The organism is Agrococcus sp. KRD186 (genome assembly GCF_017168255.1).
Lineage (GTDB): Bacteria > Actinomycetota > Actinomycetes > Actinomycetales > Microbacteriaceae > Agrococcus.
This window is the reverse complement of sequence record NZ_JABFAP010000001.1, coordinates 1830366-1885410: the sequence shown is the minus strand read 5'-3', so window position 1 is coordinate 1885410 and position 55045 is coordinate 1830366. Positions and strand designations below refer to the sequence as shown.

57 protein-coding genes, 3 tRNA genes and 1 pseudogene are annotated in these 55045 nt (G+C 71.1%); 43 read left to right on the top strand and 18 right to left on the bottom strand.

Annotated features, from left to right (window positions below):
* Nucleotides 1–59: 59 nt before the first annotated feature.
* Nucleotides 60–698, bottom strand: coding sequence for a uracil phosphoribosyltransferase (gene upp / locus J1M46_RS09075; protein ID WP_206447507.1), 639 nt, complete (start codon nucleotides 696–698; stop codon nucleotides 60–62).
* Nucleotides 699–745: 47 nt separating this feature from the next.
* Here upp and tadA point away from each other — a divergent pair, with 47 nt between their 5' ends.
* On the top strand, nucleotides 746–1207 hold the full coding sequence (gene tadA / locus J1M46_RS09070) for a tRNA adenosine(34) deaminase TadA (protein WP_206447506.1): 462 nt from the start codon (nucleotides 746–748) through the stop codon (nucleotides 1205–1207).
* 32 nt (nucleotides 1208–1239) lie between these two features.
* On the opposite strand, the gene J1M46_RS09065 is transcribed toward tadA, so the two are convergent.
* Genes J1M46_RS09065 through J1M46_RS09055 form a run of 3 tightly spaced genes read right to left on the bottom strand, consistent with a single transcriptional unit; the run spans nucleotide 1240 to nucleotide 2926 of the window.
* Nucleotides 1240–1509, bottom strand: coding sequence for a hypothetical protein (locus J1M46_RS09065; protein WP_206447505.1), 270 nt, complete (start codon nucleotides 1507–1509; stop codon nucleotides 1240–1242).
* Between the two features lie 8 nt (nucleotides 1510–1517).
* Nucleotides 1518–1931 (bottom strand): hypothetical protein, encoded by a 414-nt coding sequence (locus tag J1M46_RS09060; protein WP_206447504.1) that lies wholly within the window; start codon nucleotides 1929–1931, stop codon nucleotides 1518–1520.
* Between the two features lie 32 nt (nucleotides 1932–1963).
* On the bottom strand, nucleotides 1964–2926 hold the full coding sequence (locus J1M46_RS09055; RefSeq protein ID WP_206447503.1) for a cation diffusion facilitator family transporter: 963 nt from the start codon (nucleotides 2924–2926) through the stop codon (nucleotides 1964–1966).
* A gap of 59 nt (nucleotides 2927–2985) precedes the next feature.
* On the opposite strand from J1M46_RS09055, the gene proC reads away from it, so the two are divergent.
* Complete coding sequence (gene proC, locus J1M46_RS09050; RefSeq protein WP_206447502.1) at nucleotides 2986–3810, top strand: pyrroline-5-carboxylate reductase; 825 nt, start codon at nucleotides 2986–2988, stop codon at nucleotides 3808–3810.
* Nucleotides 3811–3859: 49 nt separating this feature from the next.
* Here proC and J1M46_RS09045 read toward each other — a convergent pair whose 3' ends face one another.
* The 3 genes from J1M46_RS09045 to J1M46_RS09035 are packed head-to-tail and all read right to left on the bottom strand — an operon-like array spanning nucleotide 3860 to nucleotide 6283.
* On the bottom strand, nucleotides 3860–4255 hold the full coding sequence (locus J1M46_RS09045; RefSeq protein ID WP_342384333.1) for a YchJ family protein: 396 nt from the start codon (nucleotides 4253–4255) through the stop codon (nucleotides 3860–3862).
* Nucleotides 4252–4923, bottom strand: a complete 672-nt coding sequence (locus J1M46_RS09040) for a potassium channel family protein (RefSeq protein ID WP_206447501.1) — start codon at nucleotides 4921–4923, stop codon at nucleotides 4252–4254. The genes J1M46_RS09045 and J1M46_RS09040 overlap by 4 nt, the downstream gene beginning before the upstream one ends.
* Nucleotides 4916–6283 (bottom strand): TrkH family potassium uptake protein, encoded by a 1368-nt coding sequence (locus J1M46_RS09035; protein ID WP_241249545.1) that lies wholly within the window; start codon nucleotides 6281–6283, stop codon nucleotides 4916–4918. Before J1M46_RS09035 ends, J1M46_RS09040 begins: the two co-directional genes overlap by 8 nt.
* Nucleotides 6284–6471: 188 nt before the next feature.
* Between J1M46_RS09035 and J1M46_RS15800 the strand changes: the two genes are divergently transcribed.
* The 4 genes from J1M46_RS15800 (at nucleotide 6472) to J1M46_RS09015 (ending at nucleotide 8702) form a co-directional block, all read left to right on the top strand.
* Nucleotides 6472–7161: a metalloregulator ArsR/SmtB family transcription factor gene (locus J1M46_RS15800; protein ID WP_206447499.1), complete on the top strand. Its 690-nt coding sequence runs from the start codon at nucleotides 6472–6474 to the stop codon at nucleotides 7159–7161.
* Between the two features lie 146 nt (nucleotides 7162–7307).
* On the top strand, nucleotides 7308–7406 hold the full coding sequence (locus J1M46_RS09025) for a 30S ribosomal protein bS22 (protein WP_092916513.1): 99 nt from the start codon (nucleotides 7308–7310) through the stop codon (nucleotides 7404–7406).
* Nucleotides 7407–7562: 156 nt separating this feature from the next.
* Entirely contained in the window at nucleotides 7563–8444 is an 882-nt protein-coding gene (locus tag J1M46_RS09020; RefSeq protein WP_206447498.1) for a GNAT family N-acetyltransferase, read from the top strand.
* Between the two features lie 9 nt (nucleotides 8445–8453).
* Nucleotides 8454–8702, top strand: coding sequence for a glutaredoxin family protein (locus J1M46_RS09015; RefSeq protein ID WP_206447497.1), 249 nt, complete (start codon nucleotides 8454–8456; stop codon nucleotides 8700–8702).
* 10 nt (nucleotides 8703–8712) lie between these two features.
* Here the strand turns inward: J1M46_RS09015 and aspS are convergent, their stop codons facing one another.
* A complete protein-coding gene (aspS, locus tag J1M46_RS09010; protein ID WP_206448662.1) occupies nucleotides 8713–9999 on the bottom strand; it encodes an aspartate--tRNA(Asn) ligase in 1287 nt (428 codons plus the stop codon).
* Between the two features lie 31 nt (nucleotides 10000–10030).
* Entirely contained in the window at nucleotides 10031–10297 is a 267-nt protein-coding gene (locus J1M46_RS09005; protein WP_206447496.1) for a hypothetical protein, read from the bottom strand.
* A 54-nt stretch (nucleotides 10298–10351) separates the two neighbouring features.
* Between J1M46_RS09005 and J1M46_RS09000 the strand changes: the two genes are divergently transcribed.
* The 5 genes from J1M46_RS09000 to ccsB all read left to right on the top strand — a co-directional run bounded on the left by J1M46_RS09000 (nucleotide 10352) and on the right by ccsB (nucleotide 15054).
* Nucleotides 10352–11005: a histidine phosphatase family protein gene (locus J1M46_RS09000; RefSeq protein WP_206447495.1), complete on the top strand. Its 654-nt coding sequence runs from the start codon at nucleotides 10352–10354 to the stop codon at nucleotides 11003–11005.
* Nucleotides 11006–11016: 11 nt separating this feature from the next.
* A complete protein-coding gene (locus tag J1M46_RS08995; RefSeq protein ID WP_241249072.1) occupies nucleotides 11017–11595 on the top strand; it encodes a TlpA family protein disulfide reductase in 579 nt (192 codons plus the stop codon).
* A gap of 68 nt (nucleotides 11596–11663) precedes the next feature.
* Nucleotides 11664–12401: a cytochrome c biogenesis CcdA family protein gene (locus J1M46_RS08990; protein ID WP_206448661.1), complete on the top strand. Its 738-nt coding sequence runs from the start codon at nucleotides 11664–11666 to the stop codon at nucleotides 12399–12401.
* Nucleotides 12402–12492: 91 nt separating this feature from the next.
* Nucleotides 12493–14106, top strand: coding sequence for a cytochrome c biogenesis protein ResB (gene resB / locus J1M46_RS08985; protein WP_206448660.1), 1614 nt, complete (start codon nucleotides 12493–12495; stop codon nucleotides 14104–14106).
* A gap of 60 nt (nucleotides 14107–14166) precedes the next feature.
* Nucleotides 14167–15054 carry a c-type cytochrome biogenesis protein CcsB gene (gene ccsB, locus J1M46_RS08980; RefSeq protein WP_206448659.1) on the top strand — a complete coding sequence of 296 codons (888 nt, stop codon included), beginning with the start codon at nucleotides 14167–14169 and terminating at the stop codon, nucleotides 15052–15054.
* A gap of 178 nt (nucleotides 15055–15232) precedes the next feature.
* Here ccsB and J1M46_RS08975 read toward each other — a convergent pair whose 3' ends face one another.
* Entirely contained in the window at nucleotides 15233–16111 is an 879-nt protein-coding gene (locus J1M46_RS08975) for an endonuclease domain-containing protein (RefSeq protein WP_206447493.1), read from the bottom strand.
* Between the two features lie 117 nt (nucleotides 16112–16228).
* Nucleotides 16229–17200 (bottom strand): o-succinylbenzoate synthase, encoded by a 972-nt coding sequence (locus J1M46_RS08970; RefSeq protein ID WP_342384331.1) that lies wholly within the window; start codon nucleotides 17198–17200, stop codon nucleotides 16229–16231.
* A 34-nt stretch (nucleotides 17201–17234) separates the two neighbouring features.
* Between J1M46_RS08970 and J1M46_RS08965 the strand changes: the two genes are divergently transcribed.
* The 9 genes from J1M46_RS08965 to J1M46_RS08925 all read left to right on the top strand — a co-directional run bounded on the left by J1M46_RS08965 (nucleotide 17235) and on the right by J1M46_RS08925 (nucleotide 26366).
* Nucleotides 17235–17567 carry a hypothetical protein gene (locus J1M46_RS08965; protein ID WP_206448764.1) on the top strand — a complete coding sequence of 111 codons (333 nt, stop codon included), beginning with the start codon at nucleotides 17235–17237 and terminating at the stop codon, nucleotides 17565–17567.
* A gap of 56 nt (nucleotides 17568–17623) precedes the next feature.
* Complete coding sequence (locus tag J1M46_RS08960; RefSeq protein ID WP_206447491.1) at nucleotides 17624–18010, top strand: hypothetical protein; 387 nt, start codon at nucleotides 17624–17626, stop codon at nucleotides 18008–18010.
* Nucleotides 18011–18200: 190 nt separating this feature from the next.
* Nucleotides 18201–19289, top strand: coding sequence for a hypothetical protein (locus tag J1M46_RS08955; RefSeq protein WP_206447490.1), 1089 nt, complete (start codon nucleotides 18201–18203; stop codon nucleotides 19287–19289).
* Nucleotides 19290–19401: 112 nt separating this feature from the next.
* Complete coding sequence (locus J1M46_RS08950; protein WP_206447489.1) at nucleotides 19402–20445, top strand: hypothetical protein; 1044 nt, start codon at nucleotides 19402–19404, stop codon at nucleotides 20443–20445.
* A gap of 43 nt (nucleotides 20446–20488) precedes the next feature.
* Complete coding sequence (locus tag J1M46_RS08945; protein WP_206447488.1) at nucleotides 20489–21388, top strand: 1,4-dihydroxy-2-naphthoyl-CoA synthase; 900 nt, start codon at nucleotides 20489–20491, stop codon at nucleotides 21386–21388.
* A gap of 67 nt (nucleotides 21389–21455) precedes the next feature.
* Entirely contained in the window at nucleotides 21456–22457 is a 1002-nt protein-coding gene (locus J1M46_RS15795) for an AMP-binding protein (RefSeq protein ID WP_206447487.1), read from the top strand.
* Nucleotides 22458–23297: 840 nt separating this feature from the next.
* On the top strand, nucleotides 23298–23585 hold the full coding sequence (locus J1M46_RS08935) for a hypothetical protein (protein WP_206447486.1): 288 nt from the start codon (nucleotides 23298–23300) through the stop codon (nucleotides 23583–23585).
* Between the two features lie 9 nt (nucleotides 23586–23594).
* Complete coding sequence (locus tag J1M46_RS08930) at nucleotides 23595–25103, top strand: IS1634 family transposase (protein ID WP_206447485.1); 1509 nt, start codon at nucleotides 23595–23597, stop codon at nucleotides 25101–25103.
* Between the two features lie 297 nt (nucleotides 25104–25400).
* On the top strand, nucleotides 25401–26366 hold the full coding sequence (locus J1M46_RS08925; protein WP_206447484.1) for a 1,4-dihydroxy-2-naphthoate polyprenyltransferase: 966 nt from the start codon (nucleotides 25401–25403) through the stop codon (nucleotides 26364–26366).
* 117 nt (nucleotides 26367–26483) lie between these two features.
* On the opposite strand, the gene J1M46_RS08920 is transcribed toward J1M46_RS08925, so the two are convergent.
* Nucleotides 26484–26918, bottom strand: a complete 435-nt coding sequence (locus J1M46_RS08920; RefSeq protein WP_206447483.1) for a DUF4229 domain-containing protein — start codon at nucleotides 26916–26918, stop codon at nucleotides 26484–26486.
* Between the two features lie 48 nt (nucleotides 26919–26966).
* Between J1M46_RS08920 and J1M46_RS08915 the strand changes: the two genes are divergently transcribed.
* From J1M46_RS08915 to J1M46_RS08895, 5 genes and pseudogenes are all read left to right on the top strand, one after another.
* The gene (locus J1M46_RS08915; protein ID WP_206447482.1) at nucleotides 26967–27470 is read left to right on the top strand and encodes a PLDc N-terminal domain-containing protein; all 504 of its coding nucleotides are present in this window, start codon (nucleotides 26967–26969) and stop codon (nucleotides 27468–27470) included.
* Nucleotides 27463–29193 carry a 2-succinyl-5-enolpyruvyl-6-hydroxy-3-cyclohexene-1-carboxylic-acid synthase gene (menD, locus tag J1M46_RS08910; RefSeq protein ID WP_342384330.1) on the top strand — a complete coding sequence of 577 codons (1731 nt, stop codon included), beginning with the start codon at nucleotides 27463–27465 and terminating at the stop codon, nucleotides 29191–29193. The genes J1M46_RS08915 and menD overlap by 8 nt, the downstream gene beginning before the upstream one ends.
* The gene (locus tag J1M46_RS08905) at nucleotides 29177–30073 is read left to right on the top strand and encodes an SDR family oxidoreductase (protein WP_206447481.1); all 897 of its coding nucleotides are present in this window, start codon (nucleotides 29177–29179) and stop codon (nucleotides 30071–30073) included. The genes menD and J1M46_RS08905 overlap by 17 nt, the downstream gene beginning before the upstream one ends.
* The gene (locus tag J1M46_RS08900; protein WP_206447480.1) at nucleotides 30073–31245 is read left to right on the top strand and encodes an AI-2E family transporter; all 1173 of its coding nucleotides are present in this window, start codon (nucleotides 30073–30075) and stop codon (nucleotides 31243–31245) included. The genes J1M46_RS08905 and J1M46_RS08900 overlap by 1 nt, the downstream gene beginning before the upstream one ends.
* A gap of 80 nt (nucleotides 31246–31325) precedes the next feature.
* A pseudogene (locus J1M46_RS08895) lies at nucleotides 31326–32156 on the top strand (PPK2 family polyphosphate kinase); the annotation flags it as partial.
* Nucleotides 32157–32338: 182 nt separating this feature from the next.
* On the opposite strand, the gene J1M46_RS08890 reads toward J1M46_RS08895, so the two are convergent.
* Nucleotides 32339–33598 (bottom strand): isochorismate synthase, encoded by a 1260-nt coding sequence (locus J1M46_RS08890; RefSeq protein ID WP_206447478.1) that lies wholly within the window; start codon nucleotides 33596–33598, stop codon nucleotides 32339–32341.
* A 53-nt stretch (nucleotides 33599–33651) separates the two neighbouring features.
* Here J1M46_RS08890 and J1M46_RS08885 point away from each other — a divergent pair, with 53 nt between their 5' ends.
* The 5 genes from J1M46_RS08885 to J1M46_RS08865 all read left to right on the top strand — a co-directional run bounded on the left by J1M46_RS08885 (nucleotide 33652) and on the right by J1M46_RS08865 (nucleotide 37938).
* The gene (locus J1M46_RS08885) at nucleotides 33652–34404 is read left to right on the top strand and encodes a class I SAM-dependent methyltransferase (RefSeq protein WP_342384329.1); all 753 of its coding nucleotides are present in this window, start codon (nucleotides 33652–33654) and stop codon (nucleotides 34402–34404) included.
* Nucleotides 34404–35414, top strand: a complete 1011-nt coding sequence (locus J1M46_RS08880; protein ID WP_206447477.1) for a polyprenyl synthetase family protein — start codon at nucleotides 34404–34406, stop codon at nucleotides 35412–35414. The genes J1M46_RS08885 and J1M46_RS08880 overlap by 1 nt, the downstream gene beginning before the upstream one ends.
* Before the next feature lie 55 nt (nucleotides 35415–35469).
* Nucleotides 35470–36822 carry an FAD-dependent oxidoreductase gene (locus tag J1M46_RS08875; protein ID WP_206447476.1) on the top strand — a complete coding sequence of 451 codons (1353 nt, stop codon included), beginning with the start codon at nucleotides 35470–35472 and terminating at the stop codon, nucleotides 36820–36822.
* Nucleotide 36823: 1 nt separating this feature from the next.
* A complete protein-coding gene (locus tag J1M46_RS08870; protein WP_206447475.1) occupies nucleotides 36824–37594 on the top strand; it encodes a sulfite exporter TauE/SafE family protein in 771 nt (256 codons plus the stop codon).
* An 83-nt stretch (nucleotides 37595–37677) separates the two neighbouring features.
* Nucleotides 37678–37938 (top strand): lipopolysaccharide assembly protein LapA domain-containing protein, encoded by a 261-nt coding sequence (locus J1M46_RS08865; protein WP_206447474.1) that lies wholly within the window; start codon nucleotides 37678–37680, stop codon nucleotides 37936–37938.
* A 6-nt stretch (nucleotides 37939–37944) separates the two neighbouring features.
* Here the strand turns inward: J1M46_RS08865 and J1M46_RS08860 are convergent, their stop codons facing one another.
* From J1M46_RS08860 to J1M46_RS08850, 3 genes are all read right to left on the bottom strand, one after another.
* The gene (locus J1M46_RS08860; protein ID WP_206447473.1) at nucleotides 37945–39396 is read right to left on the bottom strand and encodes a phospholipase D-like domain-containing protein; all 1452 of its coding nucleotides are present in this window, start codon (nucleotides 39394–39396) and stop codon (nucleotides 37945–37947) included.
* Between the two features lie 24 nt (nucleotides 39397–39420).
* The gene (locus tag J1M46_RS08855; protein WP_206447472.1) at nucleotides 39421–39909 is read right to left on the bottom strand and encodes a YajQ family cyclic di-GMP-binding protein; all 489 of its coding nucleotides are present in this window, start codon (nucleotides 39907–39909) and stop codon (nucleotides 39421–39423) included.
* A 164-nt stretch (nucleotides 39910–40073) separates the two neighbouring features.
* Nucleotides 40074–40155, bottom strand: a tRNA-Tyr gene (locus J1M46_RS08850).
* 91 nt (nucleotides 40156–40246) lie between these two features.
* Here J1M46_RS08850 and J1M46_RS08845 point away from each other — a divergent pair.
* Nucleotides 40247–41050: an inositol monophosphatase family protein gene (locus J1M46_RS08845; protein WP_206447471.1), complete on the top strand. Its 804-nt coding sequence runs from the start codon at nucleotides 40247–40249 to the stop codon at nucleotides 41048–41050.
* Between the two features lie 327 nt (nucleotides 41051–41377).
* Entirely contained in the window at nucleotides 41378–42499 is a 1122-nt protein-coding gene (locus J1M46_RS15790) for a peptidoglycan DD-metalloendopeptidase family protein (protein ID WP_206447470.1), read from the top strand.
* Between the two features lie 72 nt (nucleotides 42500–42571).
* On the opposite strand, the gene J1M46_RS08835 is transcribed toward J1M46_RS15790, so the two are convergent.
* Nucleotides 42572–44224 (bottom strand): glycoside hydrolase family 13 protein, encoded by a 1653-nt coding sequence (locus J1M46_RS08835; protein ID WP_206447469.1) that lies wholly within the window; start codon nucleotides 44222–44224, stop codon nucleotides 42572–42574.
* A 217-nt stretch (nucleotides 44225–44441) separates the two neighbouring features.
* Between J1M46_RS08835 and J1M46_RS08830 the strand changes: the two genes are divergently transcribed.
* From J1M46_RS08830 to J1M46_RS08805, 6 genes are all read left to right on the top strand, one after another.
* Nucleotides 44442–45704 (top strand): sugar ABC transporter substrate-binding protein, encoded by a 1263-nt coding sequence (locus J1M46_RS08830; protein ID WP_206447468.1) that lies wholly within the window; start codon nucleotides 44442–44444, stop codon nucleotides 45702–45704.
* A 171-nt stretch (nucleotides 45705–45875) separates the two neighbouring features.
* A complete protein-coding gene (locus J1M46_RS08825; protein WP_206447467.1) occupies nucleotides 45876–47402 on the top strand; it encodes an ABC transporter permease subunit in 1527 nt (508 codons plus the stop codon).
* A gap of 71 nt (nucleotides 47403–47473) precedes the next feature.
* Complete coding sequence (locus J1M46_RS08820; protein WP_241249534.1) at nucleotides 47474–48328, top strand: sugar ABC transporter permease; 855 nt, start codon at nucleotides 47474–47476, stop codon at nucleotides 48326–48328.
* A gap of 73 nt (nucleotides 48329–48401) precedes the next feature.
* Nucleotides 48402–49934 (top strand): sodium-dependent transporter, encoded by a 1533-nt coding sequence (locus tag J1M46_RS08815; RefSeq protein WP_206447465.1) that lies wholly within the window; start codon nucleotides 48402–48404, stop codon nucleotides 49932–49934.
* Nucleotides 49931–50059, top strand: a complete 129-nt coding sequence (locus J1M46_RS08810; RefSeq protein WP_206447464.1) for a methionine/alanine import family NSS transporter small subunit — start codon at nucleotides 49931–49933, stop codon at nucleotides 50057–50059. Before J1M46_RS08815 ends, J1M46_RS08810 begins: the two co-directional genes overlap by 4 nt.
* A gap of 23 nt (nucleotides 50060–50082) precedes the next feature.
* Nucleotides 50083–52053: an alpha-amylase family glycosyl hydrolase gene (locus J1M46_RS08805; protein WP_206447463.1), complete on the top strand. Its 1971-nt coding sequence runs from the start codon at nucleotides 50083–50085 to the stop codon at nucleotides 52051–52053.
* Between the two features lie 91 nt (nucleotides 52054–52144).
* On the opposite strand, the gene J1M46_RS08800 is transcribed toward J1M46_RS08805, so the two are convergent.
* On the bottom strand, nucleotides 52145–53140 hold the full coding sequence (locus J1M46_RS08800) for an epimerase (RefSeq protein WP_206447462.1): 996 nt from the start codon (nucleotides 53138–53140) through the stop codon (nucleotides 52145–52147).
* Between the two features lie 67 nt (nucleotides 53141–53207).
* Here J1M46_RS08800 and J1M46_RS08795 point away from each other — a divergent pair.
* From J1M46_RS08795 to J1M46_RS08775, 5 genes are all read left to right on the top strand, one after another.
* Nucleotides 53208–53279, top strand: a tRNA-Thr gene (locus J1M46_RS08795).
* 39 nt (nucleotides 53280–53318) lie between these two features.
* A tRNA-Met gene (locus J1M46_RS08790) sits at nucleotides 53319–53392 on the top strand.
* Between the two features lie 170 nt (nucleotides 53393–53562).
* Nucleotides 53563–54012: an FAS1-like dehydratase domain-containing protein gene (locus tag J1M46_RS08785; RefSeq protein ID WP_206447461.1), complete on the top strand. Its 450-nt coding sequence runs from the start codon at nucleotides 53563–53565 to the stop codon at nucleotides 54010–54012.
* Complete coding sequence (locus J1M46_RS08780) at nucleotides 54009–54458, top strand: MaoC/PaaZ C-terminal domain-containing protein (protein ID WP_206447460.1); 450 nt, start codon at nucleotides 54009–54011, stop codon at nucleotides 54456–54458. Before J1M46_RS08785 ends, J1M46_RS08780 begins: the two co-directional genes overlap by 4 nt.
* An 11-nt stretch (nucleotides 54459–54469) precedes the next feature.
* Nucleotides 54470–55045: FAD-binding protein (locus tag J1M46_RS08775; protein WP_241249069.1), on the top strand; the 576-nt coding region annotated here is incomplete at its 3' end.

The following is a 55045-nucleotide window of genomic DNA, read 5'->3' as shown; positions in this document are numbered from 1 at the left end:
GGCGCCGCCGGCCGCACCCGGGCATCCGCCCGCCGGCCGGCTCCGGGCATCCGCCCCCGTCAGTCGCCGACGGTGCCGTAGAGGCGATCGCCGGCGTCGCCGAGGCCCGGCACGATGAAGCCGCGCTCGTCGAGGCCGTCGTCGAGGGCGCCCAGCACGATCGTGACGTCGCGGCCCTCCATGTCGCGCTCGACGCGCGCGAGGCCCTCGGGGGTGCCGAGCAGGCAGATGGCGGTGACGTCGACGGCGCCGCGGTCGAACAGGAACTGCATCGCGCCCGAGAGCGAGCCGCCGGTGGCGAGCATCGGGTCGAGCACGAAGCACTGGCGGTCGGAGAGGTCGTCCGGCAGCCGCTCGGCGTAGGTGGTCGGCTCGAGCGTGACCTCGTTGCGCGCCATGCCCAGGAAGCCCACCTCCGCCGTCGGCACGAGCGCCGTCATGCCCTCGAGCATCCCGAGGCCCGCGCGCAGGATCGGCACCACGAGCGGCCGCGGCTCGGCGATCGCGACGCCCGTCGTGGCCGTCACCGGCGTCTGGATCTGCTTCGGCGTCACCCGCACGTTGCGCGTGCCCTCGTAGGCGAGCAGCGTCATCAGCTCGCCCACCAGGGAACGGAAGGTGGGAGAGGGCGTGCGCTCGTCGCGCAGCACCGTGAGCTTGTGCGTGATGAGCGGGTGGTCGGCCACGTGGACTCGCATAGTCTTCAGGGTAGTGGGCGCGCGGGGCGCCGATGCGAGGAGAGCGGATGCGGCTGGCAGCGCAGGACGAGGCGCTCATGCGGCTGGCGCTCGAGCAGGCGGCGGCGGCCGAGACCACCGCCGACGTGCCCGTCGGCGCCGTGGTGGTGGACGCATCCGGCACCGTCATCGGCACCGGCCGCAACGAGCGCGAGGCCCGGCACGACCCCACCGCGCACGCCGAGGTGGTCGCGCTGCGGGCGGCGGCGGCGCAGCTGGGCTCGTGGCGGCTCGACGGATGCGCGCTGGTCGTCACGCTCGAGCCGTGCGTCATGTGCGCGGGGGCGATCCTCGCGAGCCGAATCGACCGCGTGGTGTTCGGCGCCTGGGACGAGAAGGCCGGCGCCGCCGGCAGCGTCGTGGACGTGCTGCGCGAGCGGCGGCTGCCGCACCGGGTCGAGGTGGTCGCTGGCGTGCTCGCCGGGGACGCCGAGGCGCAGCTGCGGGGCTTCTTCGCCCATCGCCGCTGAAACTCAACGTGTCAGGTGGTCACTCGGCGCACTCAGTGCGGCGAAGCACCACCTGACACGTTGAGATCCGGGCGGCGCTGCTTCGGCTCGAGCTGGTCGATGCGCTCGCCCGCCTCGGCCTCGCTCTGCGCGGCCAGCTGCTGCTCGTAGACGGCCGGGCGGTAGATCTCGTCCAGGATGCCGGGCCCGGACCGGCGCGCCTTCTGGTTCGAGCGGCTGTGCCAGATGCGGGGGCCGAGCAGCACGATCGCGACCGTGGTGCCGAGCACCGCGATCCACGCCGCCAGGTCAAGCCACGGCATCCGTCAGCTCACCAGAAGACCGCGATCAGCAGGTTGACCAGCGCCAGGCCGCCGGCCGCGTGGAAGAACGGCAGCAGCTTGCGCTCGACGGCGACGTCGGCGACGATCTGCGCGCCGCCGGCTGTGAGGCTCGCCCGCTCCTTGCGGATGGCCTTCTGGCGCAGGAAGCCGATCAGCGCGGCGACGAAGACGACCACCGCGATGAGGCCCTTGATGCCGAGCTTCATGTGGTTCGGCTCGCCGTCGCCGGCCATCGCCAGGCCGTAGAGCGCGATGCCCGACAGCAGCTGGAGGGAGGCGCCCACCAGCATGATCGTGAAGTTGTGCGCGGCCTTCGCGCGCATCTGCAGGAAGAGCGTGCCGACCAGCAGCGAGGCGCCGATCAGGTGCGTCGCGAGGAGGAGTGATTGCAGGAAGTCCATGCAGACAGCCTACACAGCGCGGGCTAGGCGGGTCAGTTGCCCGACTGGATGACGATGTGATCGGTCGAGGGCGCGATCTCGGGCTGCTCGACGTAGAGGTCGGGCTCGATGTAGATGACGCGCGCGTGCTCGACCTCGCTGCGCAGCTGCGACTCGAGGTCGTTGATCGTGCGGGCGACGTGCTCGATGTCGGACTGCGGCGGGAAGGCGACCTTCGCGGCGATCATCAGCTCGTCGGGGCCCAGGTAGAGCGTCTTCATGTGGATGAGCGACTCCACGCCAGGGTTGGCGTTGAGCACGCGCTGGATCTTCGCGTGATCCTCGCGGGTCGCGCCCTCGCCGATCAGCAGCGACTTCATCTCGATCGCCAGGAGGACCGCGACGGCGATCAGCAGCACGCCGATCGCGAGGGTGCCGATCGCATCGAACAGCGAGTTGCCCGTCAGCGCGGTGAGGCCGACGGCGACGAACGCGAACACCAGGCCCAGCAGCGCGGCGACGTCCTCGAGCAGCACAACCGGGAGCTCTGGGCTCTTGGCCTTGCGGATGAAGTCCCGCCAACTCGCCGTGCCGCGCACCAGGTTGGCCTCCCTGACGGCGGTGCGCAGCGAGAAGCTCTCGAGCACGAGAGCGATCGTGAGCACCAGCAGCGGCAGCCACCACATCTCGAGCTCGTGCGGCTCCTGGATCTTGCTGATGCCCTCGGAGATCGAGAACAGGCCGCCGATCGAGAAGAGGACGAGCGCGACGATGAACGCCCACACGTAGCGCTCGCGGCCGTAGCCGAAGGGATGGTCGATGTCGGCCTTCTTCTTGGCGAGCCTACCGCCGAGCAGCAGCAGCAGCTGGTTGCCGGCGTCGGCGACGGAGTGGATGGCCTCGGCCAGCATCGATGCGGAGCCCGAGAAGAACCAGGCGATGAACTTCGTGATGGCGATGCCGGTGTTGGCCAGGAATGCCGCGACGACTGCCTTCGTACCGTGGGAAGCGCTCACGGCGGCGAGTCTACGCGGGCAGCCCCGCCGTGTCCTCCGGCCGTCGGTACCCTGGCGGCATGACCGATCTCCTCCCTCCCATCGCGATGCTCGGCGTCGGCTCCATGGGCGGCGCGATCCTGCGGGGCCTGGTGCAGCAGGGCGCCGAGCGCATCGCCGTCACCAACCGCACGGCCGAGAAGGCGGCGGCGATCCAGCTCGAGGGCGTCGAGTCGATCGCGCTCGCCGACGAGCCGGAGGGCAACGCGCGCGCGGTCGCCGGCGCGAAGCTCGTGGTGCTGGGCGTCAAGCCCGCGGGCATCGTCGAGCTCGCGGGCGAGATCGCACCGCATCTGGCGGCGGATGCGGTGGTCGTCTCGATCGCGGCGGGCACCACCACCGCGTCCATCGAGGCCGCACTGCCGGCATCCGTCTCGGTCGTGCGGGCGATGCCCAACACGCCCTCGACCGTCGGCCTCGGGGTGACCGGCGTCGCCGGCGGCAGCCGCGCGAGCGATGACGACGTGGCGCTGGTGGCGCGCATGTTCGAGGCGGTGGGCGAGGTGCTCGTGCTCGACGAGTCGCAGATCGACGCGCTCTCGACCATCTCGGGCTCGGGCCCCGCGTACGTCTTCCTGCTCATCGAGGAGCTGACGAAGACGGCAGAGCGGATGGGTTTCACGGCCGAGCAGGCGGCCACGATGGTGCAGGGCACGTTCCGCGGCGCGACCGAGCTGCTCGCCGCCGACGGCAGCGAGCCGGCCGAGCTGCGGCGGCGGGTGACGAGCCCCAAGGGCACCACCGAGCAGGCGATCGGCGTGCTGCAGGACGCGGATCTCGGCGCCGTCTTCGATCGCGCGACGGCGGCCGCGCTGGCACGCGCGCAGGAGCTCGCGGCGGGCTGACGGGCTGCGCTGCCCGGCTCACGGCTGCGCCGTCGCGCCGGCAACGAACTCAGATGCGGTCGCCGCCGACGTACCGCCAGCCGGCATCGCGGCGGAAAGTGCTCAGCTCGCGCATCGAGCCGCGCGTGCCCTCGGCCAACCAGTGCGCCTCGAACGCCACCGTGCCTTCGCGGTCGAACGGTCCGCCACCGATGGTGTCGAGCACGTCGAGGCGCAGCCAGCGGATGCCCGGGTCGAGCTCGAGGGATCTCGGCCGAGTGGAGGCGTGCCAGGAGGCCAGCAGCCAGTCGATGTCCTCGAGGGCGAACGCGGTGTAGCGGGAGCGCATGAGCGCCTCGGCGGTCGCCGTCTCGCGCTCGCCGCGCTGGATGGGCGCGCAGCACTCGCCGAACGGCAGGCCGGTGCCGCAGGGGCAGCGCGCGGCGTCGTCGATCGCGTGGGTCACGAACCGAGGCCGGCGAACCGCTCGATGTCGGCTTGGTTGCCGGAGACGATGATCAGGTCGTGGTTGGAGACGATCGTCTCGGGCGTCGCGTAGGTGAACTCGCCGCCGGGGCTCTTCACGCCCACCACCGTCAGGTGGTACTTCGAGCGCACCTGCGACTCGGCCAGCGTGATGCCACGGATGCGCTTGGGCGGGTACATCTTCACGATCGCGAACTGGTCGTCGAACTGGATGTAGTCGAGCATGCGGCCCGAGACCAGGTGGGCGACGCGCTCGCCGGCCTCGGCCTCGGGGTAGATGACGTGGTTCGCGCCGATGCGGCTGAGGATCTTGCCGTGCGACTGGCTGATCGCCTTCGCCCAGATCTGCGGGATGCCGAGGTCGACGAGGTTGGCGACGATCAGCACCGAGGCCTCGATGGAGGAGCCGACGGCGCAGACGGCGATCGAGAACTCCTGCGCGCCGAGCTGCTTGAGGGCGTCGATCGAGCGGGCGTCGGCCTGCACCGTGTGGGTGAGGCGCTCCGACCACTTCTGCACCAGGTTGATGTCGTCGTCGATCGCGAGCACCTCGCGGTCGAGGCGCGAGAGCTGCCCGGCGGTGCCGGCGCCGAAGCGGCCCAGGCCGATCACCAGCACCGGGGCGTCGTGGGGAATCCTGTCAACCAACGATCGGCCTCTCCTCAGGACGCGTGAACAGCTGCGTCCGCTGGCTCGCTGCCAGCGCCGCGGCGAGCGTCACACTACCAATGCGCCCGGCGAACATCGTGAGCGCCAGGATGACCTTCGCCGAATCCTCCAGCCCCTCGTGGGTGAAGCCGGTCGAGAGGCCGACGGTGCCGAACGCGCTGATCACGTCGAACAGCACGAACGACATCGGCGCCCCCGTGATCTCGAGCAGCACGACGGTGACCGTCGCGATGATGGTCGCGCTCCAGAGCGTCACGGAGACCGCCAGGCGCAGCACGTCGGAGGGGATGCGGCGGTCGAAGGCCTCCATCGACTTGCGGCCGCGCGCTTCGGCGACGGCGGCCAGGAAGAGGATGGCGAGCGTCGTCACCTTGATGCCGCCGGCGGTCGAGGCCGAGCCGCCGCCGACGAACATGAGCATGTCGGTCACCAGCAGGCTCGAGTTGTGCAGCAGGCCCAGGTCGTCGATCGCGAAGCCGCCCGAGCGAGCCATCGACGACAGGAAGAAGGCGTGCAGCACCTGCTGCCCGAAGTCCCTGGTGCCCCAGGAGTCGGCGTTGCCCCACTCGAGCACGAGGTAGACGAGGCCGCCGGCGAGGAACAGCATGATCGAGACCGAGATAGTCAGCTTCACGTGCAGCGACCACTGGCGCGGCTTGCCGAGGTGCTTCAGCAGCACGAAGTAGACGGGGAAGCCGAGCGATCCGATGAAGACCCCGAGCATCAGCACGATCAGGAACCACGGGTCGGTCGCGTAGGGCGCCAGGCCCTCCACGGTGGGCACGAAGCCGGAGTTCGTGAATGCCATGATCGACCAGTAGGTCGACTCGTACAGGGCGGCGAGGGGATCCTTGCCGGCCAGCAGCAGGCGCGGGAACAGCAGCACGATGAGGGCGGCCTCGAACACCAGCACCGAGATCGCCACGATGCGCAGCAGCCCGCCGACCTCCCCAAGGCGGATGGCCTGGCCCTCCTTGACGACGCCCTTGCGCACCCGCGACGGGTTCGTGTCGCTCGCGACCATCAGCCGCTGGCGCAGCCCGAGCCGGCGCGCCACGGTCATGCCCAGCAGCGACGCGAGCGTCAGCACGCCGATGCCGCCGACCTCGACGCCGATCATCACGACCGCGTTGCCGAACGGGCTCCAGTGCGTCGCCATGTCGACCACCGTGAGCCCCGTGACGCACACCACGCTGACCGCTTGGAAGAACGCGTCGATGGGCGGCGTCGCCTGCCCGTCGGCCGCCGCCCAGGGGGTGGCGAGCAGCACCGCGAACAGCAGGTTGAGGCCGGCGAAGACGAAGATCGCGAAGCGCGCGGGGTACGAACCGGCGAACATCTCGAGGCGGTCGCGCAGACGCCCCAGGAACGACCCCTCGTCAGAGGTCCGCTGCTCAGCCACGTGCAGTGCCCTCCCGCGGGATCGGAGCGCCGACGGCGCCAAACGCGCCCAGCGTAGTCCTTCGAGCCGGGCATGCATGGCGGATGCGGTTTGTCGCGACCGCGCGGCGCTGGCATGCTTTCGGCATGGCCGACATCTTCAGCGTGATCGCGGACAGTACGCGACGGGACATCCTGAGCGTGCTCCTGGAGCGCCGCTCGATGACCGGAGAGGCCAGCGTCAGCCAGATCGTCGAGACCCTCGGGGTGCCGCAGCCGACGGTCTCCAAGCATCTGCGCACGCTCCGCGACGCCGGGCTGGTGACCGTCCGCGAGGACGGGCAACACCGCTTCTACTCGATCGTGCTGGCGCCGTTCGACGAGGTCGACGACTGGCTGATGCCGTTCATCTTCGCCGAGAGCGACCAGGAGGAGGCGAGCCTGGGGGCCGCCGCGTTCGCCGCCTGGGCCGGCGTCAACGTGCAGGCGCCGCTGCGCGCCGCAGCCGACCAGGCGCGCCAGGCCGCCGAGCAGGCCCGCGTGGCCGCGGAGCAGGCGCTCGCGCGCGTGGGCGAGCGGGTCGAGCACCCCGCTCCGGTGGGCGCTTCGCTCGGCCGCCGGGCCGCAGAGAGCGTGCACGACCTGCAGGAGCGCATGCAGGAGGCGCGGGACCGTATCCACGACGTGCAGGACCGCCTCTACGAGATGCAGTCTCGAGCGTCGCAGCGCCTCGACGACGTCCGCAGCCGTCGTCGCACCGGTGACGACGCACCGCTCGGCGAGCTCCGTGATGACGAGCGCCCCGCTCGCGAGGGCGACGACGCGAAGCTCGACTGACCGTCGGCAGCCGCCCGATATGCGGCGCACGGCCGTATTCCGGTAGGATGACCCGAGCGTTTTCCCTGCGCTGTGTCGAGTCGCTTTCCGGCGACGGCGACCGCGCAGCGTCGACGAGCAATCTCTATCGGAAGTGAGGAACCTCCATGGGTTCTGTGGTCAAGAAGCGTCGCAAGCGCATGTCGAAGAAGAAGCACCGCAAGCTGCTTCGCAAGACGCGCCACCAGCGCCGCAACCGCAAGTAGCGCGGTGGAGCTGGGGGCGGGGGTCCGTTCGGGCCCACGCCGCGACCCCAGCGCCGAGGTCCGTATCGGGACTCGGACGCGTGCTCTGCCGAGGCCGGGCCCTGCATCAGCGGGTGCCCGGTCTTTGCTGTGCCCGCACGATGGTCGATTCGGCACATGACGATCGACCTGGCGACCCCCGACCTCGAGCAGCTGCACGAGGCGCTGCGGCAGCTGGCGTCCTGGCAGCGCACCGGTGAACCGCTGCAGCTGCACCCAGGCGACCTCGGCTGGCACTGCCGGCTCGGAGCATCGACGACAGCGGATGCGGTGCGTACGTGGCGCGCGGGCGGCCGGCTGGCAGCCGTCGGGCTGCTCGACGACGACGTGCTGCGCCTGACCACCGCACCGCAGCTGCGGCACGACCGTGCGCTCGCCGAAGCCATGGCTGCCGACCTGGTCCGGCCCGAGCGCGGCGTGCTGCCCGCTGGCGAGACGAGCGTCGAGCTGCCCGCGGGCGCCGAGCTCGACGCCGTGCTGGCCGAGGCCGGCTGGGTCGTCGGCGAGGCGTGGACTCCGCTCGAGCGCGACCTCGCCGGCCCTGTCGAGATCCCGGGCGGCGCGCACCCGTTGCGCGTCGTCGAGGTCGACGGCAGTGACGCGTCGCTCGTCGAGGCGTGGTCGGCCGTGCAGCGCTCGGCCTTCGACACCGCGCGCGCCAGAGCCGAGCGGTGGTTCGCGATGGCGGAGGGGCCATGGGCGCCGCACGCGCGCACCCTGCTCGGCCTCGACGGCGACGAGGCCGCCGCCGGCATCATCGCGTGGTCGGCGGGCGAGGGCCGGCCGGGGCTCATCGAGCCGATGGGCGTGCACGCCGACCATCGCGGTCGGGGCCACGCTCGCGCCATCACGCTGGCCGCGGCGGCCGCCCTGCGCGAGCTGGGCGCATCGAGCGCGCAGGTGTGCACCGAGCGGTCGCGCGTCGGGGCGATCGCCACCTACCGCTCCGCGGGCTTCCTGCCGCAGACCGAGCGCTTCGACCGGGGGCGCGAGGCCTAGGCTGGCGGCATGCTCGAGATCACGCTCATCGGCAAGCCCGGCTGCCACCTCTGCGACGAGGCGCGGCCCATCGTCGAGCGCGTCGTCGCCGGCTTCGAGGGCGTGACGATGACCGAGGTGTCCATCCTCGACGATGCCGCGCTCGAGGAGCGCTGGGCCGACGACATCCCGGTCGTGCTGATCGACGGCCGACCGCACTCCTCGTGGCGGGTCGACCCCGAGAAGCTGACCGACCGCATCCGCTCGCGCCTCAACTGAGGCGGATGCCTTACGGCGTGAGGCGGTTCGGGCCGCGGAAGAGGAACGTCGTCTCGCGGATCGAGCCGAGGCCCAGCATGAGCATCACGACACGCGCGAGGCCCATGCCGAAGCCGCCGTGCGGGGGCACGCCGTAGCGGAAGAAGTCGAGGTACTCCTCGAGCTCCGCTGCATCCATGCCCTTCTCGGCGATCTGCGCCTCGAGCACCTCGACGCGGTGCTCGCGCTGCGCGCCGGTGGAGATCTCGACGCCGTTGTAGATCAGGTCGTACGAGTTCGTCACCTCCGGCCGGCCCTCGGGGCGCAGGTGGTAGAACGGCCGCACGCCGGCGGGGTACTCGGTCACGAACACGAAGTCATGGCCCAGCTCGTCCTTGACGTGCTGCGAGATCTGCCGCTCGGCCTCGGGGTCGAGGTCGCCGTCGGTGCGCTCGATCGTGTGACCGCGTGCCTCGACGATCGCCTTGACCTCGGCGTGGGTGATGCGCGGGAACGGCGTCGTCGGCACCTGCAGGTCGATGTCGAAGTGTTCCTTGATAGCGGCGCCGTGGCGCTCGACCACGGCGGCGACCGCCTTGGTCAACAGCGTCTCGTGCAGCTGCATGACGTCCTCGTGCGAGTCGATCCAGGAGATCTCGCTGTCGACCGAGGTGAACTCGGTCGCGTGGCGGCTCGTGAACGAGGGGTCGGCGCGGAAGGCCGGGCCGACCTCGAAGATCTTGCCGAAGCCCGCTGACTGCGCCATCTGCTTGAACAGCTGCGGCGACTGCGCGAGGTAGGCGGTGGTCTCGAAGTAGGGCACCTCGAACAGCTCGGCGCGCGACTCGGAGGCCGTCGCCATCAGCTTCGGGGTGTGCAGCTCGATGAAGCCCTCGTCGATCCAGTGCTGGCGCATCGCGTGCTCGATGGTGGTCTGCACGCGGAAGATCAGCTGCGCCTCTGGGCGGCGCAGGTCGAGGAAGCGCCAGTCGAGGCGCTTGTCGATCGACGAGTCGTCGGCGATGGGGGAGTCCTTCGCGACCGACTCGACCGTGAGCGAGCGCAGCTTCACCTCGAGCCCGCCGAGCTTCACGCGCTCGTCGGCCTTCAGATCGCCCTCGACGGTGATGAACGAGCCGTGCATGAGCGCCGAGATCTGGGCGGCCGTCTCGGCCGTCTCCTCGTTCACGGGGTTCACGAGCTGGGCGGCACCCGACTCATCGCGCAGGATCACGAACTGCACGCGCTTCTGGTCGCGCACCGTCTCGACCCACCCGGCCACCTTCACGGGGCCGTCGGGGAGCGATGCGAGGTCCATGATGAGAGTCCGTTGAGTCACGGGCTCGATCCTACCGACGCGCGGGTACTCCCCAGCGTGCGAGACCGATCCAGCCGAGGACGAGGGCGACGACGGATGCCGCCAGCAGCACCCAGCCCGCCCACTCGAGCGACGCATCCGTCACCAGCAGGGCCATGCCGGCCACCGCGATGACGGCGACGCCGGCGGCGACGAGCGCACCGTGCCGCACGTGCGCGATCGAGCCCGCCCACACCCACAGCATCGTGGCGGCGAGCACCACGGCGAGCGCGAGCAGCAGCGGCACGAGCAGGGGCATGGGCACCATTGTGCCGGGCCGGCGTCCATAGGATCCCCAGGTACGATGATGGCCATGCCCGCTCGTCGCCTCCATCTCGTGCGCCACGGCGAGGTGCACAACCCGGAAGGCGTGCTCTACGGACGCCTGCCCGGCTACTTCCTCTCCGAGCGCGGCCACCGCATGGCGGCGCTCGCGGCCGAGCACCTCTCGACCGGCGAGACGGCGCGCCCCGTCGTGCGGCTCGCCGCCAGCCCGCTCGAGCGCGCGCAGCAGTCGGCCGAGCACTGGGCCGACGCGTTCGACCTCGCCATCCGCACCGAGCACCGCATCATCGAGCCGACGAACGCGTTCGAGGGCAAGACCTTCGAGGCCTCCGGCGCGCTCTCGCACCCGGCGTCGTGGCCGCTGCTGCGCAACCCCTTCCGCCCCTCGTGGGGCGAGCCCTACAAGGCGATCGCACAGCGCGTGCGCGCGGCCATGGAGGATGCCTGGGACGAGCTCGAGGAATCCGGCGACGACGGCGACATCGTGATGGTCAGCCACCAATCGCCCATCTGGATGGCGCACCTCGACCTCGCGGGCAAGCGCCTCTGGCACGACCCGCGCACGCGCCGCTGCCAGCTCTCGTCCATCACCTCGTTCGCGCGCGTCGACGGCCGCTTCACCGAGATCGACTACGTCGAGCCCGCCGCCTCGGTGGATGCGATCGACACGGGGGCTGTATGAGGGCCGGGCGGATGCGTCGGGTCGCGGCCGCGCTGTCGGCCTCGGTCGTCGCCGTGCTCGCCCTCTCGGCCTGCTCGTCGACCGACGGTGTCGCGGGCGGCGTCGGCGACGCCGGCTACATCGCCGGCGACGGCTTCGTCACCGAGTTCCCCGATGTCGCCGAGCGCGTCGCGCCGGAGCCCTTCTCGGGCCCGCTCATCGAAGGCGGCGAGTTCGACTCGGCATCGCTCGATGGCGTGACGCTCGTGAACTTCTGGTACGCCGCCTGCCCGCCCTGCCGCATCGAGGCGCCCGTGCTCGCCGAGCTGTACGCGGAGTTCGGCGAGCAGGTCGACTTCCTCGGCGTCAACGTGCGCGACGGCGCGGCGCAGGCCGCCACCTTCGAGGAGCAGTTCGGCATCGACTACCCGTCGATCCTCGACGACGAGACCGCGCAGGCGCAGCTCGCCTTCACCGGCATCGTGGCGCCGAACGCGGTGCCCACCACGATCGTGCTGGATGCCGAGGGCCGTGTCGCCGCCCGCGTCTCGGGTGCCGTGAGCGACACCAGCATCCTCTCGACGCTGCTGCGGGAGGAGCTCGAGCGGTGAGTCTCGCCATCTCCGCGCTGACCGCGCTCGCGCCGATCGCCGCCTTCGACGCGGTGGCATTCGACGCCTTGGCATTCGATCCCGCGGGCGCGGTGCTGAGCGGGCAGCTGCTGGTCTCTGTGCCGATCGCGCTGCTGGCCGGCCTGGTCTCCTTCGCGAGCCCGTGCATCCTGCCGCTCGTGCCCGGCTATCTGGGCCTCGTCGGATCGCTGGTCGGCAAGGACGGCAGCCGCGGTCGGCTCATCGCGGGCGTCTCGCTCTTCATCGCGGGCTTCACGTTCGTGTTCGTGCTCGGCACCGCCGTCGTCGGCGCCGCCAGCTCGTTCCTGCTGCAGTACGCCGACCTGCTGGTGCGCATCCTCGGCATCGTGCTGATCCTGCTGGGGCTCGTCTTCGTCGGCCAGTTCTCTTTTCTGCAGCGCATCTGGAAGCCGCAGCAGGTGAAGTCCGGCGGCATGTGGGCGGCACCGGTCGTCGGCGTCGTCTTCGCCCTCGGCTGGACCCCGTGCTCCGGCCCGACGCTCGCCGCCATCGGCGCGCTCACGGTCACGACCGGCAGCGCGGGTCAGGGCGCGATCCTCGGCCTCGCCTACGCGCTGGGGCTCGGCATCCCGTTCCTGCTCATCGCGCTCGGGCTCGGCTGGGCGGGCGGCGCGGTCGACTGGCTGCGCCGCCACATCCGCGCCGTCAACATCGCCGGCGGCGCGATGCTCATCTTCATCGGCCTGCTCATGGTCACCGGCGCATGGAACGCCATCATGCAATCGCTCCAGGGATGGATCGCCTCCGTTGTCACCATCATCTAGCGCCGGGCCCGGCCCCGAGCGCGCGCCGTCCGACGCCGCAGCCTCTGACGACGCCGCGTCGTTCAACGACACCGCGTCCTCCAACGACCCGATGCGCCCGGACGACCACGTCGATGCGCCCGCGCCCGCGCCGCGCTCGGGCAGCGGCCCCAAGCTCGGGCCGCTCGGCTGGTTCCGCTTCTTCTGGCGCCAGCTGACCTCGATGCGCACGGCCATCGTGCTGCTGCTGCTGCTCGCGGTCGGCGCGATCCCCGGCAGCCTCGTGCCGCAGCGCTCGAGCGACCCGAACGGCGTGCTGCAGGTGCGCGCCGAGAACCCCGACCTGGTCTGGCTCTACGACGCTCTCTCGCTGCACGAGGTCTACTCCAGCCCGTGGTTCTCGGCCATCTACATCCTGCTGTTCACGTCCCTGGTCGGATGTGTCATCCCGCGCCTCGCGCACCACTGGAAGGCCATGCGCGCGAAGCCGCCGCGCACCCCGGCGCGCCTGTCTCGCCTGGTGGGGTTCCAGACCGTGCCGGGCGACGCATCCGACCTCGACCGCGCCGAGAGGTCGCTGCGCAAGCTGGGCTACCGCACCGCCCGCTACGGCGACTCGGTCTCGGCCGAGCGCGGCTACCTGCGCGAGACCGGCAACCTGCTGTTCCACATCGCGCTGCTGGCGATGATCCTGGTGGTCGGGCTGGGCTCCGGCTTCGGCTACAGCGGCCAGCGGCTCATCGTCGAGGGGCGCAGCTTCGCCAACACGCTCTCGAGCTACGACACCTTCGACTCGGGGCAGTGGTTCGACGGGGCCTCGCTCCCGGCCTTCTCGGTGCAGCTCGACGATCTCGAAGTCGTCTACGAGACCGAGAACCCCAACGCCATCGGCGCGCCGCTCGACTTCACTGCGCACCTGTCGGTGACCGAGGACGGCGCCGCGCGCGGGGAGCAGATCAAGGTCAATGAGCCGCTGGCCATCGACAACGCCGACCTGTACCTGATCTCCAACGGCTACGCCCCGCGAATCTCGGTGCGCGACGCCGAGGGCACGGTCGTCTACGACGAGTACACGCCATTTCTCGCGCAGGACGACCTGATGACGAGCCTCGGCGTGATGAAGCTGCCGGGCGGGCTCGACGAGCAGCTGGGACTGCGCGGCTTCTTCTACCCGACTGCCGGGCAGCTCGACACGGGCGCGTTCACCTCCGTCTACCCCGACCTCGCGTACCCGCTGCTGTCGCTGCAGGCCTTCACGGGCGATCTCGGACTGGACGCGGGCGTGCCGCGGTCGGTGTACGCCCTCGAGACCGATGAGATGACGCAGATCGCCGGCGGCGACTCCGGCACCGATGCGCTCACGCTCGAGCTCGGGCAGACGGCAGAGATCCCCGGCGGCCTCGGCACCATCACGTTCGAGGACGTGCGGCGCTACGGCGTGATCGAAGTGCACGTCGACTACACGCAGATCGCGGTCTTCTGGATCGCCATGACCATCGTCGTCTCGTTGCTCGGCTCATTGCTCATCCCGCGCCGGCGGCTGTGGGTGAAGGCGGCGGGCGGCAGGCTCGAGCTCGCGGGACTCGCGCGCGGCGAGGACCCGGCACTCGAGCGCGCCGTCGACGAGCTCGCGAAGCGCCTCGGCGGCGATGGCGAGCGACGCGCCAGCGAGGGCGATGCTGCGGCGGACGCCGTCAACCCCGTCGGGCCTGGACGACGAGAGTAGGATCGACCTGTGCCGGCCGCTGATCTCGACTCCTTCTCGCTGCTGCTCGTCTACTCGGCGATGGCGGTCTATACGCTCGCGTTCATCGCCTATGCCGTCGATGTCGCGCGTCGCTCGGCGGTGAGGTCCGTGCCGGCGGCGGCCCGTGAGCTGGTGGGCGCGGGTGGGCCGACATCGGCGACCGGGCCCGACCCATCCGCACCGCTCGCCCCTGCGCTGCCTGGCCGCGGCGCGCGCATCGGCTTCACGCTCACGGTGCTCGCCTGGGTGCTGCACCTGGGTGGCGCGCTGCTGCGGGGCCTGGCGGCGGGTCGGGTGCCGTGGGCGAACATGTACGAGTTCGCGCTCACCGGCGTGGCCGTGATCGTGGGCGTGTTCGTGCTGTCGCGGCTGTGGAAGGACCTGAACTTCCTGGGCGTGTTCATGACGGGCATCGCGGTCGTCTTCCTCGGCACCGCGACCGTGAACTACTACGTCGCGCCCACGCCGCTGCCGCCGGCGCTGCAGACGTACTGGCTCGTGATCCACGTGTTCGTGGCCACGCTCGCGACCGGCCTGATGGGGCTCGGCACCGGCTTGAGCGTGCTGCAGCTGATCAAGGAGCGCCGCGACAACGGCTTCCTGCGCTCGCTGCCCACGCCGGTGCAGCTCGAGGATCTCGCCTACCGGGTGGGCGTGATCGGCTTCATCTTCTGGACCTTCACGCTCATCGCCGGGGCGATCTGGGCGGAGCACGCGTGGGGCCGGTACTGGGGCTGGGACACGAAGGAGGTCTGGACCTTCGTGATCTGGGTGATCTACGCCGGCTACATCCACGCGCGCGCGACGCGCGGCTGGCGCGGCTCGCGCTCGGCCTGGCTGCAGATCATCGGCTTCACCGCGATCATCTTCAACTTCACGATCGTCAACCAGTTCTTCACCGGCCTGCACGCCTACAGCGGCCTCTGATCCGCAGGGCGGCGGCTGCCCGCCGGCACGCGCCTCGCGCTTCAGACGGGCCTGTGGTTCCGCAACGCGGTTATCGAGGGTGAGCGTCCAGGGAGCCGTCTGAACGTCAGTCCGCCACGTGCGGTTGCGGACACCTGGGTGGTCAGGCGGGCCACGGGCAGCGCCGGCCACTCGCCAGTCAGGCGGTCGCCGCCGGCAGCGCGCGACGGTGCACGCCCCGGCGCACGAGGTCGAGCACCGTCTGCAGCACCTGCTCGCGCTCGAACATCACCTGCTCGTAGGTGAAGCGAACGACGCGGTAGCCGAGTGCCGTGAGGGCTGCATCGCGCCGGCGGTCGTTCGCCATCTGCTTGCGGCTGCCGTGCCACTCGAGCGAATCGATCTCGATCACGAGCGAGCGGCCGATCAGGAAGTCGAAGAACTCGTCCGGCAGCAGTTCGGGCTGCTGCACGAACACGATGTGGGCGTGGCGCAGCAGCGCCGCGAACATCGACTCGGTGCCCGAGCCCGACAGTGCGCTCGCCCGCTCGAGCACTCGCCTCCGTGGCCGCGGCAGCTCCGCTGCCACCTCGAGCAGCGCGTCGGGCTGGATCTTCCCCTGCGACAGCGCGGCGTCGGCGGCCGCGATCAGGTCGTCGGCGGAGACGCAGCCGGATGCCACGGCGAGTGTCGTCTGCACGCTGTCGACGCCGAACGGTGGCGCCTCCTCCTGCAGCCTCTCGTGCAGGCGGTGCACGACGACGCCGTCACGATCCTCGGCCCGCGCGACGCGAGCGCCGTGCGAATTGCGGCGCACGCGGATGTGCAGCTGCTGTTCGCCATGCGGCGTCCAGAGCCCGTGGTCACGCAGCGCGCTCACGCAGGTGACGACGCCACCGAGCTCGAGTGAGCGGGTCGTGTCGCTGCTGGTGTCGGCCAGCGCGAGCCACCCGCGCTGGGGCGTCCGGAGCGCACCTTCCCCGCGAAGCCGTCGCAGTTCGCGCCGGGTCAGATGCTCGAGGGCAGCCTCGACCGTGCAGACGCCGCCCACGATCTCGAGCCAAGACAGGAAGTCCATGCCGCACATGCTGGGGTGGCCAGTCGTTCGCCGAGCGTCGCATCGTGGCCGCTGTGGAGAACTCCGCTGTCGGCTCGACGGCGCCGTCCGGAGAGCGGTGCTGCGGCCGCCCGCGCCTCAGAGGTGCGGCAAGCAGGCGGCGAGGCGCTCGCGCCAGTGTTCGACGCGCTCCGGCGCCGCCGCGTGCTCCGCCAGCAGCGCGGCGTCGGGCGCGACGCGCTCGGCGGAGATCGAGCCGCCGACCGGCACCAGCGGCGAGGCCGTCACATCGGCGGTCAGCAGCGCGCCGGTGCCGAGGCCGCAGTCGTAGGGGAGGGCCGGCAGCGCCCCGGCGAGCGCTGCGCCCATCGACAGCCCCACAGAGGAGTCCAAGGCGCTCGAGACGACCGCCGGCAGCCCGGCCTCGGCGACGATCGCGAGTGCTGCCCGGATCCCGCCGAGCGGCTGCGCCTTGACCACGAGCACGTCGGCAGCACCCGCGCGGGCGACCAGCAGCGGATCGGAGGCCTTGCGCACCGACTCGTCGGCAGCGATCGGGATGGCGAGCCGGTGCAGTCGCGAGCGCAGCTCGGCCAGCTCCGGCACGCTCGCGCACGGCTGCTCGACGTACTCCAGGTCGAAGTGCTCGAGCGCGCGCACCGCCGTCTCCGCCTCGTCGATGCCCCAGCCGCCGTTCGCATCCACGCGGATCCGCACGTCGGGCAGCAGCGCCCGCACCTCGGTCACCCGCGCCACGTCGTCCTCGAGCACCTGCCCCCGCTCGGCTACCTTCACCTTCACGGTGCGGCAGCCGTCGTAGCGCGCCAGCACCTCTGCGACGGCCGAAGGCGCCACCGCCGGCAGCGTCGCGTTCACCGGCACCGCCGAGCGCAGCAGCGCCGGCCGCTCGAGGTCGGCATCCTCCAGCGCCGCCCGCAGCCAGCGCGCGGCCTCCTCCGGCTCGTACTCCAGGAAGGGGCTCCACTCGCCCCAGCCGGCCGCGCCCGAGAACAGCGCCACCTCGCGCGACTCCACCCCCCGGAAGCGCGTCGCCAGCGGCAGCGACACCACGTGCATGCGGTCGGCGAGCCGTTCGTAGGCGAGATCCACGCGCCCATGCTCGCACGCCTGCCAGAATCGATGCGTGACCGAGCTGCCATGGGTGATCGATACGCGCGCCAAGACCCGTCGGCGCAACCCGGTCTGGGGCATCCTCGCGCTCGTCGCGGCGGCCCTCTGCGGCGTGAGCTTCCTGCTCGCGATCGGCGTCTCGTGGATCGACCTCGACGGCCTCGTCGTCTGGCTGCTGCCGGTCTGGGGCATCATCACGCTGCTCGGCGTGGCGTTCGCCATCACGGCGTCGGTGAAGCGCGGCTCCGCCAACCTCACGATGGCGGCGATCGCCGGCGGGCTGCTCGTCATCTCGAACCCGGTGGTCTTCCTGATCATCGGCTTCGCGCTCGGTCTGGTCCAGTAGCGGATGCGGTGGCGCGCCTCCGAGGCTCGCACGCGTTCCGTACGTAGCATCACAGCGTGATCGAAGAACTGCAGCTCGCCGAGCCGACCAGTCGGCCCGCTCCGGCGCGCTCGGCGAAGCACCGCCGCCGCGCCCGACTCGGCCCTGCCTCGCTGTGGTTGCTGGCGGCTGCGGTGATCCTGCAGGTGGTCTCGCTCGTGCAGCAGTTCAGCTACCTCTTCGCGCCGAAGCCCGGCGAGTTCCCGATGCTCGTGGTGGTCGTCATCCTCGCCTCGCTCGTCGGCTTCGTCGGCGTCGTGTGCGGCGTCCTGGGCGCGACCACGGCGGATGGGCGACGCACGGGCGTGTTCGGAGCCGCCCTCGGTCTCGCATTCCTCGTGCTCTTCGCCGCAGCGACCTCGTTCGGCTGGGGCTTCCTCGAGGCGCTCTCGACCCCGGTCTGATGCATTGGCTGCGATCTCGCAGCCCATCACCATTCAGCAACGATCCGCCCCTGTCGCGAGGCCGGACCCCGCTGATCGGCCAGGATGGCACCCGCCTGCTGTTGCCGCGAGGAGTCCGTCGCCCGCGAGGCTGAACGGCCCCGCGAAGTCGCATCTTCCCTCGCGCGCGCGGCCGCGCAAGAATCGAAGCGTGTCGACGGCGATGCCGCAGTTCGAGATGCCGCCACGGGCGGAGGGCTCCGTTCGGCCCGGCGCCACCGGCTCGGCGCAGATCGAGCCCGGCTCTGACGGACTCGGCAACGACTCCGCCGACCCCCTCGATCCCGGCCCGCGCGGTTCGGACCCCCTCCATACGGCGACCGCACGGCGGCGCTTCGGCTGGCGCCAGCTGCTCATCGCGGGCCTCGTGGGTGTGCTGGCGGGCGGCGCGATCCCGGTGGCGCTGCAGTCGCTCGACGACTCCGCGGCCAGCGCGCAGGTCGAGGATCTGCGCTCGGTCGCGCTCGAGTACCTCACGGCCATCGCCAACGGCCGTGCGGGCGTCGCGACCGGGCTGGCGCCGGTGCACAGTGGCGGTCGCGTGGCTCCGGATGGGGTGCTGCAGACGGCCGACCCGATCACGGACTACACGGTGCAGCTCGTGCAGGTCGACGGCCTGAGCGGCTCGGCCGACGTGCGCTACCGCGTGGGCGGCATCGAGGTGTTCCGCGCGCTGGAGGCGCGGCTCGTCGACGGCGAGTGGCGGCTGCGGACGTCGCTCGCGGAGGTCGCCGACGTCACCTTCAGCGATCCCATCGCGCGCGTGCAGGTGGCCGGGGTACCGCTCGACGGCGTCGCGCCGGTGCTGCTCTACCCGGGCAGCTACCGCATCGACGCGTTCGCCGGGCCCTTCTTCCTCTCCGGCGGCGACGAGTTCGTCGTCGACGGCGATCCCGGCACCCCCACCGCGCCGTACGTGACCGCGGGAGTCGTGCCACGCATCCGCGACTATGCCACCGAGCTCGCGCTCGACACTGTCGCCGACTGCCAACTGCGCGCCCGCTGCCCGGTCGGCTACGGGCTGCGGCTGCTGCCGGTGGGCGAGCCCTACCCGGTCGACGCCGATGCGGACACGGGCGCCATCGACCTGGTGGTGCCGATCATGGCGCTCGACGGGCGCGACACGCAGTGGTTCGACGTGCGGCTGCGCGCGATCCTCGACGACGACGGGGCACCCGCCGAGTGGCTGTGCGGCGAGCCCGGCGCGAGCGCGGAGGAGCTGCACGGCTGCACGCTCTGAGGCGGCGGCATGCGCGCCGGGCCCGCAACCGGCTCGCTCGCACAGACAACCGTTCGGCAACGAATCAGCCGCGCCCCTGCCGAGCGCCCGCGGTTCGCGCCATGATGAGCGGGTGCCGCCGTCGATGCCGGAGTTCGAGATGCCTGCAGAGGTCGACGCTCCGCCGCGCCCCGAGCAGCGGCCGCAGCCGACGACCGAGCGCCCCCAGCACACGGCCGAGCCCGACGCATCCGACGCGCTCGAGAGCCCGCGCCGCGCTGGCCTCAGCTGGCGCCACGTGCTGATCGGCGCCGTGGTCGGTGCGATCGTGGGCGCGGCCATCCCGGGCGGCATCCAAGTGGCCGAGCGAGCGGCAGCGACCGCCGACGAGACGAGCCTGCGCACGGCCGTGACGGAGTACCTGACGGCGATCGCCGACGGCGGCGCGGTCGAGGCGACGAGGCTGGTGCCGCTGCCGTCCGAAGCGGGTGACGTGACGGATGCGATGCTCGCGTCGGCCGAGGCCATCGACGAGATCTCGGTGCCGTTCGTGCAGGTCGACGGCGACGTCGGCGCGGTCGAAGTGCGGTACTCGGTCGGCGCGGTCGAAGTGCAGCGCACGCTCGACGCCGAGCGGGTGGCGGGAGCGTGGTGGGTGACGACCTCGCTGGCGGAGCCGGTCGAACCCACCTATTGGGGCAACATGACCGATGTGACCATCGGGGGCACAGCGCTCGTGCCCGGCGGCAGCACCTACCTCTACCCGGGGCTGTACGAGATCGACGAGGTCGACGGACCGATCATGCGCGTGCGCGGCGAGCGGTTCGCGGTCGACGGCGACCCCGGTTCACCGACGGAGGCGATCGTGCAGGCCGAGGTCATGCCCGACGTGGCGCGCACGGCTGCGGAGGTCGCGCAAGTCGTCGCGCGCATGTGCCAGGCGGCACAGACCTGCCCGATACCCCCGGAGGCGGAGCTGCTGGGGGCGGAGGCATACGTCTGGGCCAGCTCCCCGGAGGAGGTCGAACTGAGCGTGCAGCTGCAGATCGACGAGACGCAGTGGCAGGAGGTGCGCGTGCGGATCGAGACCGATCAGCAGGGGCGTCCGTCCGCGTGGTTCTGCGGCCAGCCGGGCGCCTACGCCACCCCCGTCGATCCCTGCCCGGCCGTGGAGTGAGGCGCGCGCTCACCGCGCAGGCGCCGCTCGCTAGGCTGGCCCGGTGACCATCTCGCCCCTGTTCGACGCCGCCGAGTGGGCCGAGGCAGCACCCGGCTACGACGACATCACCGTGCACCGCTCGCGCGACGGGCGCATCGCCCGCATTGCCTTCGACCGGCCCGAGGTGCGCAACGCCTTCCGCCCGCACACAGTCGACGAGCTCTACCGCGCTCTCGACGACGTGCGGCAGGACAGCCGCGTCGGCGTCGTGCTGCTGACCGGCAACGGCCCGAGCGAGAAGGACGGCGGCTGGGCCTTCTGCTCCGGCGGCGACCAGCGCATCCGCGGCCGCGACGGCTACAAGTACGCCGACTCCGAGACCGCCGAGGGCATCGACCCGGCGCGCTCCGGCCGTCTGCACATCCTCGAGGTGCAGCGACTGATCCGCTTCATGCCCAAGGTCGTCATCGCCGTCGTGCCCGGCTGGGCGGCCGGCGGCGGCCACTCGCTGCACGTCGTCTGCGACCTGACGATCGCCAGCCGAGAGCACGCGCGCTTCAAGCAGACGGATGCGGATGTCGGCTCGTTCGACGCCGGCTACGGCAGCGCCTACATGGCCCGGCAGACCGGGCAGAAGTTCGCGCGCGAGGTGTTCTTCCTCGCCCGCGAGTACAGCGCGGACCGCGCCCTGCAGGCCGGCGCGATCAACGCATCCGTCCCCCATGACGAGCTCGAGGCGACCGCGATCGAGTGGGCGCGCGAGATCCTCGGGAAGAGCCCGACCGCGATCCGTATGCTGAAGTTCGCGTTCAACGCGGTCGACGACGGGCTGGTGGGACAGCAGATCTTCGCCGGCGAGGCGACCCGACTCGCCTACGGCACCGACGAGGCCGTCGAGGGGCGGGATTCGTTCCTCGAGAAGCGCGAGCCCGACTGGTCGCCGTACCCGTGGCAGTACTGACGCCGCAGGCGCCAGCCGGATGACCAGAGCAGACTGAAGCACGCGCAGCGCGACAAGGAGGTGCACCGTGGGAGTGGTCGTCGAGACGAGCGGATCCAGCGGCGTGCCCAAGCGCGTCGTGCTCTCCGACGAGGCGATCGCGGCCTCGACCGATGCGGCGATCGACCGCCTCGGCGCCCCCGGGCAGTGGGTGCTCGCGCTGCCGGACCACTACATCGCCGGCATGAACGTCATCTGGCGCAACGAGGTGAGCGGCGCGCCGCTCGTGCGCACCGCCGGCGCCTTCACCGCCGAGGCCTTCGTCGAGGCGGTGCAGAGCCTCGAGCACGAGCGCAAGTACACCTCTCTCGTGCCCACGCAGCTCGCCCGCTTGGTCGACGCGGCATCGCTCGACCGTTCGTTCATCGGGCCGATCGCGCGCCTCGACCGCATCCTGCTGGGCGGCCAGCGTGCGCCCTTCGGCCTCATCGAGCGCGCAGCGCGCCTGGGCTGGCGCATCACGCGCACCTACGGTGCGACGGAGACGGTGGGCGGATGCGTCTGGGACGGCAGGCCGCTGCGTGACGTCAAGGTGCGCCTCACCGACCAGATCGAGATCTCGGGCCCGCAGCTCGCCGACGGCTACGCGGATGCGGCGCTGACCGAGCAGCGCTTCCACACCGACGGCACCGGCACCCGCTGGTACAAGACCGGCGATGCCGGCTCCCTGATCGGCGGCACGCTGCAGGTCTCCGGCCGCATCGACGACGTCATCAACTCCGGCGGCATCAAGATCTCGCTCGCCGCCATCGAGCACGTCGTGCAGGTGTTCGCGCCCGACGCGGTCGTGGTGGCCGCGCCGCACCCGGAGTGGGGCGAGGTGCCGGCGGTGGTGACGACGCTCAAGCCCTCGCTCGCCGAGATCCGCGCGGCCGTCGCGAACGCGCTCGGCAAGCCGGCCCGGCCCAACCACCTGGTGACGGTCTCGGTGATGCCGACCACCGCATCCGGCAAGCCCGACCGCAAGCGGCTCGGCCGCCTGGTCGCCAGCCGCACGCAGGAGCGCCGCCGCCGCGGCCTCTTCGGGTGAGGCTGCGCGCCGCCAAATCTCATGAATAGCCCGCGCGCCGCCTCGGCGGGTTGCGGAGCGCGGAGCCGGAACCAGCGTGGGCGTGGCGAGAGCTCCCACCCTCAAGAAGTCGTCCGCAGGTATCGCAGCGGGGCGTTCCCATACCGCGTGGTGCCCTATGCGCAACACGAGAAGACCCGGTCATGCCTGAGTCGGAAGATTTCTGGTACGGCACTGGCGAGTTGTGCGGACAGTCGCTAGCGTCGAAATGAGCCCAGAGCGAAAGCGGTCTGGGACTGATCTTGGGATATTTGCGGTGGCTAGGTTGTCGTCTGTGGTGTTCGCTTCGATAGCGGCTCCCAGGGCGAATGCGACAGGTTCCCCCTCAGAGGCTGGCACTCAACACGGCACCATTACTGCGGACGATGCCGTTCGTGGCATTGAACTTGTGGAGTCGGCTGCCGGAGGCGCGTTGGTCTTCACGTTGGCAGACGGCGATCGCCTCAGCGTCTCGGAGGACGGGCAGACCGCGAGGATGCTCAACAGTTCGGGCGAGGCGTTGATGACATGCACCGAGCCCTCGTTGACATCCGACGCAGGCGCTCACGAGCGTGATGCGGTGTTCGTGATCGACGGCGCCGAACTGTCCGTGCAGGCTTCGGGCGTGGCCCGTATGCGAGCTGTTTCGAGGAGTGGCTGGCGAATTTCGTCATTGCTTGGTCAGCGGAGGCTCTCGTATGTTTGCCGGTCGGCCTAGTCAACGTGCCTGCCGGAGTCGCGTGTGCGTTTGCGATGATGGGAATCACCGCAGGCATTGACACGAGCGGGGTATGTGCGTAATCAGGGGCTGAGGTGAGAATGATGAAGAATCGGCAATCGATGACAATGCTGGAACGCCTTAACGCGCCGAACGAGCTGCTCAAGCTCTTCTTAGCGCTTCAAGTCGCGACGTTCCTCGGTTCGTTCCTCGCAGCGTGGATCCGTTCCGCGGTGCAAAATGAGCCGTACACGGAGGCGCTGACGTATCAGCTTGCGCTGATCTGGCCTGGATCGTGCCACCTCGGGCTGATTTCGCGGGTTGAGGGCTCCGGAGCATTGATTTTCCGGGGTTCTTGGTGCGCACGTTACGCACTAATCGCGGCTATCTAGACTGCTCAGGTGGGCTTGTTCGTGCGGAAAGTACGGACCGCGTCGGGCGCGACGGCGGTGCAGATCGCGCATACCCGTCGTGGCGTGCAGAAGATCGTCGAGCATCTCGGGTCCGCGCACGACGAGGCGCAGCTGGCCGCGCTGGTCGCGATCGCGCGGGAGAAGATCGCGGTCATGGACGGGCAGGGCACGTTCGATTTGGACGCGCTGCTGCCGACGCCCGCGGCGACGGCAGCGCCGACCGTCACGGGCTCTCGCTCCCGGGTGCTCTGGACGGCGCTGGAGGACGCGTACGCGCGTCTCGGCTTCGAGGCCATCGGCGATGAGACCTTCAAACAGCTCGTGTTGGCACGGATCGTGGAGCCGACCTCGAAAGCGGACACGCTGCGAGTGCTGGGTGAGTTGGGCGTGCCCGATCCGCCGTCGCTGCGCACGATCTGGCGCACGCTGGCGCGCAGCATCGAACACGACTGGCGCGCGATTTCTGCCGCCGCCGCATACGCGCACGCGACCCGGGCTGGCGCGCTCACGCTGGTCCTTTACGACGTGACGACCCTGTATTTCGAGGCCGAGTACGAGGACACGCTGCGGAAGGTCGGCATGTCGAAGGAGCGGCGCGTGGATCCGCAGATCTTGGTCGGTCTGCTCGTCGACGCCGGCGGCTTCCCGCTCGAGGTCCACGCGTTCCCCGGCAACAAGGGCGAGACCCTCACGCTGCTGCCCGTGCTGGATGCCTTCCGCGCCCGCCACGGCGTCGAAGAGCTCGTCGTCGTCGCCGACGCCGGCATGCTCTCGGCCGCGAACCTGAACGCCGTCGAGGACGCCGGATTCAAGTTCATCGTCGGCTCCCGCACCTCCTCCGCCCCGCACGACCTGACCCCGCACTTCGAGCGACACGGGAACGCGTTCGTCGACGGGCAGATCATCGAGACGAACCGCACGATGGGCAGAGGCGAGCAGGCGCGGAAGCGGCGGGTCGTCTGGCACTACTCGTTCAAACGCGACAAGCGCGACAACATCACGCTCAACAAGCAGATCGAACGCGCCGAGAAGGTCGCCGACGGCACCCGGCCGACGAAGAAGGACCGGTTCGTCACGATCGACGGGAAGACGGTCGGCGTGAATTGGGAACAGATCGAGAAGGCCCGCACCTGGCAGGGCCTGAAGGGCTACGTCACCAACCTCCCCAAGCAGACGCTCAACGGCGCCGGCGTCGTCGCCGCCTACCACGACCTATTCCAAGTCGAAGCGTCGTTCCGGATGGCCAAGACCGACCTCAAGGCGCGGCCCATGTTCCACGCCAAGGAGGACTCGATCCAGGCACACCTGACCATCGTGTTCTGCGCCCTCGCGATCAGCCGCCACCTGCACCAGGCCACCGGCGTCAGCATCCGCCGCATCGTGCGCGCGCTCCGGCCCCTGCGCGACGTGACCATCAGCATCGACGGGCACCAGCTCACCGCCACCAGCCCAGCCGAAGGCGAAGCTGCCGAGATCCTCGCCACCCTCCAGCGCTAATCGTCACGCACTAAAGTGGCGCGATCCAGGTCTGGGCGCCAGGTGCGGCGTTGCTGACGATTGTGGGCATCCTGCTGTTCCGCAGGGCCGAGCGCAAGGCGTCGAAGAGAGACTGACAGGAGGATCACAAGGCGAGTCCGGTTGGATTCTTGGTGCCATTGGACGAGGGCCAGCTGCTCCTGTCATGCGGCGCGTGAAGCGCCGCCGGGCTCATTGTTCGGCGGAACTTGTTCTCTACCGCAGCTACAACCTCGCCTCGTTGGTCGGCAGCGGCCGACGACCAATACCATCGTGAGGATGGCTTCCCCACGATCCGGCAACCCCGCCAAGCGCGCGCAGATCGCCGGCACCGCTCCCAGCCCAGCGACCGCGCGCGACTGGATCGCCGCATCGCGGCCCCGCACCCTCGGCATGGCGATCGCGCCCGTGGCGCTCGGCAGCGCCGCCGCGTTCAACGCGGAGGGCTTCCACCTCGGCATCGCCCTCGCGTGCCTCGCGCTCGCGGTCTTCCTGCAGATCGGCGTGAACTTCGCCAACGACTACTCCGACGGCGTGCGCGGCACCGATGCGGTGCGGGTCGGCCCCGGCCGCCTGGTGGGTGCCGGCAAGGCCGAGCCGCGGGCGGTGCGCAACGTGGCGATCGGCTTCCTCGCCGCCGGCGCGATCGCCGGCCTCCTGGTGGTGGTGCTCTCGGGTCGCTGGTGGCTGCTGCTGGTCGGCCTCGTCTCCATCGCCGCCGCCTGGGGCTACACCGGCGGCAAGCGCCCCTACGGCTACTACGCGCTGGGCGAGCTGATGGCGTTCCTCTTCTTCGGCCCGGTCGCGGTGATCGGCACCGTCTACGCGATCATCGGCCGGATCACCGCCGACTCGATCGCGCTCGGCGTCGCGATCGGCTCGATCTCGGCCGCGCTCATGCTGTGCAACAACCTGCGCGACATCGACACCGACCGCGCCGCAGGCAAGCGCAGCCTCGCCACCCTCATCGGCCGCCGGCCCTCGAAGGCGCTCTACGTGGTGCTGATGCTGGTGCCGTTCGTGATCCTGTGGGTGTTCTCGTACGCGCTCGCCTACGGCATCGCCGTCTTCGCCGTGCTGCTGCTGGCCGGCCCCGCGATGGTGATCGTCGTGATGGCGCGCACCCCGCGCGACCTGATCACCGCGCTGGGGCTCACGGGCCTGACGGCGCTGCTCTACGGCGTCGGCCTCGCCGTCGCCATCTGGGGCGGCCCCGCCGGCTTCGTCTCCGTCCCCGGCGCCTGAGGCCCGCTGCCGCAGCCATGCCGGGCGCCCGCGGCGCCCTCCCGCAGGTATAGGGCGTGTTGCTCCTCCCGGGGCGCCCGAGCAGCAAACCGCCCTATACCTGTCGAGCCGTGGGGCTCAGGGGCGGGCGGATGCGTCGGGGTCGGCGCCGTCGGCGGTCGCGTCGCGCTCGTCCGCGGGGGGCGCCTCGGGTTGGGCGGCATGCTCAGGCTGGGCGGTGCTGCGGGGGTCGGCGCCGTCGGCGGGCGCCTCGCGCTCGTCCGCGGCGGGCGCCTCGGCCTCGGCGGCATCCTCGCGCTCGCCGAGCGCGGCATCCTCGATGTCCGCGTCGTCGGGGCCGGCGCCCGCGCGCTTGCGGCCCTCGCGCATCCGCTGCACGTCGGCGGCGGCGGCATCGCGCAGCTGCGAGAAGAACACGATCGATGCCGCGAACGCGAACACGATCGCGACGATCATCGACAGCCACCACGGCACCTGCGCGATCATCAGCACGGCGAACGGCACGAGGAACAGGAGGGCGCGCACGATCAGGTAGCGCATCGAGGGGGGCATGCACCAAGTCTATGAGCGCCCCATAGCGAACCGACGTAGGCTGGGGTCATGCGGTGGTTCATTATCGGCGGAATCCTGGCCCTGGTGGTCACGGTGTACGCCCTCGTCGACCTGACGGTGACGGACGACCGCCGCATCCGCCGCCTCAACCGCGTGCTGTGGGTGGTGCTGATCGTGGTGCTGCCGGTGATCGGTGCGGCCGCGTGGCTCGCGTGGGGCAAGGGGCCGCGTGCTTCCGCTCCGCCGATGGCGCCCGACGACGACCCCTCGTTCTCGCGCTCGACCACCGTCAGCGACGAGGAGACCGACCGTCGCATCGCCGACCTCGAGGCGCAGCTGGCCGCGCTCGACGACGAGGACTTCGGCGCGGCCGACGAGCCCGAGCAGCCCGCGCCGCCGGCGAGCACGGAGGCGCCGAAGCCCGAGCCTCGTGCCAAGCCCAAGCCCAAGCCGAAGCGCGGCCCGAAGCCCGATGCCGAGGCGACCGACGGCGATGTCGACGGCGAGGGCCACCGCGCGACCGGCGATGGCGGCGACTCCGCCCGTGCCTGAGGCGGCGCGGCCGGCGCTGCCGGCTGCCGCCTACGCCGACCGCCTGGTCACCTCGCTCGCCGCCGCGGGCGTCGCCGACCTGATCGTCTGTCCCGGCTCGCGCTCGCAGGCCATCGCGCTCGCCGCCGCCAGGGCCGCCCGTGAGGGCAGCCTCGCGCTGCACGTGCGCATCGACGAGCGCAGCGCCGCCTTCCTCGCGCTCGGCCTCGCCCGCGAGACCGGCAGCCCCGTGGCCATCGTGGTCACGAGCGGCACCGCGCTCGCGAACCTGCACCCGGCGATGCTCGAGGCGCACCACAGCGACGTGCCGCTGATCGCCATCACCGCCGACCGCCCGGCCGAGCTGCAGGGCGTGCGCGCCAACCAGACCACGCGCCAGCCGGGCATCTTCGGCGATGCGGCTCGCGTCGTGCTCGACGTGGGGGCGGATGCGCTGCGTCACCCCGAGGGGGATGCCGTGCGTGCGGTCCGTGCCGCGTTGGGCTGGCGAGGGGACGCGATCGCCGACGGCGCCCCGGTCGCCGCCAGCAGCGAGCCCGACGATGCCCACACCGAGCCCGGCCCGGTGCAGCTGAACATCGCCTTCCGCGAGCCGCTCTCGGGCGGCGCGCCCGCCGCGGCGCGGCCGATCGAGCCCGTCGGTCGCCCGCCGATGCCGACCGCGACCCTGCGCGCAGCGGCCGCCACGGTCGTGATCGCCGGTGCCGACGCCGGCGCGGCAGCGGTCGACCTCGCCGAGGCGATCGGCGCGCCGCTCATCGCCGAGCCCACGAGCGGTGCCCGCTTCGGCCGCGTGCTCGTGCCGCACGGGCGCGACGTCATCGCGCAGCTGGGCGAGGCCGTGCGGCGGGTCGTGGTGCTCGGGCACCCGACGCTCGCGCGCGCCGTGACCGGGCTCATCCGCCGCCCGGACGTCGAGGTCGTCACGATCGGCCGCGCCGGGCAGGACAACGTGCGCGGCACCGGCGCCACGACCGTGCTGACGGGCCGCATCGAGGTTGAGCCGGCCGAGCGCGACGCCGAGGACATCGGCCGCGAGTGGATCGAGCGGTGGGTCGCTGCCGGCCGCGCGCTCGCCGCCGAGCACGACGCCGAGTCGGCACCTGACTCGCAGCTCTCGCGCTCCGCCTACGCGAAGGCCGAGCTCGCCGAGGGGCGCACGCCCATCACGCGCCGCGAGCTCGTCACCCAGGTGTGGGATCGCACCTGGCCGCACGACCGGCTGGTGGTGGCGGCCAGCCGCCTGATCCGCGAGCTCGACGCCTTCGCCGGCCCCAAGGCGGTGACGGCCCGCGCCAACCGCGGTCTCGCGGGCATCGACGGCACCGTCAGCACCGCATCCGGCATCGCCATCGCGCACCGCCGCAGCGGCGAGCCCGGCCTCACCCGGCTGCTGATCGGCGACCTCGCGCTGCTGCACGACGCGGGAGGCCTGCACGTGCCGCCGGGGGAGGAGCGCCCGCAGCTGCAGATCATCGTCGGCAACGACCGCGGCGGCAGCCTCTTCGACCTGCTCGAGGTGGCCGGCAGCGCCGCGCCCGACGACTTCGCCCGCGTGCTGCGCACCCCCCACGAGGTCGACTTCGAGCACCTGGCTGCGGCCTACGGCTGGCCCTACGAGCGCGTGAGCGATCGCGCCGGCCTGCGCCGGGCGCTCTCGCAGGCGCGACCGGGCATCATCGAAGCGGTACTGGAGGGGGAGACGGATGCGCAGCAGCTCTGAGCGCGCGGGTGCCGGCCGCGAGACGGCCGCGACCCGCATCGGCTTCGGCACGACCATCGTGATCACCGGCGGCGGCAGCGGCATCGGCCGGCTCGTCGCCCTGGGTGCAGCGCGGAAGGGCGCGCACGTCGTCATCTGGGATCGCGACGCGGCCGCGGCGCGATCGGTCAGCCAGGAGGTCGCTGAGCAGGGCGGGCGTGGCAGCGTGGTGCAGGTCGACCTCGCCGACGCCGACGCGATCGAGCTCGCCGCCGCCGAGACCCTCATGCTGGGCCCGGTCGACGTGCTGATCAACAACGCCGGGGTGGTCTCGGGCCGCCCGCTCACCGAGCTGAGCCCCGCTCAGATCGACCTCACGATGCGCGTCAACGCGATCGCGCCGATGCTGGTCACGCGCGCGCTGCTGCCAGCGATGCGCGACGCCGGCCGCGGCCGCATCGTCACGGTCGCGAGCGCGGCGGGCTTCATCGGCGTCGCCGGCCAGACCGACTACGCGGCCAGCAAGTTCGCCGCGGTCGGCTTCATGGAGTCGCTGCGGGCAGAGCTGCGCAAGCAGGGCTCACCGATCACGGCGCTCACTGTGGCGCCGTTCTACATCGACACGGGCATGTTCGACGGCGTGACCACCAGGGTGCCCGCGCTGCTGCCGATCCTGTCGCAGGCGCGCGTCGCCACCCAGATCCTCGGCGCCATCGAGTCGCGCCGGGCGCTGCTGGCGCTGCCGCCGCTGGTGCGCCTGGTGCCGGCGATCAAGGTGCTGCCGACGGCGCTCGGCGACTGGCTGGCGGATGCGCTGGGCGTCAACGAGGGCATGGACGGCTTCACGGGGCGGCAGGCGGCACCCGCCGCCGCACCCGTCGACGGCGCGAGCGCTCGCTGATGCGCTGGCCCTGGCAGAGGCGGAAGGCGGCGCTGCCGCCGGTGCCGCAGATCTCCGAGCGGGTCGAGCAGCGCTGGATGCTGCCGCGCACCCTCATCGTGCTGCTGTCGATCATCGCGGCGATCGGTGTGCTCATCCTGCTCAGCCAGGTCGCCACGTTCGTCACGCCAGTGTTCCTGGGCGTCAACCTGGTGATCGCGGTGATGCCGCTGCAGCAGTGGCTGCTGCGCGTCGGCATGCCCCGGCTGGTGGCGGCGCTGGCTGCGCTGCTGACCGTCTACGCGTTCCTGATCGCGCTGTTCTGGTCGATCTACTGGTCGGTGCAGTCGCTCGTGACCGAGCTGCCCGGCTACTCGGCCGAGTTCAACACCCTCTACCGCGACCTGCTCGACTGGCTCGCCACGCTCGGCGTCTCGCAGGATGAGTTCTTCGCGCAGATGCAGAGCGCCTTCAGCCCGGGCGCGATCGCCAGCGGGCTGACGAGCATCCTGTCGAACGCCGGCATCGTGCTCGCGTTCCTCGCGACCCTGTTCGTGGTGATCTTCTTCCTCGCGTGGGACTCCATGGGGCTGCCGGAGCGCATCAAGCGCATCGCGGCCACCAACCCTGGCATCGTGCACGGCATCGACCGCTTCGCGCAGGGCGTGCAGCGCTACTGGGTGGTGGCGACGGTCTTCGGCCTCATCGTCTCGGCGCTCGACCTGGTCGCGCTGTCGGCGCTCGGGGTGCCGCTGGCGCTGGTGTGGGCGGTGTTCGCCTTCGTCACGAACTACATCCCGAACGTCGGCTTCGTGCTCGGCGTGATCCCGCCGACGCTCATGGCGCTGCTGGCCAACGGCCCGATCAACGCACTGCTGACGGCGATCCTGTTCAGCGTCATCAACTTCGTGATGCAGTCGCTCATCCAGCCCAAGGTGGCGGGGGATGCGGTGGGCGTCACGCCCGCGACCTCGTTCCTGTCGCTGCTCGTGTGGGCGTACGCGCTCGGGCCGGTCGGGGCGCTGCTGGCGCTGCCGGCGACGCTGGCGGTGAAGACGCTGCTGATCGACCCGGATCCGAGGCTCGCCTGGGTGAGCAAGCTGATCGCGAGCCGGATCGACGACCCAGGCAGCGGCCGCCTCGGCACGGCGATCGGGCCCGGCGTGCAGGGTCGAGCCCCGCGCAGCACCTGACGCGCGCGGCACCTGTCGCGAGCAGCACCTGACGAGCCCAGATCTGACGAATTTGGAGCCGTGACGGTTAGTCTCTGCCCATGACAGCGATCACCGACGCCCTGCGCATCACCCGCTCCGTGCGCCTCGCCGACATCGACCCGCGCTCGACGCCCGGCTTCGCCGGCGACAAGCAGGCCGGCGCGGTCGTGCTCGCCGCAGGAGCCGAACCGCTCGCCGACCTGCAGGAGCGACTCTTCGCGGCAAGCCGGGCAGGCGATGAGCGCTCGGTGCTGCTGATGGTGCAGGGGATGGACACCGCCGGCAAGGGCGGCATCATGCGGCATGTGGTCGGGCAGGTCGACCCGCAGGGCGTCGCCATCAAGGCGTTCAAGGCGCCGAGCGCGGCCGAGCGGCGCCATGATTTCCTGTGGCGCATCGAGAAGGCGCTGCCGACGCCCGGCATGATCGGCGTCTTCGACCGCTCGCACTACGAGGATGTGCTCATCCACCGGGTGCAGGGGCTGACTCCCGCCGATGAGATCCAGGAGCGCTACGGCAAGATCGTCGAGTTCGAGCAGCAGATCGCCGACCGCGGCATCCGCCTGGTCAAGGTGATGCTGCACATCTCGCGCCAGGAGCAGGGCGCCCGGCTGCTCGAGCGGCTCGACCGCTCCGACAAGCACTGGAAGTACAACCCGGGCGACGTCGACGAGCGCGGCCACTGGGACGACTACATGGAGGCCTACCAGGTCGCCATCAACCGCACGGCCCGCGCATCCGACCCCTGGTACGTGGTGCCCGCCGACCGCAAGTGGTTCGCGCGGCTCGCGGTGCACGAGCTGCTCGTCGAGGCGCTCGAGGGGATCGACCCGCAGTGGCCCGCCGCAGACTTCGACGTGGCGGCCGAGCGCGAGCGGCTGCTCGCCACCGGCGACGTGCCCGTGCCCGAGGCGGCGCAGGGCGGGAGCACGAAGGCCAAGCAGGACAAAGGTGAGAAGCCCGAGAAGCCCAAGCAGGGCAAGAAGAAGGACAAGCAGAAGGACAAGCAGGACAAGCGGGCGAAGCAGGAGCAGCGCGAGCGGTCCCAGTAGGACGAGCAGCTGCGAGCGGGCTACTGGCGCCCCGGCAACCGCTCTGCCGGCCGGGGCGTCTCCGGCCTGGCGGCAGGCAGCGGGTCGGCCAGCGCGTCGGTGATCGGGCGCAGCTTCACGCCCGTCTCGGCGAGCTCGGCGTCGGGGTCCGAGCCCGCGACGATGCCGGCGCCGGCGAACGCCCGGATCGCGCCGTCGGCGGCGATGTCCGCGCCGCGCAGGGCGATCACCCACTCCCCGCCGCCGCTGCCGTCGATCCAGCCGACCGGGCCGGCGTAGCGGCCCCGGTCGACGCCCTCGAGCTCGCGGATGAGCTGCAGCGCGGCGAGCCGCGGCGTGCCGGCCACCGCAGCGGTCGGGTGCAGCAGCGCCAGCACGTCGAGCGTCGAGTGCTCGCCCAGGGTGCCGGTGACGTCGGTCGCCAGGTGCCACAGGTTCGGCAGCTGCAGCGGGAACGGCTCGGACGCCCGGGCGTCCGGCGCGAGCCGCCGCAGCACCTCGATCGCCGACGAGGCCGCGAAGCGGTGCTCGCGCATGTCCTTGTCGCCCGCTGCGAGCGACTCGGCGATCTCGGCATCGAGCGCAGGCGTCGCCCCGCGGGCGGCGGTGCCGGCGAGCACGCGCGAGAAGAAGTGGCCCTGGTGGGCGGCGATGAGCGTCTCGGGGCTCGCGCCGATCAGCCCGTCGACGGCGTAGGTGACAGCATCCGGGTAGCGCTGCACGAGGCCGACGGCGACCGAGCGCACGTCGCCGCCCGGGGGCAGCTGACCCACCCGGTCGCGCGCCACCACGATCTTCTCGGCCTCACCGGCACGGATGCGCTCGGTCGCCTCGGCCACGACCGTCCGGTAGCGCGCGGCATCGATGGCGCCGTCGCGCAGCTCGACGCGCACCTCGTCCACCGCGGTCGGGTGCAGCCGTCCCTGCTCGCCGATCCAGGTCACCCACTCGTCGTCGCCGCGCCGGCCGACGACCGCCTGCGGCACGATCAGCACGCTCGTGGCGGCGGAGGCGTCGTCGAAAGCGAAGGCGCCGAAGGCGATCAGCCCTGTGCCGGGGACCCCGACCGCGTCGTCGACGTCTGCGGCCTGCGCGACGCGACGCCACGCATCCGCCGCGTCCGTGAACCGCGAGGGGCCGTGGAACTCGAGCCGCAGCGCCTCACCGCGACCGACGATGCCGTCGGCGCCGCGACGGACGGCCAGCGGCGCGCGCGGGTCGGCGTGCTCCAGCAGGCGCCCGAGCTCCATGCGCTCGGAGCGCACCCGCAGGCGTGGCATAGCGGCAAGCCTACCCAGGCGATCGCTCGGCCACGGGAGCCTAGGATGGTGGGGTGAACCGAGCTGACCTGCAGAAGGACCCCGAAGAGGTCGCGGGCATGTTCGACGCGACGGCCAAGCGCTACGACCTGCTGAACTCGCTGCTCTCCGGCGGCAACGACCGGCTCTGGCGCATCCACATGCAGCGCGCTGTGCGGCCGCAGCCGGGCGAGCGCATCCTCGACGTCGCGGCCGGCACCGGCGCCTCGGCGGCGCCGATGGCCAAGGCGGGCGCGCTCGTCACCGCGCTCGACATCAGCCACGGCATGCTCGAGGAGGGACGCAGGCGCCACCCCGACATCGAGTTCGTGCACGGCTCCGCCGAGGAGCTGCCGTTCGACAGCGACTCGTTCGACGCCGTCACGATCTCCTTCGGGCTGCGCAACGTGCAGAACCCGCGCGCAGCCCTGAGCGAGTTCTTCCGGGTGCTGAAGCCCGGCGGCCGCCTGCTGATCTGCGAGTTCTCGCAGCCGCCCGTCGGCGTCGTGCGCAGGAGCTACGAGCTCTACCTGCGCACCGTGCTGCCCGGCATGGCGATGGCCGCCAGCAGCAACCCGGAGGCCTACCGCTACCTGGTCGAGTCGATCGCCTCGTGGCCCGAGCAGCAGATGCTCTCGCAGTGGATCCGCACGGCCGGCTTCACCCGCGTCGCGCACCGCAACCTAACGCTCGGCGTCGTCGCGCTGCACCGCGGCCGCAAGCCCACCGAGGTCACCAGCGCCATGCGGCTCGCGCGCCACGCGCAGCAGGAGGAGCAGGGCGCTTGATGCCTTCGGTCACCTCGGCCTTCGGGCTCCGCGGGCCGCACTTCGCGACGCCCGCCGACAAGCGCGTCATCGACGCCGTCGACAGCGGGCTCGAGCGGCTCGAGGTGCTGCTCGATGAGCACCTGCAGGTCGCAGACCCGGTGGCGGATGCGGCGGCCCGGTACCTGAAGGAGGCCGGCGGCAAGCGCGCCCGGCCGCTGCTGCTGCTGCTCGCCGCCCATCTGGGCCGGGGCATCGACGATGAGGTGCTCGCCGCCGCAGAGGTGGTCGAGATCACGCACCTCGCGAGCCTGTACCACGACGACGTGATGGATGAGGCGGAGACCAGGCGGGGCGTGCCGGCCGCGCACATCGCCTGGAGCAACTCGGTCGCCATCCTCGCCGGCGATCTGCTGTTCGCCCGCGCCGGGGCGGTCTCCGCGCCGCTGGGCACCGAGGTCGCGCAGCTGCAGGCACGCACCTTCGAGCGGCTCTGCCTCGGCCAGCTGCACGAGACGCTCGGGCCGGGCGAGGCCGACCCCGTCGCGCACTACCTGCAGGTGCTCAGCGACAAGACCGGCTCGCTCATCGCGGCGGCCGCCGAGCTCGGCGTGCTCGTCAGCGGCGCCGACGCCGGCTACCGCGAAGCGCTGCGCGACTTCGGCGAGCGCATCGGCGTGGCCTTCCAGCTGGTCGATGACGCGATCGACCTCTCCGATGACCCCGAGACCGGCAAGGATCGCGGCACCGACGTGCGCGCCGGCGTGCAGACGCTGCCCGTGCTGCTGCTGCGCGCTCGCGACGACGCGGCCTCCGCCGCCCTCGTCGCTCGGCTCGAGTCGCCGGCCGACGAGGCCGAGCTGACCGCCGCGATCGCCGAGCTGGCCGAGCATCCCGTCGTCGACGAAGCGCTCGCCGAGGCCGACCGCTGGCAGCGGCAGGCGCTCGAGGCGCTGCAGGTGCTGCCCGCCGGCACCGTGCGCCGCGCCCTCGAGGCCTTCGCCAAGCACGTCGTCTCGCGCACCCGCTGAACCCGCACACCGCACACATGGGCGGCGCCGCCGCCACGCACGCTGAAGGAGAACCGTGAGCGCACCGCTCCGCATCGCCGTGGTCGGCGCCGGCCCCGCCGGCATCTACGCCGCCGACATCCTGAAGAAGGCCGCCGCCGAGCACGGCCGCGAGACGTTCATCGACCTGTTCGAACAGCTGCCCGCGCCCTACGGGCTCGTGCGCTACGGCGTCGCCCCCGACCACCCGCGCATCAAGGGCATCATCGCGGCGCTGCGCGAGGTGCTCGAGTCGGGCACCGTGCGGCTGTTCGGCAACGTGCGCTTCGGGCAGGACATCACGGTCGAGGACCTGCAGCGGCTCTACCACGGCGTCATCTTCGCCACCGGCGCCACGAAGGACGCGCCGCTCGAGATCGACGGCATCGACCTGCACGGCTCCTACGGCGCCGCTGACTTCGTCTCCTGGTACGACGGCCACCCCGATGTGCCGCGCGAGTGGCCGCTGGAGGCCAAGGAGATCGCCGTGATCGGCAACGGCAACGTCGCGCTCGACGTGGCGCGCATGCTCGCGAAGCACCCGGAGGATCTGCTGCCCACCGAGGTGCCCGACAACGTCGTCGAGGGCCTGGGGGCATCCCCGGTCACCGACGTGCACGTGTTCGGCCGCCGCGGCCCGCTGAGCGTCAAGTTCACGCCGCTCGAGCTGCGCGAGCTGGGCGAGCTGCGCGACGTCGACATGATCCTGCACGACGAGGACTTCGGCGTCGACCCCGACGAGGAGACGCTCAAGCAGAACAAGCAGATCCTCGTCATCTCACGCGTGCTCGAGCAGTGGCGGCAGCGCGAGACGGGTCAGGCCAGCCGGCGCCTGCACCTGCACTTCTGGTCGCGCCCCGACGCGGTGCTCGGCGACGGCAGGGTCGAGGCGCTGCGCGTCGAGCGCACACGGCCGACCGAGGAGGGGCTCGAGGGCACGGGCGAGTACCGGGAGATCCCGGTGCAGGCGATCTACCGCGCCGTCGGCTACTTCTCCTCGCCCCTGCACGACGTGCCCTTCGACGAGCGCCGCGGCGTCATCCCGAACATCGCCGGCCGGGTGCAGGACGGCTCGCGCCCGGTGCCGGGCATGTACGCGACGGGCTGGATCAAGCGCGGCCCGGTGGGCCTCATCGGGCACACGAAGTCCGACGCGAAAGAGACGGTCGAGCAGCTGCTCGGCGACGAGCACTCATGGTGGAGCCCCGAGGACTACGACGCGGATGCGGTGCCGGCGCTGCTCGCGGAGCGTGCGGTGGCGTGGACCGACATCGCCGGCTGGATCCGCCTCGACGACCATGAGAAGGCGCTCGGCGAGCCGCACGGCCGCGAGCGCATCAAGGTCGTGCCGCGCGACGAGATGATCGCCGTCTCCCGCGACCAGCGCTGACTTGGAGCTCGAGCTCGGCGGCTACCTGCTGATCGCCCTCGCCGCGGTGGGCGGCGGCGCGATCAACGCGGCGGCCGGCGGCGGCACGCTCATCACCTTCCCGGCGATGCTCGCCGCCGGCATGAGCCCGCTCGCGGCCAACATGACGTCGTCCATCGGCATGCTCTTCGGCACGCTCGGCGGCGCCTGGAGCTACCGCGCCGAGCTGCGCCGCCAGCGACGCCGGTTCATCGTGAATGCGCCCTTCGCCGCCATCGGCGGGGCGCTCGGCGCGGTGCTGCTGCTGCTGACCCCCTCCGACGCCTTCACCGAGATCGTGCCGTGGCTCGTGCTCGCGGCGGCTGCGCTGTTCGCCGTGCAGCCGCTGGTCGCGAAGCGGCTGAAGCGCGATCCCGCCGACGGCTTCGACACCGAGTCCACCGGCGGGTGGCCGACCAAGGTCTCGTTCGTGCTGATCGGCATCTACGGCTCCTACTTCGGCGCCGGCATCGGCGTCATGATGCTCGCGATGCTCGGCCTGCTCATCCACGACTCGCTGCAGCACCACAACGCGCTGAAGAACATCGTGGCCGGCGTCATCAACGGCACGGGCGCCGTCATCCTGGCGTTCTCGCCGCTGGTGCACTGGGGCGTCGTGCTGCTCATGCTGGCGGCCTCGCTCGTCGGCGGGTTTGCGGGCGGCTGGCTCTCGCGCCGCGTGCCGAGCTGGGTGCTGCGCGTCGTCGTGATCGCCTTCGCGCTCGGCGTGGCGCTGACGATGCTGCTGACGTGAGCGCTCCAGCGCCGCCTCGACCGCTGCGCCTGCGATACTCGATCTCGCAACCCAGTCTTTGATGATCCATCGGAAGGACCGACATGTCGACCGAACAAGCGGGCACGACCGAGAACCGGTTCTTGCTCTGGCTCAAGCGCAAATGGCTCGCGATCATCCTGGTGGCGCTCGTCGTCTTCGTGGTGATTCAGAACGGCCTCGTGACCGGCACCGCGACCGTCGCGGTCCTCTGGGCCCAGATCTCGCTCCCGACCTGGCTCCTGGTCGTCATCCTCGTCCTCATCGGCGCGATCGTCGGCTGGATGTTCGCGCGCAACAGAGCGGCCCGCAACCGCCGTCGGTGAACGCGGCTACTGCAGCGCCGAGGTCAGGCGCGCGATGCTGTCGAACGCCTGCGCGATGCGGGGCCGTGCCATCCACGACTCCAACGTGAGCTGCGACGACTGCCGCCGGTACCCATCCGCCATGCCCTGCAGCTGCGCGACCATCGACGCGCCCTCGATGAGCATCGACACCTCGAAGTTCAGACCGAACGAGCGCATGTCGATGTTCGACGAGCCGATCACCGAGACGTGCTCGTCGAAGGTCATGAACTTCGAGTGCAGCACGGTGGGCTTGGCGAACAGGGTGATCTTCACGCCCGCCCGCAGCAGCTCCTCGTAGTACGAGCGTTGCGCGTGGTAGGTCCAGAACTGGTCGCCGATCTCGCTCGCGAACAGCTCCACCTCGATGCCGCGCATGGCCGCAGAGGTGATCGCGTAGCGCATCGCCTCGTCCGGCACGAAGTAGGGGCTGACGATCGTGATGCGCCGCTCGGCCGCGTGCACGAGCTCGAGGAAGATGCGCAGGTTGATCTCGCCCTCGAAGCCGGGGCCTGAGGGCACGACGGATGCGTTGAGGTCGCCGTGGGTCTCGGGCGTCTCGGTGGCGAGCTCCACCAGCTCGTTCGTCTCGGCCCACCAGTCCGACCAGAAGAGCACGCCGAGCGCGCGCACGGGCTGGCCGGTGAACTCGACCCAGGTGTCGCGCCACTGCAGGCCGCGGCGGATGTTCTTGCGCCACAGGTAGGAGGGGTCGATGAGGTTGAGCGAGCCGGTGAAGCCGACGCGGCCGTCGATGACGACGAGCTTGCGGTGGTTGCGCAGGTCGGGCCGCTGCCACTGGCCGCGCCAGGGCCGCAGCGGCAGCATGTCGCGCAGCTCGGCGCCCATCGCCTCGAGCCTCGCGACGGTCTCCTTGCGGCGCGGGTAGCGCGCGCTCGTCAGGTGGTCGACGAGCACGCGCACGGTCACGCCGCGGGCAGTCGCCCGCTCCAGTGCGGCGAAGAAGACCTCGGTGCGCTCGGAGGCGACGAGCAGGTAGAACTCCACGTGCACGAAGCGCTCGGCCTCGTCGATGCGACGGGCCATGGCGTCGAGCTGCGAGTCGAACTCGCCCCACACGACGGCCTCGGTCGGCCCGACGTGCGGCATCGATGAGAGCGTGCGGTTGAGCGCCACGATGCCGGGCAGCCACTCGGGGCTGACGGGCTGCGGCTCGACGTCGTCGATGTCGAGGGTGCTCTCGCCGATGAGCTCCTGGATGGCCGACATCTTGGTGCGGCGGCCCTTGGGCAGCCGGTTGTTGCCGAGCGTGCCGAACACGATCCAGCCGGCGATCGGCTGCACCATGATGATCAGCAGCCAGGCGATGGCCGAGGCCGGCCGGCGGTTGTAGGGCACGACGACGAGCGCGGCGAGCCGCAGCGCGACGTCGACCACGACGTAGAGCGCGGTGAGCGCCTGGGTGAGGGTCAGCTCCACGGGGTCACGACGGGCACGCCCTGCTCAGCGGAAGTTGAGGAACTGCAGGTCGATGTCGAAGTCGGCGCCCTTGAGCAGCGCGATCGTCGCCTGCAGGTCGTCGCGGCTCTTCGAGCTCACCCGCACCTCGTCGCCCTGGATCTGGCTCTTGACCGACTTCGGCCCCTGCTCGCGGATGAGCTTCGTGACCTTCTTGCCGTCCTCGGTCGAGATGCCGTCCTTCAGGGCGATCTCGATGCGGAACTCCTTGCCGGAGGGATAGGGGTCGCCCTGCTCGAGCATCTTGAGCTCGATGCCGCGCTTGATGAACTTCGTCTGCACGACGTCGAGCACCGCCTTCACGCGCTCCTCGGAGGTCGCCTTCAGCAGCACCTTGTCACCGCTCCAGGAGACGTCGGCACCGACGCCCTTGAAGTCGTAGCGCTGCTCGACCTCCTTGCGCGCCTGATTGACGGCGTTCTCCGCCTCCATCTTGTCGACCTTGCTGACCACATCGAACGAGGAATCTGCCATGCCCCGATCCTACGCATCCTCGCCGCGAGCCGCGGATCTCCGGGTGCTGGACCCCTCCGGGATCCGGGGTCCCGTTCGAGCGGGTCCCAGGATCCGGAACGGGTCCGGGAACGCGGCCGCTGCGCGAACGACGAAGCCCCGCTCGATGGCGGGGCTTCGGATCGTGGCGAGTGAGGGATTCGAACCCCCGAAGGCTGAGCCGTCTGATTTACAGTCAGATCCCTTTGGCCGCTTGGGTAACTCGCCATGGCCAGACAAGGCCGCCGTCCAGCATACATGGCTGCCGGGCGGCCCGACGACCTCGGCGGCAGGGGGGGGGCGGCGGTAGATTCGAGGCATGAGCGAGCTCCACGACCTGCTCGTCGGCCTCGCCGTCGACGCCGCCACCCTCGCCAGGAGCCGCCGCGAGGCCGGCGTGACGATCGCCGCCAGCAAGTCGAGCCTGGTCGACATCGTCACCGAGGCCGACCGCGAGGTCGAGCGCCTGGTGGTCGACCGCATCCGCGCCGCCCGTCCCGACGACGGCATCCTCGGCGAGGAGGGCACGAGCATCGCCGGCACCTCAGGGCTCACCTGGGTGATCGACCCGATCGACGGCACCGTCAACTACCTCTACGACATCCCCGCCTACGCGGTCTCGATCGCGCTGGTGGAGGGCGATCCCGACCCGAAGACCTGGCATGCCATCTCGGGCGCGGTCGTCGACGCCGCGACCGGCTCGCTGTACGAGGCGCAGCGCGGCGCCGGCGCCAAGCAGGACGGACGAGAGATCAGGGTGGCGGATGCGGTGCCCGCCGAGGTCGCACTGGTGGGCACGGGGTTCGGGTACGACGCGCACCGCCGTGAGCGGCAGGCCGCCGTGGTGCAGGGGCTGATCGGCTCGGTGCGCGACATCCGCCGCATCGGCTCCGCGGCGCTCGATCTCGCCTTCGTCGCCAGCGGCAGGCTGAACGGCTACTTCGAGCGCGGCCTGCAGCCTTGGGACATGGCCGCCGGCGCGCTGCTGGTGGAGGAGGCCGGCGGTCACGTGCGCGGCTGGGAGGGCGCTCCCGCCAGCAGCGACTTCCTGCTCGCCGCGGCTCCCGCACTCGCCGACGAGCTGGCAGCGCTGCTCGCGCCGCTGCGCCCGCACGAGGTGTAGCCGACCCCGTCGCGGGCCGTCGCGGGCCATCACGGGCCATCACGGGCGTCGCGCCCGACGCCACCGCCGACTGCGCGCGAGCCGCATCCCTTGCCACGCCGTTCTCATTCCGTTGCCATTGACGGTCGGACGTCGCGAAGTGCGCGCCCCCAGCGCGTCCTTTGCACCTGACTGGCCGTTCATGCGAATATCGAACACGGCAAGGCCGCCAGTCGCCCGTTGGAGCGCTGCCCGGCCCCATTGCACCCAGATCTGCAGGACGGCCGAAGCGTGACCCACCCCACCCGACGAGCACTGCGCTCGTCTGCTGTGGACGCCGCGCGACCCGTGAACGCACCGATCCCCACTCGCCGGGAGCTGCGCGATCGTGAGCGTGCCGCCGACGCGATCGCGCTCACCGCAAGCGAGGCGCGCGCAACCGAGCGGGTCACCGTCGTGCAGGGTTCGGCGCCGCTGTACACGAGCCGCCGCGCGATGCGGGAGGCGGCGACGCGCGTCGCCCGCGACCTGACGGTCAGCATCGCCGAGCAGACCTACACGGCCCCGATCATCACCGTCGACGCGCCCTCGCTCGGCAACGGCGGCGACAGCGTGCCCGGCGTCCGCCCCGCTCGTCCGTTCGTGCCCCGCGTGGTGCGGCAGCTGCCGATTGCGCCGCCCTCGAGGCCCGCCCGCAGCGTGCGGCGCATCGCGCAGAAGATCACCGCCGGCGGCGCGCTGCTGTTCATCGGCTCGCTCGTCGTCGTCACGTCGCTGCCCGCGCAGGCCGTGCAGCCCACCGCGGGCCTCGACCCCGAGGTCGCGCAGATCCACGATCTGCAGACGCTCGAGAGCGTCTCCACCGAGACCACCAGCTACTTCGCGCGCGACGACATCACGGTCAACGACCAGGTCGCCGCGGCCCGCATGTCCGAGGGCGAGCGGGCGGCCTACCAGGCGGTCGCCGACAGCGAGACCCCCGGTGCCTCGTACACGGGCGAACCGGCCCTCCCGCAGGTGTGGCAGATGCTCGACACGGGCTTCGTGCAGACGCCGTTCCCGACCATGGACCAGGTGCCCATGTCGAGCCAGTTCGGCTACCGGCCGGGCGGCTTCCACGGCGGCAGTGACCTGACGCCGGGCATCGGCACCGACGTGCGCCCGATCGCCAACGGCGTCGTCTCGGCGGTCTGGCAGGGCAACAACCCCGGCGGCGGCGGCTACGCCGTCTTCATCGACCACAACATCGACGGCGAGTTCGTGCAGTCCTGGTACGCGCACATGCTGCCCGGCTCGATCAACGTCGAGGTCGGCCAGGTCGTCGACATCTCCGACATCATCGGCCAGGTCGGCAACTCCGGCCGCTCGACGGGCCCCCACCTGCACCTCGAGCTCAAGAACTCCGACTACGTCTCGTTCGACCCGATGCTCTGGCTGCAGTCGCGCGACATGAACCTCGAGTACCGCTGAGCCGCCAGCACCCCGAGACCTCAGACGCGAAGAAGCCCGGCCGCTCGGCCGGGCTTCTTCGCGACGATAGGGCTAGCTCGTCCTGACCCAGACCACCTCGTCGGCGGCGAGCGAGGCCGCATCCAGCGGCGACGAGGTGAGCAGTATCTCGCCGCGCGGCACATCCACCGCGTCGTGCCCGAGGTTCGCGACCACGGTCACGGTGCCATTGCGGAAGGCCAGCGCGGTCGGGCCCACATCCAGCCACTCCAGCTCGCCCGTGCCGAGGCCGAGCTCGCGACGCAGCCGCAGCGCGAGGCTGTACATCTCGAGCGTCGAGCCGGCGACATCCGCCTGCGCGTCGCGTGCGAGCGCCGCCCACTCGGGCGGCTGCGGCAGCCAACTCTCGCCGGTGCTGCTGAAGCCGTAGGCCGGCGCGTCCGACTCCCAGGGGATCGGCACGCGGCAGCCGTCGCGACCCCACAGCTCGCCGTCGGTGCGGTGGAAGGTCGGGTCCTGCCGCTGCTCGGGCTCGATCGCCGTCACCTCCGGCAGGCCGAGCTCCTCGCCCTGGTAGACGTAGGCGCCGCCGGGCAGCGCGAGCATGAGGGCGGTCGCCGCGCGGCCGCGCCGCAGCGACACCGTCGGGTCGGCCTTCGACTCGGACGTCGGCCCGATGCCGGCGCCGTGGGGCGGCGGCGGCACCAGTGCCAGGCGGGTGCGGTGCCGGATGGTGTCGTGGTTCGAGAGCACCCAGGTCGGGGGAGCGCCGACGGCGCCGAAGGCCTCGATCGACTCGTCGATCACCTGCCGCAGCTGCTTCGCGTTCCACGGCGTCTCGAGGTAGACGAAGTTGAACGCCTGGTGCATCTCGTCGGGCCGCACGAAGCGGGCCATCTTCTCGAGCGGCTGCACCCATGCCTCAGCGCACAGCACCCGGTCGCCTTCGTACTCCTCGAGCACCTCGTGCCAGCGGCGGTAGATCTCGTGCACGTGCTCCTGGCCGAAGTACGGCGAGTCCATCGAGCCGGCGGCCACCATCTCCTCGTCGATGTCGGGCAGCCCCTCGGCCTTCGCGTTGCCGTGGGCGACGTCGACGCGGAAGCCGTCGACACCGCGGTCGAGCCAGAAGCGCAGCACGTCGACGAACATGTCGCCGACCTCCGGGTGGTTCCAGTCGAAGTCGGGCTGCGAGGAGTCGAACAGGTGCAGGTACCACTCGCCGTCCGGCACGCGCGTCCAGGCGGGCCCGCCGAAGACGCTCTGCCAGTTGTTCGGCGGCTGCTCGCCCGCAGAGCCCTTGCCCTCACGGAATATGTAGCGCTTCCTGGCGTCGCTGCCCTTGCCGGCCGCCAGGGCTTCCTTGAACCACTCGTGCTGATCGGAGGAGTGGTTCGGCACCAGGTCGACGATCACCCGCAGGCCGAGTGCGTGCGCCGTCTCGAGCATCCGGTCGAAGTCGTCGAGCGTGCCGAAGAGCGGGTCGACGTCGCGGTAGTCGGCCACGTCGTAGCCGGCGTCCTTCTGCGGCGAGCGGTAGAAGGGGCTGAGCCAGATGGCGTCGACGCCCAGCTCGGCCACCTGCGGCAGGCGCGAGGCGATGCCGGCCAGGTCGCCGATGCCGTCGCCGGAGGCGTCGGCGAAGGAGCGCGGATAGATCTGGTAGATGACGGCGGAGCGCCACCACTCGGCGCCGGGGGCGCTGGTGCTCGCAGGCGCGACGGGCTGCTTCGAAGGATCAGTCATGCGCCCAGGCTATGCGGATGCGTCGGCTCGCGCACGAGGGCACGGTGCGTCCCGCGCGCCACGCGCCGCCGAGCCGCTCGATTGTCACGACTTGCCAACGATTGCCGCCGCGAGGGTGCGGGGACTTGCGCGTGCATGCGCCCTGCGGCCACTATGAGCCGGGCCTTGCCGCCGACGCCCGTCGGGGGAGGCGCCCCTACAGCTGGAGGAAGGCACCATGAAGCACAGCAGCCTCATGAAGGCGGTCGGCGTCGGCGCACTCGCGCTCACGCTCGCGGCATGCTCGGGCGGCGGCACGCCCGCACCCACGGAGGGCGGCGGCGAGTCCGAGGCGCCCCAGGCGGGTGGCGAGCTCGTCATCTGGATGGACCAGAACCGCGCGGATGCGCTCGAGGACGTCGTCGCGACGTTCGAGGAGGAGACGGGCACCACCGTCGAGGTGATCGTGAAGGACTTCGGCGCGATCCGCGACGATCTGACGACCCAGGCCCCCTCCGGCGAGGGCCCCGACGTCGTCGTGGGCGCGCACGACTGGATCGGCAAGCTCGTGCAGAACGGTGTCATCGCCCCGGTCGAGCTCGGCGACATCGCCGGCGACTTCGAGGACGTCTCGATCCAGGCCATGACCTACAACGGTGCCGTCTACGGCGTGCCCGTGTCGATCGAGAACATCGCGCTGGTGCGCAACACCGACCTCGCGCCCGAGGCGCCGGCCACGTGGGACGAGCTGGTCTCCACCGGTGAGGCCGCCGTCGCTGCCGGCGACGCCGAGTTCCCGCTGCTGGTCGGCATCGACCCGAACAACGCCGACCCGTACCACCTGTACCCGATGCAGGCATCGTTCGGCGGCCCGGTGTTCGGCATGAACGAGGACGGCTCCTACAACCCCGACGATCTGCAGATCGGCAACGAGGGCAACGTCGAGTTCGCCGGCGCGCTCGCGGAGTGGGGCGCATCCGGCCTCATCAACCTCAACATCTCGCAGGACATCGCCAAGGAGCAGTTCGCGAACGGCGCCTCGCCGTACACGATCACCGGTCCCTGGAACCTCACCGCCTTCGAGGAGGCGGGCGTGAACTACGCGATCAGCGAGATCCCTTCGGCCGGTGGCGAGCCCGCCACCCCGTTCGTCGGTGTGCAGGGCTTCATGGTCTCGCAGTACGCGAACAACCCGATCGTCGCGGCGCAGTTCCTCACCGAGTACATCGCCAGCGACGAGGCGCAGACGGCCATCTTCGAGTCCGGTCAGCGCGCGCCCGCGCTCTCCTCGGCCTTCGAGGCTGCGCAGTCGAACGAGGATGTCGCCGCCTACGGCGCCGTCGGCGCCGAGGGCGTGCCGATGCCGAACATCCCCGAGATGGACGCCCTGTGGGCCGACTGGGGCACGACCGAGGCGCAGATCATCAGCGGCGACGCCGCTGACCCGGCTGCAGCCTGGACGTCGATGGCCGAGAAGATCCAGAGCACGCTCGACGGCTGATCCTGATGATCCGGCGGCCGGCTCCTGGCGGGGCCGGCCGCCGGATCCTCTGCCCCACCCCGCCTGAGGCTCAGGCAGTCCGATCGCCTACGAGGAGACCGAGTGACGACGACGTCCGCAGCCGAGCGCCCCACGGCGCCGAAGCGAGGCATTCACCATCAGCCGCCGAGCATGAAGGTGCTCGTCGTCAAGATCCTGCTGCTCGCCATCGTCGACGCGGTGGCGGTCTTCGCGATGACGGCGCTGTTCTTCCAGCGCGACTGGCTGGTGCTCACGATCGTCGCGCTGGCGACGCTGCTGGTCAACGTCATCTACCTCAACCCCGGCATGCTGCCGGCGAAGTACCTGACGCCGGGGCTGATCTTCCTCGCCCTCTTCCAGGTCTTCGTCATCGGCTACTCGATGTACATCGCCTTCACCAACTACGGCGACGGGCACAACTCCACGAAGGATGACGCGGTCGCCGCGCTCATCTCCCAGAACACCGTGCGCGTGGAGGGCTCACCTGCCTACCGCGTGCAGGTCGTCGAGGGGCTGCCGGGCCTCGGGCTGCTCGCGACCGCTCCCGACGGCCGAGTGCTGGTCGGCACCGCCGAGCAGCCGCTCGAGCCCGTCGACCCCGGTGCCGTCACGATGGACGGCCAGCGCGCGACGGCCGTCGATGGCTGGACCACCCTGCAGCTGCAGGACGTGCTGCAGCGGCAGCAGGAGATCGCGTCGCTGCAGGTGCCGCTCAGCGACGACCTCAACGACGGTTTTCTGCGCACCACGGATGCGACGAACGGCTACGTCTTCCAGTCGACCTACGTCTTCGACGAGGACGCCGACACGATGACCGACACCGTGAGCGGCACCGTCTACCGCGACCTGGGCGAGGGGCAGTTCCAGAGCGACGACGGGCAGGTGCTGGGCACCGGCTGGCAGGTCGGCGTCGGCTTCGAGAACTTCCTCTACCCGTTCCAGAATCAGAAGTTCGGCGAGGCGCTCATCTGGGTGACGATCTGGACCTTCGCCTTCGCGGTGCTCTCGGTCGGGCTCTCGTTCTTCCTCGGCCTGTTCCTGGCCCTCACCCTCAACGACCCCCGCATGCGCTCGCGGAAGGTCTACCGGGTGCTCTCGATCCTCCCGTACGCGTTCCCGTCGTTCCTGTCGGCACTGGTCTGGCTCGGCCTGTTCAACACCGAGTTCGGATTCTTCAACGAGGTGCTGTTCGGCTCCGCCGACATCCCCTGGCTCACCGAGCCCTGGCTGGGCAAGTTCTCGGTGCTGCTGGTGAACATTTGGCTCGGCTTCCCCTACATGTTCCTGGTCTGCATGGGGGCGCTGCAGTCGATCCCGGAGGAGCTGACCGAGGCCGCCACCGTCGACGGCGCCAACGGGTTCCAGGTCTTCGGCCGCATCAAGTTCCCGCTGCTGCTGGTCTCGACCGCGCCGCTGCTGATCTCGTCGTTCGCCTTCAACTTCAACAACTTCAACATCATCTACATGCTCACCAGGGGTGGGCCGCGAATGGCAGGGGTCGACGAGAACGTCGGCCACACCGATCTGCTGATCACGCTGGTCTACAAGACCGCGTTCGAGGCGGGCACGCGCGACTACGGCCTGGCCTCCGCGCTCGCGATCATCATCTTCATCATCGTGGCCGCCGTCTCGGCGATCTCCTTCCGCCAGACGAAGGCATTGGAGGATCTGAACTGATGAGCATCGACATCGATCCCATCGCCACCGACGAGCCGGAGCAGGCGCCACGCAAGGTGGTCCAGCCCAAGATGAGCTTCCGTAAGTGGGCGCGCGAGCTCGGCTGGCGCCATCTGATCGGCATCGCGGTGGTCATCTTCGCGACCTTCCCGATCATCTACGTGCTGAGCGCATCGCTGAACCCCACCGGCACGCTCACCGGCTCGAACGAGCTGTTCCGCAACCTCTCGTTCGAGAACTACGTCGACCTCTTCAGCGACCCCCGCCGGCCGTACGCGGCGTGGTTCATGAACACGATGATCGTCGGCATAGCGACATCCGTCGGCACCGTCTTCCTCGGCGCGCTGGCCGCCTACGCGTTCAGCCGGATGCGCTTCACCGGCCGTCGCGTCGGGCTGCTGAGCCTCATCCTCGTGCAGATGTTCCCGCAGCTGCTCGCCGTGGTCGCCATCTACCTGCTGATGCGCGGCATCAGCGACATCTTCCCGTTCATCGGCCTCGACTCCCTCATCGGCCTGATCATGGTCTACCTGGGCGGCGCGCTGGGCGTGAACACGTACCTCATGTACGGCTTCTTCAACACCATCCCCGCCTCCATCGACGAGGCCGCGAAGATCGACGGCGCCGGTCACGCCCGCATCTTCTTCACCATCATCCTGCGCCTGGTCGCGCCCATCCTTGCCGTGGTCGGGCTCCTGTCGTTCATCGGCACCACCAGCGAGTTCGTGATCTCGTCGACGCTACTGACCAGCCCCGACAAGCTCACGCTCGCGGTCGGGCTGTTCCGGTACGTCTCGGAGGAGACGAACTCGAACTACCCGATCTTCGCGGCCGGCGCGGTGATCGCCGCGATCCCGGTGATGGCGCTGTTCCTCTATCTGCAGAAGTACATCGTCGGCGGGCTCACCGCCGGTGCCGTCAAGTAGTTCCGCCGCGCGCGCCGCCGGTGTGGCACAGTGGGGCCGTCCCACCAGCACCGCGGCAGGAAGCAGGCAGGCGATGACCGTCACCAAGGCACCGATCGACCGGGGTCGGTTCTCGAACAAGACCGTCTTCATCATGGCGGCGATCGGCTCGGCCGTCGGCCTCGGCAACATCTGGCGCTTCCCGTACGTCGCCTACGAGGGCGGCGGAGGGGCGTTCATCCTGCCCTACCTGGTGGCGCTGCTGGTGGCGGGCATCCCGCTGCTGCTGCTCGACTACGCGGTCGGCCACTCGGGGCGCGGCTCCGCGCCGCTGTCGTTCGCGCGCATCTCGCGCAAGCTCGAGTGGATCGGCTGGTGGCAGGTCGCCATCTGCGTGGTCATCGCCGTCTACTACGCGGCGATCCTGGCCTGGGCGATCCAGTACACCGGCTTCTCCTTCACGCAGGCGTGGGGCGACGACCCGGAGGCGTTCCTGTTCCAGGAGTTCCTGCAGGCCGGCGACCCGGGCGTGACCCTCCAGTTCGTGCCTGCGGTGCTGATCCCGATGGCGATCATGTGGGTCGTCGTCATCGCGATCATGGCCCTCGGCGTGCAGAAGGGCGTCGGTGCGACATCCGTCGTCTTCATCCCGATCCTGCTGATCGTCTTCATCGCGCTGGTCATCCAGGCGCTCATGCTCCCGGGTGCCATGGAGGGCCTGCAGACGCTGTTCCAGCCCGACTGGGCGGCGCTCGCGAACCCGGCGGTGTGGGCGAGCGCCTTCGGCCAGATCTTCTTCTCGCTCTCGGTCGGCTTCGGCATCATGATCACCTACGCCAGCTACGTCGGCCGCAAGGTCGACATGACCGGCTCCGGCTTCGTGGTCGGCTTCGCCAACTCGGGCTTCGAGCTGCTGTGCGGCATCGGCGTCTTCTCGGCGCTCGGCTTCCTCGCGCAGTCCTCGGGCCTCGCCGTCGCCGATGTGGTGGCCGACGGCATCGGCCTCGCCTTCGTCGCCTTCCCGGCGATCATCTCGCAGGCGCCGCTGGGGGCGCTGCTGGGCGTGCTGTTCTTCGTCTCGCTGGTGCTCGCCGGCTTCACGTCGCTGATCTCGATCCTCGAGGTGGTCATCTCGGCCGTGCGCGACAAGCTCGAGCTCGGCCGGGTGCAGGCGACGCTCATCGTCACGATCCCGCTGGCGCTCATCAGCATCCTGCTGTTCTCGACCACCAGCGGCGTCTACGTGCTCGACATCGCCGACTACTTCATCAACCGCTTCGGCATCCTGCTGGCGGCGCTGGTGGCGATGGTCGCCATCGCGTGGGGCGCGCGCAAGGTGCCGTGGTTCGCCGAGCACATGAGCCGCTACGGCTCGATCAGGCTCGGCGCCTGGTGGCGGGTGCTGGTGATGGTGATCACGCCGATCGCGCTCGTGATCATGCTCGTGCTGGAGACGATCACGGCGATCACGGTGCCCTACGGGGGCTACCCCGCATGGATGCTCGGGCTGTTCGGGTGGGGCGTGGCCGGCGCCGCGATCGTCGCCGGCGTGCTGCTCTCGCTGACCAGATGGAAGCCCGCGACGCCGATGGAGGCGCCGGAGCACGACGAGGAGGTGGTCCGATGAGCGGCGACGCCATCGCGATGATGGTCCTGGCCATGGTCGTCCTGTGGGGCGGTCTGGGGGCGGCGATCGTGAACATCGTGCGATTCAAGGGCCGCGAGCCGCAGCAGACGATGCGCGACCTGTGACGCGGATGTCCTAGCGTGGTCGGGTGCTCCAGCCCCACCACGACGGTTCCGCCCTCCACGTCTCGACCCTGACGCCCGCCCTCGGCGAGACCGTCAGGGTGCGCCTGCGCATCCCCGTCGCGCACGACACCCCGCTCGAGGTGCTCGTGCGCTCGAACCCCGACCGCGAGCCCTTCTTCAACAAGGCCGTGCACATCGGCACCGTCGGCGCCTACCACTGGTGGGAGGCCGAGATCCGGGTCGCGAACCCGGTGCACCGCTACCGCTGGCTCGTGCACTACGAGTCGGGCCACACCGACTGGGTCAACCAGGAGGGCGTGCACGGCATCGAGTCGCGCGACGACGCCGACTTCGCGCTCGTCGCGCATGAGCCGCCCCCGGCGTGGGCGACGGATGCGGTGCTCTACCAGGTCTTCCCCGACCGGTTCGCGCGCTCCCAGCAGGCGGCGACGCATCCGACCCCCGACTGGGCAGTCGTTGCCGAGTGGGACGAGCCGGTGATCGGCTCGGGGCCGGGCGTCTCGACGCAGCTCTACGGCGGCGACCTGCCCGGCGTCGAGGCGCACCTCGACCACCTCGTCGAGCTCGGCGCCACCGTGCTGTACCTGACCCCGGTCTTCCCGGGCGACTCGAACCACCGCTACAACGCCTCCACCTTCGACCACGTGGACCCGCTGCTGGGCGGCGACGAGGCGCTCATCTCGCTGGTCGAGGCGGCGCACGCGCGCGGACTCAAGGTGCTCGGCGACCTCACCAGCAACCACACAGGCGACACGCACGCGTGGTTCGTGGCGGCGCAGGCGGATGCGGCGGCGCCGGAGCGCGACTTCTACTACTTCCACGAGGGCGGCACCTACGCGGCCTGGCTCGGGCACGGCTCGCTGCCGAAGCTGAACTGGAACTCGCAGGAGCTGCGCGACCGGTTCATCGAGGGGCCCGACTCGGTGGTCGGCAGGTGGCTGAGGCCGCCCTACTCGTTCGACGGCTGGCGCATCGACGTGGCGAACATGACCGGCCGCTACGAGGGCGACGACCTGAACGCCGAGGTGCGGCAGATCATCCGCCGCACCATGATCGACATCAACCCCGACACGCTGCTGCTGGGGGAGTCGACCAACGACGCGACCGATGACTTCCAGGGCGACGCGTGGCACGGCGCGATGACCTACGCGAACTTCACCCGGCCCGTGTGGGGCTGGCTGTCGGTGCCCGGCTCCGCGGCCTTCGGCGGGCTCGGCATGGCGCGCTCGGTGATCCCCTCGTACACGGGCGTCGACCTGCACGCGCAGCACCAGCGCTTCATCGCGGGCATCCCGTGGCGCACGCGCCTGCACAACATGAACGCGCTCGACACGCACGACACCCCGCGCTTCGCCACCAACGCGCTGCCGGGCGCGGTGCCGGCGGCCCTCGGCATGGCCGTGTCGCTGCCGGGCATCCCGGTCGTGTGGGCGGGCGACGAGCTCGGTCTGACGGGCGTGAACGGCGAGGACTCGCGCACCCCGATGCCGTGGGAGTCGCTGGCCGAGCATGCCGGCTCGATCGCGCTCTACCGCGAGCTGCTCGCGCTGCGGGCGGCCCAGCCTGCCCTGCGGGGCGGGGGGATGCGGTGGCTGCACGTGGGCGAGGAGGTGCTGGTCTGGGTGCGCGAGGGCACCGGGTCGAGCGTGCTGTGCGTGGCCGCCCGCGGCTTCCACGACGTGGTCATCGAGGAGGGCGACGTGTGGCTCGAGGGGGAGCCCGAGCGGCTCTTCGGCGACGGCGGCGTGAGCCTGTTCGGCGACAGCGGGCTGCGGCTGACGGGCGCGGGCCCCGCGTTCGCGGCGTGGGCGCTGCCGGGCGTCGAGGTGCCCAGCACCGACGGCGACGAAGAGCTCGCGCAGCAGGCGCTGCTGGACGAGAACGCTTCCCAGGATGCCGCGCTGTCGCACGGCGAGCCCGCCGCGCCGACCCTCACCGCGGCCTGGAGCAAGGACACGCTCGAGAAGGAGTGAGCACCGCGCCGCCGCTCGATCTCAACGTGCCACGTGCTGCTTTGCCGCACCGTGTGCGGCGAGTGCGCACCTGACACGTTGAGATTGTTGGTCAGCGGGTGCGCATCCTCGCCCAGATGTCGCGCAGCGACCAGTCGAGCCGCGGCTGCTGGAAGGCGTAGCCGCTCGCCAGCAGCTTCCCGGGCGCGACCCAGCGGCTCTTGAGCAGCAGCTCGCTCTCGGTGCGCAGCAGCCAGGTCGCCGGTTCGAGCACGAAGCGCGGTGCCGGGATGCCGATGGGCATGCCGACCGTCTGCCGCAGCAGCCGCATGAGCTCGGCGTTCGTGGAGGCTTCGGGAGCGGCGAAGTTCACCGGGCCGACGATCGAGGGCGTCGCCTCGATGTGCCGCACGGCGCCCACGACGTCGTCGATGTGGATCCACGAGAAGCGCTGGCGACCGCGCGTGCCGCGCCCGCGGCTGGGCGCCGTCGCCTCCCCGCTGCCGCGGTCGGCGGCGAGGCCCCGGTAGCGGTTGTGGGGGAACCACCAGCCGTCGATCTGCGGCCCGCCGAGCCCCAGCCGTGCGAGCCGGAACAGCAGCCGCGTCGCCTCGCTGTCGTGCCCCAGTGCGATCGTGGTGCGCATCACCGCCTTCCGGGTCGCCGGCGCGTCGGCGAGCTCGAACTCGCGCTCCCAGGCGCGCGCGACGTCCTCCGAGAAGCCCTGCTGCCCGGCGGGGTCGTCCTCCGTGTGCGCGTGCGTCGTGGAGTGCGCGTAGGCGGTGGCGGTCGACTGATTCAGCCAGAGCGCCGGGGGAGCGGCGGCGCGGGCGACGGCCTCGCCCAGCTCGCGCGTCGTCTGCACGCGTGAGCGCAGGATCTCGTTCCTGGAGGCGTCGTCGTAGCGCGCATGGACCGGCTTGCCGGCCAGGTTGACGAGCAGCGCGGCGCCGTCGAGCACCCGGGTGAGGCCGTCTGCGTCGCCCCACACCGCATCCGCCGCACTGCCTCTGCCGATGGTGCGCACGGTGCGGCCCTCGCGCCGGAATGCGGCGCTCAGGTGGCTGCCGATGAAGCCGGATGCTCCTGCGATGACGACGTCGGTCATGGTGCCTCTCCGGGGTGCGATGGCCTTCCACGCGATGCTATGATCGTTCGGTTGCCTAGACGGCTTCGCCCCGGTAGCTCAGTGGTAGAGCACTTCCATGGTAAGGAAGGGGTCGCGAGTTCAATCCTCGCCCGGGGCTCGCGCTTGCTTGATGCTTCGTGCTTGGGCGAGCGTATCTGGCGGGGTAGCTCAGTTGGTGAGAGCGCACGACTCATAATCGTGAGGTCGCGGGTTCGAACCCCGCCCTCGCTACCGTCAGGGAAGGCCCGGCTTCGGTCGGGCCTTCTGCGCTGCCGGCGCTGGCCGGCTGAGATGTGCACGCGAGCCGGCGGGCAGTGGGCCCAACTCGCGCGATTCCGCGCCGGGCGTGGCCGCGCGCGTGCACATCTCAGCCCCGCCGGCCGCGTCGCTAGGCTGGGCGCGTGCCAGTGAACCCCGAGCTCCAGGGCAGGCAGTACCCGCCCACAGCCCCCTACCTCGTCGGCCGCGAGAAGGTGCGCGAGTTCGCGCGCGCCGTGCAGGCCACGCACCCCGAGCACCTCGACGTCGAGGCCGCGCGCGCCGCCGGCCACGCCGACGTGATCGCGCCGCCGACCTTCCCGGTCGTCATCCAGCAGCTCACCTGGAACCAGCTGCTCGACGACCCGGAGGCCGGCATCGTGCTCGAGCGCATCGTGCACGGCGACCAGCGCTTCACCGCCACCCGCCCGATCGTGGCGGGCGACGAGCTCACGGCGCAGCTGACGGTGACGCGCGTGCGCTCGCTCGGCGGCAACGACATGGTCACCTGCGAGACCGAGGTGACGGATGCGTCGGGCAAGCACGTGGTGACCGCCACGTCGTCGCTCGTGGTGGCGGGGGAGGCGGCATGAGCGGCACCGAGGCGGCGCGGTTCGCGCAGGGGGCATTCGAGCCCGGGCAGCTGGAGGTCGGCCAGGTGGTCGCCGAGCGCGAGCTGCGCGTCACGCGCGACAGCCTCGTGCGCTACGCCGGCGCCTCCGGCGACTTCAACGCCATCCACTACCGCGACGACGTCGCCGCGGCCGTCGGCCTGCCCGGCGTGCTCGCGCACGGCATGCTCACGATGGGTGCCGCGGTGCAGCCGGTGATCGACTGGGCCGGGCCCGCGCGCATCCTCGACTACCAGGTGCGCTTCACCCGCCCCGTGGTCGTCGACCCCGATGCGGGCGCGACCCTGCACGTGCTCGCGAAGGTCGGGCAGCTGGGCGAGGGCACCGCGCGCATCGACCTGACGGTGACCGCCGGCGAGCAGACCGTGCTCGGCAAGGCGCAGGTCGTCGTCGCGACCGACCGATGAGCGATGCCGCGATGAGCAGCGCCCTGCGCACCCTCGCCGAGGCGACCACGATGCGGGTCGGCGGCGAGGTCGCGACGTGGGTGGAGGCGACCACGCGCGACGAGATCGCGAGCACCTACGCCGCAGCGCTCGACGACGACTACACGCCGCACCTGCTGCTCGGCGGCGGCTCCAACACGGTCGCCTCGTCCGAGCCCTTCGACGGGACGGTCCTGCGGGTCGCGACCCGCGGCATCCGCACCCTTCCTGCCGCGCAGCGGCCGCACCGCCCGGCGGGCGAGGAGCCGCCGAGCGACGACTCCGTGGTGCTGCGCATCGAGGCGGGGGAGACGTGGGATGCGGTGGTCGCCCAGACGGTCGCCGACGGCCTGGCAGGGCTCGAGGCGCTCAGCGGCATCCCCGGCTCGGTCGGCGCGGCGCCGATCCAGAACATCGGCGCCTACGGGCAGGAGGTCGCGTCGACGCTGCTCGGCATCGAGCTGCTCACGCTCGACGAGGCCAGCGGCGACCTCACCGTGCGCGAGGTGCCCGCGTCCGAGCTGCGGATCGGCTACCGCGACTCGGCGCGCAAGCGGGGCGGGCTGCGG

What these genes read in the sequence shown, in the direction of transcription:
- J1M46_RS15800 (WP_206447499.1), top strand. Translation starts at nt 6,472, where the DNA reads ATGGCCGACATCTTCAGCGTGATCGCGGACAGTACGCGACGGGACATC.
- J1M46_RS08890 (WP_206447478.1), bottom strand. Translation starts at nt 33,598, where the DNA reads ATGCCACGCCTGCGGGTGCGCTCCGAGCGCATGGAGCTCGGGCGCCTG.
- J1M46_RS09065 (WP_206447505.1), bottom strand. Translation starts at nt 1,509, where the DNA reads ATGCCGTGGCTTGACCTGGCGGCGTGGATCGCGGTGCTCGGCACCACG.
- J1M46_RS09000 (WP_206447495.1), top strand. Translation starts at nt 10,352, where the DNA reads ATGCCCGCTCGTCGCCTCCATCTCGTGCGCCACGGCGAGGTGCACAAC.
- J1M46_RS08880 (WP_206447477.1), top strand. Translation starts at nt 34,404, where the DNA reads ATGCCTTCGGTCACCTCGGCCTTCGGGCTCCGCGGGCCGCACTTCGCG.
- J1M46_RS08920 (WP_206447483.1), bottom strand. Translation starts at nt 26,918, where the DNA reads ATGCCCCCCTCGATGCGCTACCTGATCGTGCGCGCCCTCCTGTTCCTC.
- J1M46_RS08935 (WP_206447486.1), top strand. Translation starts at nt 23,298, where the DNA reads ATGAAGAATCGGCAATCGATGACAATGCTGGAACGCCTTAACGCGCCG.
- J1M46_RS08905 (WP_206447481.1), top strand. Translation starts at nt 29,177, where the DNA reads ATGCGCAGCAGCTCTGAGCGCGCGGGTGCCGGCCGCGAGACGGCCGCG.
- J1M46_RS08810 (WP_206447464.1), top strand. Translation starts at nt 49,931, where the DNA reads ATGAGCGGCGACGCCATCGCGATGATGGTCCTGGCCATGGTCGTCCTG.
- upp (WP_206447507.1), bottom strand. Translation starts at nt 698, where the DNA reads ATGCGAGTCCACGTGGCCGACCACCCGCTCATCACGCACAAGCTCACG.
- J1M46_RS08855 (WP_206447472.1), bottom strand. Translation starts at nt 39,909, where the DNA reads ATGGCAGATTCCTCGTTCGATGTGGTCAGCAAGGTCGACAAGATGGAG.
- resB (WP_206448660.1), top strand. Translation starts at nt 12,493, where the DNA reads ATGCGCCCGGACGACCACGTCGATGCGCCCGCGCCCGCGCCGCGCTCG.
- J1M46_RS08925 (WP_206447484.1), top strand. Translation starts at nt 25,401, where the DNA reads ATGGCTTCCCCACGATCCGGCAACCCCGCCAAGCGCGCGCAGATCGCC.
- J1M46_RS08835 (WP_206447469.1), bottom strand. Translation starts at nt 44,224, where the DNA reads ATGACTGATCCTTCGAAGCAGCCCGTCGCGCCTGCGAGCACCAGCGCC.
- J1M46_RS09035 (WP_241249545.1), bottom strand. Translation starts at nt 6,283, where the DNA reads ATGTTCGCCGGTTCGTACCCCGCGCGCTTCGCGATCTTCGTCTTCGCC.
- J1M46_RS08900 (WP_206447480.1), top strand. Translation starts at nt 30,073, where the DNA reads ATGCGCTGGCCCTGGCAGAGGCGGAAGGCGGCGCTGCCGCCGGTGCCG.
- J1M46_RS08780 (WP_206447460.1), top strand. Translation starts at nt 54,009, where the DNA reads ATGAGCGGCACCGAGGCGGCGCGGTTCGCGCAGGGGGCATTCGAGCCC.
- ccsB (WP_206448659.1), top strand. Translation starts at nt 14,167, where the DNA reads ATGGCGGTCTATACGCTCGCGTTCATCGCCTATGCCGTCGATGTCGCG.
- J1M46_RS08800 (WP_206447462.1), bottom strand. Translation starts at nt 53,140, where the DNA reads ATGACCGACGTCGTCATCGCAGGAGCATCCGGCTTCATCGGCAGCCAC.
- proC (WP_206447502.1), top strand. Translation starts at nt 2,986, where the DNA reads ATGACCGATCTCCTCCCTCCCATCGCGATGCTCGGCGTCGGCTCCATG.
- J1M46_RS08865 (WP_206447474.1), top strand. Translation starts at nt 37,678, where the DNA reads ATGTCGACCGAACAAGCGGGCACGACCGAGAACCGGTTCTTGCTCTGG.
- J1M46_RS08845 (WP_206447471.1), top strand. Translation starts at nt 40,247, where the DNA reads ATGAGCGAGCTCCACGACCTGCTCGTCGGCCTCGCCGTCGACGCCGCC.
- J1M46_RS08830 (WP_206447468.1), top strand. Translation starts at nt 44,442, where the DNA reads ATGAAGCACAGCAGCCTCATGAAGGCGGTCGGCGTCGGCGCACTCGCG.
- J1M46_RS08815 (WP_206447465.1), top strand. Translation starts at nt 48,402, where the DNA reads ATGACCGTCACCAAGGCACCGATCGACCGGGGTCGGTTCTCGAACAAG.
- tadA (WP_206447506.1), top strand. Translation starts at nt 746, where the DNA reads ATGCGGCTGGCAGCGCAGGACGAGGCGCTCATGCGGCTGGCGCTCGAG.
- J1M46_RS08820 (WP_241249534.1), top strand. Translation starts at nt 47,474, where the DNA reads ATGAGCTTCCGTAAGTGGGCGCGCGAGCTCGGCTGGCGCCATCTGATC.
- J1M46_RS08975 (WP_206447493.1), bottom strand. Translation starts at nt 16,111, where the DNA reads ATGGACTTCCTGTCTTGGCTCGAGATCGTGGGCGGCGTCTGCACGGTC.
- J1M46_RS08915 (WP_206447482.1), top strand. Translation starts at nt 26,967, where the DNA reads ATGCGGTGGTTCATTATCGGCGGAATCCTGGCCCTGGTGGTCACGGTG.
- J1M46_RS09005 (WP_206447496.1), bottom strand. Translation starts at nt 10,297, where the DNA reads ATGCCCCTGCTCGTGCCGCTGCTGCTCGCGCTCGCCGTGGTGCTCGCC.
- J1M46_RS09025 (WP_092916513.1), top strand. Translation starts at nt 7,308, where the DNA reads ATGGGTTCTGTGGTCAAGAAGCGTCGCAAGCGCATGTCGAAGAAGAAG.
- aspS (WP_206448662.1), bottom strand. Translation starts at nt 9,999, where the DNA reads ATGGACCTCGCATCGCTCCCCGACGGCCCCGTGAAGGTGGCCGGGTGG.
- J1M46_RS09060 (WP_206447504.1), bottom strand. Translation starts at nt 1,931, where the DNA reads ATGGACTTCCTGCAATCACTCCTCCTCGCGACGCACCTGATCGGCGCC.
- J1M46_RS08995 (WP_241249072.1), top strand. Translation starts at nt 11,017, where the DNA reads ATGCGTCGGGTCGCGGCCGCGCTGTCGGCCTCGGTCGTCGCCGTGCTC.
- J1M46_RS09020 (WP_206447498.1), top strand. Translation starts at nt 7,563, where the DNA reads ATGACGATCGACCTGGCGACCCCCGACCTCGAGCAGCTGCACGAGGCG.
- J1M46_RS09015 (WP_206447497.1), top strand. Translation starts at nt 8,454, where the DNA reads ATGCTCGAGATCACGCTCATCGGCAAGCCCGGCTGCCACCTCTGCGAC.
- J1M46_RS08825 (WP_206447467.1), top strand. Translation starts at nt 45,876, where the DNA reads ATGAAGGTGCTCGTCGTCAAGATCCTGCTGCTCGCCATCGTCGACGCG.